Annotated in this window: 42 protein-coding genes; 27 read left to right on the top strand and 15 right to left on the bottom strand. The window is 64.5% G+C overall.

Annotated elements, in window-relative coordinates; genetic code table 11:
• The coding region (gene htpX, locus AU465_RS35880) for a zinc metalloprotease HtpX (RefSeq protein WP_192258225.1) at positions 1-900 on the bottom strand (900 nt) is incomplete at its 3' end.
• Positions 901-1,005: 105 nt separating this feature from the next.
• Here htpX and AU465_RS35875 point away from each other — a divergent pair.
• Positions 1,006-1,224: a DUF1674 domain-containing protein gene (locus AU465_RS35875; RefSeq protein ID WP_192258223.1), complete on the top strand. Its 219-nt coding sequence runs from the start codon at positions 1,006-1,008 to the stop codon at positions 1,222-1,224.
• Positions 1,225-1,230: 6 nt separating this feature from the next.
• On the opposite strand, the gene AU465_RS35870 is transcribed toward AU465_RS35875, so the two are convergent.
• Complete coding sequence (locus AU465_RS35870) at positions 1,231-1,896, bottom strand: HAD-IA family hydrolase (protein WP_192258221.1); 666 nt, start codon at positions 1,894-1,896, stop codon at positions 1,231-1,233.
• A gap of 170 nt (positions 1,897-2,066) precedes the next feature.
• Between AU465_RS35870 and AU465_RS35865 the strand changes: the two genes are divergently transcribed.
• The 4 genes from AU465_RS35865 (at position 2,067) to AU465_RS35855 (ending at position 6,375) form a co-directional block, all read left to right on the top strand.
• Positions 2,067-2,936 (top strand): transglutaminase-like domain-containing protein, encoded by an 870-nt coding sequence (locus AU465_RS35865; RefSeq protein WP_192258236.1) that lies wholly within the window; start codon positions 2,067-2,069, stop codon positions 2,934-2,936.
• A gap of 302 nt (positions 2,937-3,238) precedes the next feature.
• Positions 3,239-3,796 carry a TadE/TadG family type IV pilus assembly protein gene (locus AU465_RS37595; protein ID WP_312891364.1) on the top strand — a complete coding sequence of 186 codons (558 nt, stop codon included), beginning with the start codon at positions 3,239-3,241 and terminating at the stop codon, positions 3,794-3,796.
• A 148-nt stretch (positions 3,797-3,944) separates the two neighbouring features.
• Positions 3,945-4,649 (top strand): vWA domain-containing protein, encoded by a 705-nt coding sequence (locus tag AU465_RS37590; protein WP_312891363.1) that lies wholly within the window; start codon positions 3,945-3,947, stop codon positions 4,647-4,649.
• A 457-nt stretch (positions 4,650-5,106) separates the two neighbouring features.
• A complete protein-coding gene (locus AU465_RS35855) occupies positions 5,107-6,375 on the top strand; it encodes a class I SAM-dependent methyltransferase (protein WP_192258219.1) in 1,269 nt (422 codons plus the stop codon).
• Position 6,376: 1 nt separating this feature from the next.
• Here AU465_RS35855 and AU465_RS35850 read toward each other — a convergent pair whose 3' ends face one another.
• A complete protein-coding gene (locus tag AU465_RS35850; RefSeq protein WP_192258217.1) occupies positions 6,377-7,126 on the bottom strand; it encodes an MOSC domain-containing protein in 750 nt (249 codons plus the stop codon).
• Entirely contained in the window at positions 7,126-9,081 is a 1,956-nt protein-coding gene (acs, locus tag AU465_RS35845) for an acetate--CoA ligase (RefSeq protein WP_192258215.1), read from the bottom strand. Before acs ends, AU465_RS35850 begins: the two co-directional genes overlap by 1 nt.
• A 307-nt stretch (positions 9,082-9,388) precedes the next feature.
• Between acs and AU465_RS35840 the strand changes: the two genes are divergently transcribed.
• On the top strand, positions 9,389-9,661 hold the full coding sequence (locus AU465_RS35840; protein WP_192258213.1) for an usg protein: 273 nt from the start codon (positions 9,389-9,391) through the stop codon (positions 9,659-9,661).
• A 181-nt stretch (positions 9,662-9,842) separates the two neighbouring features.
• On the opposite strand, the gene AU465_RS35835 is transcribed toward AU465_RS35840, so the two are convergent.
• On the bottom strand, positions 9,843-10,877 hold the full coding sequence (locus tag AU465_RS35835) for an aldo/keto reductase (protein WP_192258211.1): 1,035 nt from the start codon (positions 10,875-10,877) through the stop codon (positions 9,843-9,845).
• Between the two features lie 40 nt (positions 10,878-10,917).
• Positions 10,918-12,105: an MFS transporter gene (locus tag AU465_RS35830; protein WP_192258234.1), complete on the bottom strand. Its 1,188-nt coding sequence runs from the start codon at positions 12,103-12,105 to the stop codon at positions 10,918-10,920.
• A gap of 121 nt (positions 12,106-12,226) precedes the next feature.
• Here AU465_RS35830 and AU465_RS35825 point away from each other — a divergent pair, with 121 nt between their 5' ends.
• Positions 12,227-13,132, top strand: coding sequence for a LysR family transcriptional regulator (locus AU465_RS35825; protein ID WP_192258209.1), 906 nt, complete (start codon positions 12,227-12,229; stop codon positions 13,130-13,132).
• Positions 13,133-13,182: 50 nt separating this feature from the next.
• Here AU465_RS35825 and AU465_RS35820 read toward each other — a convergent pair whose 3' ends face one another.
• The 3 genes from AU465_RS35820 to AU465_RS35810 all read right to left on the bottom strand — a co-directional run bounded on the left by AU465_RS35820 (position 13,183) and on the right by AU465_RS35810 (position 15,628).
• On the bottom strand, positions 13,183-14,244 hold the full coding sequence (locus AU465_RS35820) for an aldo/keto reductase (protein WP_192258207.1): 1,062 nt from the start codon (positions 14,242-14,244) through the stop codon (positions 13,183-13,185).
• Between the two features lie 156 nt (positions 14,245-14,400).
• Positions 14,401-14,802, bottom strand: coding sequence for a hypothetical protein (locus AU465_RS35815; protein ID WP_192258205.1), 402 nt, complete (start codon positions 14,800-14,802; stop codon positions 14,401-14,403).
• Positions 14,803-14,962: 160 nt separating this feature from the next.
• Positions 14,963-15,628 (bottom strand): YggS family pyridoxal phosphate-dependent enzyme, encoded by a 666-nt coding sequence (locus tag AU465_RS35810; protein ID WP_376774946.1) that lies wholly within the window; start codon positions 15,626-15,628, stop codon positions 14,963-14,965.
• Positions 15,629-15,773: 145 nt separating this feature from the next.
• Here AU465_RS35810 and leuS point away from each other — a divergent pair, with 145 nt between their 5' ends.
• Together leuS and lptE are read left to right on the top strand one after the other, a co-directional pair.
• Positions 15,774-18,401 (top strand): leucine--tRNA ligase, encoded by a 2,628-nt coding sequence (leuS, locus tag AU465_RS35805; protein ID WP_192258203.1) that lies wholly within the window; start codon positions 15,774-15,776, stop codon positions 18,399-18,401.
• Positions 18,388-18,969, top strand: coding sequence for an LPS assembly lipoprotein LptE (lptE, locus tag AU465_RS35800; protein ID WP_192258201.1), 582 nt, complete (start codon positions 18,388-18,390; stop codon positions 18,967-18,969). Before leuS ends, lptE begins: the two co-directional genes overlap by 14 nt.
• A gap of 292 nt (positions 18,970-19,261) precedes the next feature.
• On the opposite strand, the gene fsa is transcribed toward lptE, so the two are convergent.
• Entirely contained in the window at positions 19,262-19,918 is a 657-nt protein-coding gene (fsa, locus tag AU465_RS35795; RefSeq protein ID WP_059188895.1) for a fructose-6-phosphate aldolase, read from the bottom strand.
• 91 nt (positions 19,919-20,009) lie between these two features.
• On the opposite strand from fsa, the gene AU465_RS35790 reads away from it, so the two are divergent.
• The 8 genes from AU465_RS35790 to AU465_RS35755 all read left to right on the top strand — a co-directional run bounded on the left by AU465_RS35790 (position 20,010) and on the right by AU465_RS35755 (position 28,868).
• A complete protein-coding gene (locus AU465_RS35790; protein WP_192258199.1) occupies positions 20,010-22,193 on the top strand; it encodes a primosomal protein N' in 2,184 nt (727 codons plus the stop codon).
• Positions 22,194-22,225: 32 nt separating this feature from the next.
• Positions 22,226-22,921, top strand: coding sequence for an aspartate/glutamate racemase family protein (locus AU465_RS35785; RefSeq protein WP_192258196.1), 696 nt, complete (start codon positions 22,226-22,228; stop codon positions 22,919-22,921).
• Between the two features lie 128 nt (positions 22,922-23,049).
• The gene (locus AU465_RS35780; protein ID WP_067324963.1) at positions 23,050-23,445 is read left to right on the top strand and encodes an AGROH133_08824 family phage infection protein; all 396 of its coding nucleotides are present in this window, start codon (positions 23,050-23,052) and stop codon (positions 23,443-23,445) included.
• Between the two features lie 246 nt (positions 23,446-23,691).
• A complete protein-coding gene (locus tag AU465_RS35775; RefSeq protein WP_192258194.1) occupies positions 23,692-24,252 on the top strand; it encodes a F0F1 ATP synthase subunit delta in 561 nt (186 codons plus the stop codon).
• The gene (atpA, locus tag AU465_RS35770; protein WP_192258192.1) at positions 24,252-25,781 is read left to right on the top strand and encodes a F0F1 ATP synthase subunit alpha; all 1,530 of its coding nucleotides are present in this window, start codon (positions 24,252-24,254) and stop codon (positions 25,779-25,781) included. Before AU465_RS35775 ends, atpA begins: the two co-directional genes overlap by 1 nt.
• Before the next feature lie 29 nt (positions 25,782-25,810).
• Positions 25,811-26,695, top strand: a complete 885-nt coding sequence (locus AU465_RS35765; RefSeq protein ID WP_192258190.1) for a F0F1 ATP synthase subunit gamma — start codon at positions 25,811-25,813, stop codon at positions 26,693-26,695.
• Positions 26,696-26,770: 75 nt separating this feature from the next.
• Entirely contained in the window at positions 26,771-28,351 is a 1,581-nt protein-coding gene (atpD, locus tag AU465_RS35760) for a F0F1 ATP synthase subunit beta (protein WP_192258188.1), read from the top strand.
• A gap of 109 nt (positions 28,352-28,460) precedes the next feature.
• The gene (locus AU465_RS35755) at positions 28,461-28,868 is read left to right on the top strand and encodes a F0F1 ATP synthase subunit epsilon (RefSeq protein WP_192258186.1); all 408 of its coding nucleotides are present in this window, start codon (positions 28,461-28,463) and stop codon (positions 28,866-28,868) included.
• Between the two features lie 123 nt (positions 28,869-28,991).
• Here the strand turns inward: AU465_RS35755 and AU465_RS35750 are convergent, their stop codons facing one another.
• Positions 28,992-30,491 carry a mannitol dehydrogenase family protein gene (locus AU465_RS35750; protein ID WP_192258229.1) on the bottom strand — a complete coding sequence of 500 codons (1,500 nt, stop codon included), beginning with the start codon at positions 30,489-30,491 and terminating at the stop codon, positions 28,992-28,994.
• Positions 30,492-30,676: 185 nt separating this feature from the next.
• Here AU465_RS35750 and uxaC point away from each other — a divergent pair, with 185 nt between their 5' ends.
• The 8 genes from uxaC (at position 30,677) to AU465_RS35710 (ending at position 37,797) form a co-directional block, all read left to right on the top strand.
• Complete coding sequence (gene uxaC, locus AU465_RS35745; protein WP_192258184.1) at positions 30,677-32,080, top strand: glucuronate isomerase; 1,404 nt, start codon at positions 30,677-30,679, stop codon at positions 32,078-32,080.
• Positions 32,081-32,112: 32 nt separating this feature from the next.
• Positions 32,113-33,090 carry a TRAP transporter substrate-binding protein gene (locus tag AU465_RS35740; protein WP_192258182.1) on the top strand — a complete coding sequence of 326 codons (978 nt, stop codon included), beginning with the start codon at positions 32,113-32,115 and terminating at the stop codon, positions 33,088-33,090.
• Between the two features lie 69 nt (positions 33,091-33,159).
• Positions 33,160-33,723 (top strand): TRAP transporter small permease, encoded by a 564-nt coding sequence (locus AU465_RS35735; RefSeq protein WP_192258180.1) that lies wholly within the window; start codon positions 33,160-33,162, stop codon positions 33,721-33,723.
• Complete coding sequence (locus AU465_RS35730) at positions 33,724-35,004, top strand: TRAP transporter large permease (RefSeq protein ID WP_192258178.1); 1,281 nt, start codon at positions 33,724-33,726, stop codon at positions 35,002-35,004. It begins immediately after the preceding gene.
• A 26-nt stretch (positions 35,005-35,030) separates the two neighbouring features.
• Positions 35,031-35,804 carry a FadR/GntR family transcriptional regulator gene (locus AU465_RS35725; protein WP_192258176.1) on the top strand — a complete coding sequence of 258 codons (774 nt, stop codon included), beginning with the start codon at positions 35,031-35,033 and terminating at the stop codon, positions 35,802-35,804.
• A gap of 16 nt (positions 35,805-35,820) precedes the next feature.
• Positions 35,821-36,672, top strand: coding sequence for a 5-dehydro-4-deoxy-D-glucuronate isomerase (gene kduI, locus AU465_RS35720; RefSeq protein ID WP_192258227.1), 852 nt, complete (start codon positions 35,821-35,823; stop codon positions 36,670-36,672).
• On the top strand, positions 36,669-37,436 hold the full coding sequence (gene kduD, locus AU465_RS35715) for a 2-dehydro-3-deoxy-D-gluconate 5-dehydrogenase KduD (protein WP_192258174.1): 768 nt from the start codon (positions 36,669-36,671) through the stop codon (positions 37,434-37,436). The genes kduI and kduD overlap by 4 nt, the downstream gene beginning before the upstream one ends.
• 28 nt (positions 37,437-37,464) lie before the next feature.
• On the top strand, positions 37,465-37,797 hold the full coding sequence (locus AU465_RS35710) for a cupin domain-containing protein (protein ID WP_192258172.1): 333 nt from the start codon (positions 37,465-37,467) through the stop codon (positions 37,795-37,797).
• A 216-nt stretch (positions 37,798-38,013) separates the two neighbouring features.
• Here AU465_RS35710 and AU465_RS35705 read toward each other — a convergent pair whose 3' ends face one another.
• Entirely contained in the window at positions 38,014-38,637 is a 624-nt protein-coding gene (locus AU465_RS35705) for a LysE family translocator (RefSeq protein WP_192258170.1), read from the bottom strand.
• Between the two features lie 201 nt (positions 38,638-38,838).
• On the opposite strand from AU465_RS35705, the gene recQ reads away from it, so the two are divergent.
• Entirely contained in the window at positions 38,839-40,668 is a 1,830-nt protein-coding gene (recQ, locus tag AU465_RS35700) for a DNA helicase RecQ (RefSeq protein WP_192258168.1), read from the top strand.
• A 138-nt stretch (positions 40,669-40,806) separates the two neighbouring features.
• Here recQ and AU465_RS35695 read toward each other — a convergent pair whose 3' ends face one another.
• The 3 genes from AU465_RS35695 to AU465_RS35685 all read right to left on the bottom strand — a co-directional run bounded on the left by AU465_RS35695 (position 40,807) and on the right by AU465_RS35685 (position 43,750).
• Positions 40,807-41,259: a cupin domain-containing protein gene (locus AU465_RS35695; RefSeq protein ID WP_192258166.1), complete on the bottom strand. Its 453-nt coding sequence runs from the start codon at positions 41,257-41,259 to the stop codon at positions 40,807-40,809.
• Positions 41,256-41,885, bottom strand: coding sequence for a TetR/AcrR family transcriptional regulator (locus AU465_RS35690; protein ID WP_192258164.1), 630 nt, complete (start codon positions 41,883-41,885; stop codon positions 41,256-41,258). The genes AU465_RS35695 and AU465_RS35690 overlap by 4 nt, the downstream gene beginning before the upstream one ends.
• 263 nt (positions 41,886-42,148) lie before the next feature.
• On the bottom strand, positions 42,149-43,750 hold the full coding sequence (locus AU465_RS35685; RefSeq protein WP_192258162.1) for a caspase family protein: 1,602 nt from the start codon (positions 43,748-43,750) through the stop codon (positions 42,149-42,151).
• 347 nt (positions 43,751-44,097) lie between these two features.
• Here AU465_RS35685 and AU465_RS35680 point away from each other — a divergent pair, with 347 nt between their 5' ends.
• Complete coding sequence (locus tag AU465_RS35680) at positions 44,098-44,820, top strand: sulfotransferase family protein (RefSeq protein ID WP_192258160.1); 723 nt, start codon at positions 44,098-44,100, stop codon at positions 44,818-44,820.
• The last annotated feature ends 137 nt before the right edge of the window (positions 44,821-44,957 follow it).

Genomic DNA, 44,957 nt, shown 5'->3' with positions numbered 1-44,957 from the left:
CTTATCGGCGGCCGACGGCGCCGGTGCCCCGCGCCGTGTGGCCTGCGGGGCGCCGCCCATCTCGCGCGCCATCTGCCGCAGGGCGGCGATGCGGTTCTCGGTGTTCGGGTGGGTCGAGAACAGATTGTCCATGCGCTCGCCGTGAAGCGGGTTGATGATGAAAAGATGCGCCATGGCCGGATTGCGCTCGGCGTTCGGATTGGGAATGCGCTCGGCAGCGCGCGCGATCTTGTCGAGCGCGGAGGCCAGCCACAACGGGTGACCGCAGATCTCGGCGCCGCGCCGGTCGGCCTCGTATTCGCGGGTGCGGCTCACCGCCATTTGCACGATCATGGCGGCAAAGGGTGCCACGAGCATGGCGACAAGCACGCCGACGAAGCCGAACGGGTTGTTGTTGTCGCGGCTGCCACCGAAGAAGAAGGCGAAATTGCCGAGCATGGAGATGGCGCCGGCGAGCGTCGCGACAATCGTCATGGTGAGCGTGTCGCGATGCTGCACATGGGCAAGCTCGTGCGCCATCACCGCCGCGACTTCTTCATCCGAAAGCTGCTGCAGCAGGCCGGTCGAGGCAGCCACGGCGGCATTCTCAGGATTGCGGCCGGTGGCAAAGGCGTTGGGCTGCGGGGTGTCGATCTTGTACACTTTCGGCATGGGCAAGCCGGCACGCCGGGTGAAGCCCTGTACTATCCTGTAGTATCTGGGGTCACTTCTTTCGTCGACCTCGAAGGCGCCGTTCATCGACAGCACCATCTTGTCGGCATTCCAGTAGCTGAACAGGTTCATGCCCGCAGCGAACAGTAGGGCAATCATCATGCCGCCCGTGCCGCCGATCAGAAAGCCGACGCCCATGAACAGCGCCGTCATCGTGGCAAGAAGCATGGCGGTGCGAAGCGTGTTCATCGTCTCTTCCGTTCGGCGTGGTGGCGTATAGGGGTCGATCCTGTCATCGTCATGGCTATATGATGGGAAACGCCGGTCCCCGTTTCAATCGGCAGGAAATATCGCATGACCGAACAACCCAACAAAACCGAAACCGCCGAAGGCGACGAGCCGCAAAAGACGCTGACGCCGGAGGCGCAGCGCGCATTGGCGGAAGCCGAAGCCAGGCGAAACGCATACCGCGAGGCGGAAGCCCGCCTGCCGAAGGAGATCGGCGGCCGCGGCGGCAAGGAACCCGGACGCTACGGCGACTGGGAGGTGAAGGGTCTGACCAGCGATTTTTAACGAGAACTAGGCCGCGTCGCGTTGCGGCCCGATGACCATCCAGCCATTGTCGTCCATGGCGACGCCGAGCGCATCGTAGGTGGCGATGCTGGCGTGCTGCGTCACAACCGGATGGACGTGCGTGGCGCTGATCACCATCACCGAGGCGCCGGAAGCTTCGCCCGCCGCGATGCCTGCCGGAGCATCCTCGAAGACAAGGCAATCGCGCGCCTCGACCCCAAGACGCTTTGCCGCCAAGCGGAAGCAGTCGGGCGCCGGCTTGCCGCGGGTGACGTCCTCGGCCGAAACCATCATGGCGGGCACCGGAATGCCGGCCGCCGCAATGCGCAGCAGCGCCAGCTCCCGGGGCGCCGAGGTGACGATGGCCCAGCGTTCCGGCGGCAGCGACTTGAGAAACGCCACCGCGCCCGGGATCGGAACAATGCCGTCGAGGTCGGCGGCCTCGGCCTTGAGCAGCGCATCGGCTTCGGCCAGGGGATCGATACCTGGGAGTTTCAGCGCCGCGATCGTCTCTCTCGCGCGCCTGCCATGGATCGTCGGCAGGAAACTCGCCACGTCGAGGCCATGGCGGTGTGCCCATTCGGTCCAGACCCTTTCCGCCGCAGCGATCGAATTGAGGACCGTGCCGTCCATGTCGAAAAGGAAGGCGGCGAATTTTCTGCCTGGAAACATCGGATATCCTGGGAATCGTTTTCGGGGAGGGCGAAACGCTGTTGCCATGGTAACCGCCGCGGCGTTGCCTGGAAAGGCGCATGCCGGTCATTTCGACTCGCCACAGGAACAAGAGCCGCGTTGCCGCGTTCTCCATGCCGACTTCCGACATCACAAAAAGGGGGAACGCGATGCTGATCCGGCTCGGCTACGAAATCGCTATCGAATGCGTCGCGGCGACGCCGATCATCTCGCTCCTCGATATCCACCCCGACCGCCATGCCGATATCAAACGGCAGACGCGCGTGCTCACCTCGCCTTCCGTGCCGACCCGGACCTATCGCGACCGCCATGGTAATATCTGCCGCCGCTTCACTGCGCCGGCCGGCGGTTTCCGCATCCTTTACGATGCCGTGGTCGAAGACAGCGGCGAGACCGACGAGGTCAATACCCTGGCGCGCGAAACACCGGTCGCGGATCTGCCGGATGACGTGCTGGTCTACCTGCTCGGCAGCCGCTATTGCGAGACGGATCACCTCAGCGACCGCGCCTGGCAGTTGTTTGGCCATCTGCCGCCAGGCTGGGCGCGCGTGCGGGCGATCGTCGACTATGTCCACAGCCGGCTCTCTTTCGGCTACGGCTATGCCCGCGCCACACGCACCGCGGCACAGGCGCATGAGGAGCGCGTCGGCGTCTGCCGCGACTTCGCGCATCTCGCGATCGCGCTCTGCCGCGCCATGAACATTCCGGCGCGCTATGTGAACGGCTATCTCGGCGATATCGGCGTGCCGGCCGATCCCGCGCCGATGGACTTCTCGGCCTGGATGGAAGTGTTTCTCGACGGCAAATGGTACACGTTCGACCCGCGCCACAATTGCCCCAGGATAGGTCGCGTCGTGATCGCGCGCGGCCGTGACGCCACCGACGTGCCGCTGCTGCACAGCTTCGGCCCGCACAAGCTCGCCCTGTTCAAGGTGTGGACTTATGAGCAGGAAGGCAACCGTTTCAACCCACCGCATCATGGCCTCGACCGTACGATAAGCGCGCGGATGCTGGCGTAAGCCGGGCGGCTGTTTCACTACGGCTCCAGCGCCGCTGCTGACCCACTTCGGCACAGCCGACGCTGTGCCGAAGCTGGAAGGGCCGCAGTCGCTCCGCAGAACATGGTAAGCGCTTCCTGAACGCTGTTTCACCGCCGCCTTTTCGTTTACCCGCCGTTCACCTTCCTGTCCGCTGAAATCAAGCAAAACAACGCGTTAAGCTGCCGTTAAGCGTCTTTCGGCTGGCCGGCGGCCGCGCCTGGCCGAAATCCTGCAACGCCTCCGTCGAGCGGCATCGATCCGCAAACAATGGGGGCGGAAAGATGCGGCAGTTCAAAGGTCTCGTTCGTGGGGTGAACGGCTTTGCCCGGGATCGCGGAGGCAATTTCGCGGTTCTGTTCGGGGCTGCCGCATCGATCCTGGCGCTGGGGGCGGGATTCGCGGTCAATATCGCGCAGCTCTACAATGCGAGATCGAGTTTGCAGAGCGTCGTCGACGCCGCTGTGACCTCGACGGCACGCGATCTCACCCTCGGCGTCATCAAGGAAACCGATGCCAATGCGTCGGTGCAGGCATTCCTCGACGCCAACAGCACGGCCGGCATCCTGCAGGCCGACCAGATCGTGCTCGACAAGCTCATGATCGACAGGACAGCGAAGACGGTGCAGGTGGACGTGCATGCCGATATCGGCCTCTATTTTCCATTGTTCAGCGTCGGCGATATGCAGCGCGTGGCGGCGTCCACCACCGCGCTCTATTCCGACAAGAAGATCGAGGTGGCGATGATGCTCGACATAACGGGATCGATGGCCGCTGACTGGAGGGCGACAAGATCGGCGACCTCCAGGACGCGGCCTCGAATGCGGTCAAGGATCTTCTGAAACAGAACCGCGACCCCCGCGATCCGCGCGTGCGCGTGGCACTCATTCCGTATGCCGAAGCGGTGAATACCGCGGTCTCTCCGGCAGCGTCTTCGTCGAGGAGAAGGGTGGGCCAGACCTGCCGCCGCCATTGGACGCGCCGGTTTCGGTGTCGGCGACACCGCCGAAGGATAAATGCGCCACCGAACGCAAGGACAAGGACGGCTATGCCGACGCTTCGCCCGATGGGCCTTCCACGTCGCGGTGGGACAACAACGGCAGAGAGTACCTGGCCAAAGTCAATCGCGACGATCATATGAAAAACTGCCCGGCTCCAGCGCTCATTCCGCTGACGGCAGACGAGGATAAGCTGCTCGACACGATCGACGATTTCTCCGCGGCCGGTGTAACGGCCGGCGGCATCGCCGCGCAGTGGGGCTACTATATGCTCTCGCCCTCATGGCGCTCGACAATCAGCAACGCAGGGCTCGGTGCAGGTCCCGCCAATTTCGACAAGAGGAAAGTCGCCAAGGTCGCCATCCTGATGACGGACGGTCAATTCAACACGGCCTTCGCTGGCGCTCGCGGCGCGCCCAAATCAGAGAATGGGGGCCAGATGTCGCGTGGCAATGCCGAAAGCATTTGCGACAACATGAAGCGCGACGGCATCGAGATTTTCACGATCGGCTTCGATCTCAATGATCCGGACATGACATCGACCGAGCGGGATCAGGCCAAGAGCGTCCTTCGGGACTGCTCCAGCACGGACACATCTTCGCTGAAGCATTACTACGAGGCTGCGACCGGTACGGAACTGCAGCAGGCCTTTGATGATATCGTCGAAAATATCGAGCGCATCACCGTCGCCAAATGATCCTTTGAGCACCGGACGCTAGTTCCTAGGAAACGCCGCTTCACACACTTCCTGGATTGTTATCGGTCCAAACGGAAAAGGCCGCCGCTTCTTGACGAAGCAGGCGGCCTTCCGTGTTTCCGTCCATGACGCGGCTCCTGGCGGCGACCCCTTCGGGTCACCTGCCGCGCGTCTCGCGCCTTAACGGGAAGACTGCTTCCCGGAAGTGCAATCCGCTGAGCTCACGTTATGGAAAACGAAATCACTCGACATCGGATCACCTCCTTTCGGTTTGTTGAACACATCATCATGATGGGGTGCGCCGGAGCAAAAGACAAGGTGACGTCGCGGAACGGCCGTGCCCAGGCTAGGAAATCCTCCTCCCGCGGTGTTTTTGCGCAACAGTCGGGATTGCGGTCCACAGGCCGGTGGACGACAGTGGCGCTCAGGGGCGGAATCGACGCATCGGGAGGTGGGAGTGGACGCTGCCGATAGAGCTGCGCGGATCGTGCGAACGGTCGTCGAGACGCTGAAGCCCGGCTTTGCGGTCAGGCTGTGGACCGGCGAGCGGATCGGCCCCGCCGACGGTCCGGTGCTCGCCATCAACGACCAGGACATCGTCTGGCAACTGGTTCGGCGGCCGGCCTTCTCGACGCTGGTCGAGATGTGGATTTCCAAGACCGTCGACATCGAAGAAGGCACGCTGTTCGATTTCTACGCTCTGCCTTCGCAGGGCAAGCTCAAGACGAAGCTCAAATCGCTGCCCAAGCTGGCGATCCTGCGCGACCTGCCAATGGTGTTGTTTTCGCGAAAGCAGATGACGGCGCGCGGCGATCTCTCCGGACGTAACCCATATGTCAGCGGATCGAACAAGGAGGCGATCCAGCATCACTACGACATCTCGAATGCCTTCTACCGGCTCTTCCTCGACGAGCGCATGGTCTACAGCTGCGGCTACTTCCGGGATTTCGCTAACGGCATCGACCAGGCGCAAATCGACAAGCTCGATCATATCTGCCGCAAGCTCAGGCTGAAGCCGGGCGAAAGGCTGCTCGACATCGGCTGCGGCTGGGGCGCGATGCTCATCCATGCGGCGAAGAACTATGGTGTCGTCGGCCACGGCGTTTCGCTGTCGCAAGCGCAGACGGACCTTGCGCGCGAGCGCATTCGCGCCGAGGGGCTGGAGGACCGCATCACCATCGAGATAAAATCCTATGCCGAGCTCTCCGGCACTTTCGACAAGATCTCGTCGATCGGCATGTTCGAGCATCTGGGGCTTGCCAACCACGCTGCTTACTTCTCGGCCGTGCATCGCTTGCTGAAGCCCGGCGGCATCTATCTGCACCACGCCATCACCAGGCGCAGCAAAGGCGACATCAGGAAGACATTGCGCAAGGGGCCGGAATACAAGGCGCTGATCAAATACATCTTTCCCGGCGGCGAGCTCGACACGATCGGCATGACGCTCGGCAATCTCGAGGCGCATGGCTTCCTGGTCCATGACGTCGAGAATCTGCGCGAGCATTATCAGCGCACCTGCCGCCTGTGGGCGGAGCGCCTGTATGCCCGCTTCGACGAGGCGATCGCCGAGGTGGGCGAGGCGAAGGCGAGGCTCTGGCTGCTTTATCTCACCGGCTGCTCGATCGCCTTCGAGCGCGCCTCGGCGCAGATATTCCAGACCGTCGCCACAAAGCGCGCACGGGGGCCGAGCGGCCTGCCGCCGACGCGGGCCGATCTGTATCGATAGCCTACAGGAACCGCATCGGCGCGCCGATCTCCACCCGCGCCGGCCGGTCGACTGTGCAGTAGACGCCGATATTGTGGGCGTTGTGGCGGACGAGGTTGCGCAGGATGCCGGGATCGTTGTCGAAGCCGTCCTGGGCAATGATGGTGAAGCCGCAGCGGCGGCAGGGCTCGGAGACGGTGAGCAGGAGATCGCCGACCGCGAGCTTGCGTCCGATCCATTCCGTCTCCGGGAAAGAGCCTTCGACGGGGTCCATATCGACGACGATGTTGGGACGGAAACGGCGCGGATCGGGCACGCCTTCCGGATGCAGCGCCTTCAGCCTTGCCAGCGAGGCGGTGGTCAGCAGATGGATCGGCGCCTTGCGGTAGCGGGCGGCGGTCAGCGGGCCGGCATAGGTCGGCGACGCGTTCTCCTGGCCGAACGGCCGGATCGACGCCTTGAAGCCGAGATAGTTCGAAACGGCGCCATCGCTTTCGATCCCAGGGGCCGCCAGCCAGTCGCCGTCTGGCACGGCCACCTCGAGCTTCATGTCTGCGGCCAGCCTGGTGCGGATGCGTGGCACCTTGTGCCATTTGACGTCGCGGTCGGGCCGCGCGATCTCATTGTCCGTGGCGTCGACCAGGCCGAACATGCGATCGCCTTCGATGCTTTCGATGCCGACCGAGATAGCGTCGAGACGCTCGCCGGCGAGCGAGCTCGCCGGATAGCGCCAGAGCTGGCTGACGGTGCCGAGTGCCGCCCGGTCTGTCATCAGGCCCTTTTGTTCTGCCGGTTGGCGACGAGGTCGTCGACTACGGCCGGATCGGCCAGCGTCGAGGTATCGCCGAGCGCGCCGTAATCATCCTCGGCGATCTTGCGCAGGATGCGCCGCATGATCTTGCCCGAGCGGGTCTTGGGCAGGCCCGGCGCGAACTGGATCTTGTCGGGCGTGGCGATGGCGCCGATCTCCTTGCGGACGTGGGCGACAAGCTCCTTGCGCAGATCCTCGCTCGACGTGCTGCCGGCCATCAGCGTGACGTAGCAGTAGATGCCCTGCCCCTTGATGTCGTGCGGATAGCCGACGACGGCGGCTTCCGAGACCTTGTCGTGGCTGACCAGCGCCGACTCCACTTCCGCCGTGCCCATGCGATGGCCGGAGACGTTGATGACGTCGTCGACGCGGCCGGTGATCCAGTAGTAGCCGTCGGCGTCGCGGCGGCAGCCGTCGCCGGTGAAGTATTTGCCCTTGTAGGTCGAGAAATAGGTCTGCACAAAACGGTCGTGGTCGCCATAGACCGTGCGCATCATGCCGGGCCAGGAATCGGTGATGCAGAGATTGCCGTCGGCGGCCCCTTCGAGCACCTGGCCGTCGCCGTCGACCAGCTGCGGCTTGACGCCGAAGAAGGGCCGCGTCGCGGAGCCCGGCTTGAGGTCGGTGGCGCCCGGCAGCGGCGTGATCAGGATGCCGCCCGTCTCGGTCTGCCACCATGTGTCGACGATCGGCACCTTGGCGTTGCCGACGACGTTGTAGTACCACTCCCAGGCTTCCGGATTGATCGGCTCGCCGACGGTCCCAAGCACGCGCAGCGACTTGCGCGAGGTCTTCTTCACATGGCTGTCGCCGGCGCCCATCAGCGCGCGCAGCGCCGTCGGCGCTGTGTAGAAGATGTTGACCTTGTGCTTGTCGATGACTTCCCAGAAGCGCGACTGCGAGGGGTAGTTCGGCACGCCTTCGAACATCAGCGTGGTGGCGCCGTTGGCTAAAGGTCCATAGACGATGTAGCTGTGGCCCGTGACCCAGCCGACATCGGCGGTGCACCAGTAGATGTCGCCGTCGTGGTAATCGAAGACATACTGGTGCGTCATCGAGACATAGACGAGATAGCCGGCGGTGGTGTGCAGCACGCCCTTCGGCTTGCCGGTCGAGCCCGAGGTGTAGAGGATGAACAACGGGTCCTCCGCCTTCATCTTCTCCGGCTTGCAGTCGGCCTTAACGGTCGCCGCCTCGTCGTGGTACCAGACGTCGCGGTCTGGCACCCAGCCGGTCTTGCCGCCGGTGCGGCGAACCACCACCACCTTCTCGACCTTGGTACCGGCCTTGGCCGCGATATCGATCGCCTTGTCGGTATTGTCCTTCAGCGGGATCGGCTTGCCGCCGCGCAGGCCCTCGTCGGCGGTGACGACGATGGTCGACTTGCAGTCGTCGATGCGGCCGGCGAGAGCGTCGGGCGAGAAGCCGCCGAAGACGACCGAGTGGATGGCGCCGATGCGCGTGCAAGCAAGCATCGCATAGGCCGTTTCCGGGATCATCGGCATATAAATGGTGACGCGGTCGCCCTTCTTGACGCCGTGCTTCTTCAGCACATTGGCGAAGCGGCAGACATGCGCGTAAAGCTCGTTATAGGTGATCTTCCTGTCGTCATAAGGGTTGTCGCCCTCCCAGATGATGGCGGTCTGGTCGCCGCGCTTCTTCAGATGCCGGTCGATGCAGTTATAGGAAACATTGGTCTGGCCGTCCTCGAACCACTTGATCGAGACCTTGCCGTCGAAGGAGGTGTTCTTGACCTTGGTGAAGGGCTTGAACCAGTCGATGCGCTTGCCGTGCTTGCCCCAGAACTTGTCCGGGTTCTTCATGCTGTCGGCATACCATTTGAGATAGGTGTCGTTGTCGATCAGCGCATTCTTCTTCCACGCCGGCTGGACGCGGTGGACATGGACATCGGACATTTTTCAGCTTTCCTCCGGAACCGTTCCGCTGGCTTGACGTGCCGGCGGCATCGCGGCGAAGCGGCCGCGAATTCGCGGGCATTATTAACAGTTCCGCCGTGACGGCAATATTAGACGTTGGATTCGCGCGGCGGGATGACGCAGGGGCAACCGCGAAACGCTGTCAGCACTCGCCGCGTATCGCTGCTAAGCATATGTTTTTTCGTGACAAAACCGATGGCGATCACTAGAATATCAATAGACGGGTAAGCAATAGCGCGCACAATTTCGTGTTGGGAGGAAAGGAGAATCAAATCTGGGGGCTGCAATGCGCGATCATTCCGAAATGGACCTGATGCTGAGAGGCTATGGGCTGACCACGGCCAAAATCCTCTATCACTTTCCCGACCACCCGCATTTGCTGCAGAGCTTCATCTGGCAGGACTACGACATCGCGCCGAAGTTTCCGGTGCTGATCCGCTTCATCGAATTCTGGAAGACGAAGCTCGACGGCCCGCTGCATTCGGTCACCTACACGCACCAGAAGCTGATCGCGCCGAACGAGTGGCGGAAGGTGGACGGGGAGTTCGTGCTGCATTAGGTGCAGTAGCGCAGGAATCTTATCGACCGCGAGTGATTGGTGGAAACGCCTATCGCTTCGTCATCCTCGGGTCTTCGCGACGCCGCTTCGCGGCTGCTCCCGCCCCGTGGATGACGAAGTTGAGGGGCTTCGCTACTCCCAAATGTCCATGATGATCCCGAAACGAAGGACCGCGACTTAATCACACCGCCGGCGGATTGAGCCGGGCAAAGCCTTCCTGGCGGCGATAGGGGAAGTAAGGATAGGGCGCGGTCACCGCGCTTGCATCATCGAGCGCCTTCATCTGCTCCGGCGTCAATGTCCAGCCGACGGCGCCGAGGTTCTGGCGCAATTGCTCCTCATTGCGCGCGCCGATGATCACGGACGACACGGTCGGCCGCTGCAAGAGCCAGTTGATGGCGACCTGCGGCACGGTCTTGCCGGTTTCGGCGGCGATGGCCTCGAGCGCATCGACCACCCGATAGAGATGCTCGTCCTCGACCGGCGGGCCGAAGCTCGCGGTGTCGTGCAGGCGGCTCTTTTGCGGCAGCGGTTGGCCGCGGCGGATCTTGCCGGTCAGCCGGCCCCAGCCGAGCGGGCTCCACACCAGGGCGCCGACGCCCTGGTCGAGGCCGAGCGGCATCAGTTCCCATTCATAGTCACGCCCGACCAGCGAGTAGTAGACCTGATGCGCGACATAGCGCGGGTAGCCATGCTTGTCGGCAAGGCCGAGCGATTTCATGACCTGCCAGCCGGAGAAATTGGAGACGCCGACATAGCGCAGCTTGCCCGAGCGCACGAGGTCGGCCAGCGTCGACAGCACTTCCTCGATCGGCGTCGCGGCGTCAAAGGCATGGAGTTGCAAGAGGTCGATATAGTCGGTGCCGAGGCGCTTCAGCGCCGCGTCGACGGACCTGATCAATCGCGAACGGGAAGAACCGTAATCGGCCGGGCCGTCGCCCATCGGCAGCGCGGTCTTGGTCGAGATCAGCACCGCTTCGCGGCGGCCCTTGATCGCTTCGCCGAGCACCTCCTCCGACGCGCCGTTCGAATAGACGTCGGCCGTGTCGAAGAGATTGACGCCGGCCTCCAGGCAGATGTCGACGAGCCGGCGAGCTTCCTTGGCGTCGCTGTTGCCCCAATGGCTGAACAGCGGCCCGGAGCCGCCGAAGGTTCCGGCGCCGAAGGAAAGCGCCGGCACTTTCAGGCCGGATGCGCCGAGACGTCGATAGTCCATGATCTTGCTCCTTATGATCTTGAGGGCGGATTTGGGCTGGTCAGCACTGTGCCGTGACCGGCGCGCCGATGGCGCGGCTACGCTCCAGCCGCAGCGCCAGAAGCACCACGGCGAGTGCTGCGAGCGGCACCAGGCCGGCGACAAGCGTGACGGCGCCGAGGCCCGGTCCGTGGTCGATGACGAAGCCGCCGAGCCAGGCGCCGATCGCATTGCCGAGATTGAAGGCGGCGATGTTGAAGGACGAGGCGAGGCCCTGGCCGGCGCCCTTGGCCTTCTCCAGCACCCACATCTGCAGCGGCGCGACGGTGGCGAAGGCGGCCGCGCCCAAAAGGCCGACGGCAATGATTGCCGCAATCGGCTGATGGATGGCGGCGGTCATGAGAAACAGCACGGCCGAGAGCGCGATCAGCGTGCCGATGACGGTCGGCACCAGATGGCGGTCGGCAAGGCGTCCGCCGAGAAGATTGCCGGCGACCAGCCCGCCGCCGAGGACGAGCAGGATCGGCGACACGGCGGCTTCGGAAAAGCCGCTGATGCGGGTGAGGATCGGCGCCAGATAGGTGAAGGCGGCAAAGACGCCGACCCAGCTCAGCACCGTGGTCAGCAGGCCGAGCAGCACCGACCGGCGGCCAAGCACGGCCAGCGCACCTTCGGAGCCCTCATCCCCGTCATCGACGGATGGATCGTCGCGCGGCACCAGCAGCGTGATCACGGCAAAGGCGACGACGCCGACCAGGGTGACGGCCAGGAAGGTCGAGCGCCAGCCATAGGCCTGGCCGAGCCAGGTGCCGAAGGGCACGCCGAGGATGTTGGCGACGGTGAGGCCGGTGAACATCAGCGCGATCGCTGAAGCCTTCCTGTTGGGCGCGACGAGGCTGGTGGCGACGACCGAGCCGACGCCGAAGAAGGAGGCATGGGCGAAGGCGGTGAGCACACGCGCCGACATCAGCGTCCAGTAGTCCGGCGCCAGCGCACAGGCGAGGTTGCCGACGGTGAAGACCACCATCAGGGCAAGCAGCAATGTCTTCTTCGCCAGGCGGCCGGTGAGCGCGCCAAGCAGCGGCGCGCCGACGACGACGCCCAGCGCATAGCCGGAAATGAGCAGGCCGACGGCCGAGATCGAGACGCCGAGATCGGCGCTGACATCGAGCAGCAGGCCCATGATGACGAATTCGGTGACGCCGATGCCGAAGGCGCCGGCGGTGAGGGCATAAAGAGCAAGGGGCATGGCGGTGGTCCGATCGAACATGGAGAGGCGCCCAATCCCGCACCCGACCCCGAAGATCGTGATCCGCCTAGCTGTGAACCAGCCTTGCGTCAGGCATATTTTCTGTGAAATAGATTCACGAATGGCGAGATCCGAAATCAACCGCTCCGGCGAGATCGAAGTGTTCGTCCGCGTCGTCGAGGCGGGCAGTTTTTCGGCCGCGGCGCGGGTGTTGCGCATGACGCCGTCGGCGGTGAGCAAGCTGATCGCGCGGCTCGAAGCGCGGCTCGGCGCGCGTCTCATCAGCCGCTCGACACGCCGGCTGCAACTGACGCCGGAAGGTGCCGCTTTCCATGACAGCGGCACCCGTATTCTCGCCGACCTCGACGCCGCCGAGCGCGAAGCGGCGGCGGGTGCCACGCCGCGGGGGAGGCTGAGGGTCAACGCCTATGTGCCTTTCGGCCAGCACCGGCTGATGCCGCTTTTGCCGCGCTTCCTCGAACGCTATCCGGAGATTTCGGTGGAGGCGGTGCTGACCGACAGCGTCATCGATCTGATGGAGGAGCGCGCCGACGTTGCCATCCGCGCCGGGCCGCTGCGCGAGTCGCGGCTGATGGCGCGCAAGCTCGGCCAGAGTCGGATGGTGGTGATTGCCTCGCCCGCCTATCTCGAAGCGCACGGCACGCCGCGCGAACCCGCCGATCTCGGCAGGCACAATCTGCTCGCCTTCGGCTTTGCCCGGCATATCGATGGCCTACCTTTCATCGACGCGGATGGCGCGCCGATCGTCGTCGCGATCGCCGGCAACGCGATGGTCAGCGACGGCGAGGCGATGCGGCTGACGGCTTTGGCGGGAGCGGGTGTCGCGCGCTTGGCGCGCTGGCATGTCGCGCCCGACATTGCTGCCGGGCGGCTTGTGCCGCTGCTGGAAGAGTTCAACCCGGGCGACGAGGAACCGACGCACGCCGTCTATGTCGGCCAAGGCAAGCATCTGCCGGCCAGGGTGCGCGCCTTTCTTGATTTTCTTGCCGAGACAGTCCGGCTCTGAGCGAATGGAGTCGCGCGCCCCGAAGGACACGCGGCTTTCGAGATGCCAGATCAGGTGGAAAGATTATGCTTCGGCACGAAGGGCGCCGGACGCCGGCCGGCGCCTTGCCGTTCCAGCATCCAGCCGGGATATTCGGTGGGCAGCGCGCTCACCTCATCCAGTCTGGTGAGATCGTCGGTGTCGAGCTTCAGCCCGGTGGCGGCAAGGTTCTGTTCGAGCTGATCCATGCGGCTGGCGCCGATGATGACGCTCATCACGAAGGGCTTGGCCAGCACATAGCCCAGCGCCACCGTGGCGATGCCGACGCCGTGCTTTTTGGCTATCTCGCGCATGACGGCGACCGCCGCCCAGGCGCGGTCCTCGTTGACCGGCGGGAAGTTGAAGGAAGCGCGGCGGCCCTCCCCATTGCCCGGCGCACCCGGGCCGTATTTGCCCGAGAGCAGCCCGCCCGCCATCGGCGACCAGACCATGAGGCCGAGCTTTTCCTCGTTGAGCAGCGGCACGATCTCGCGTTCGAGATCGCGGCCGGCGATCGAGTAATAGGATTGCACCGTCTCGAAGCGGGCATAGTCCTTGCGTTCGGCGATGCCGAGGGCCTTGGCGATGCGCCAGGCCTGCCAGTTGGAGACGCCGACGTAACGCACCTTGCCGCTGGCGACGAGGTCGTCGAGCGCCCGCAGCGTCTCGTCGATCGGCGCCACCGGATCGGTGCCGTGCAGCTGGTAGAGATCGATATGGTCGGTCTGCAGCCGCTCGAGGCTGCCGTCGATCGAATCCATGATATGGCCGCGCGAGGAGCCGCGCTGGTTGGGGCCTTCGCCCATGACGCCGTGCACCTTGGTGGCGATGACGACGTCCGAACGCTTGACGCCCAGATCCTTCAACGACTGACCGAGCAGCCGCTCGGACTGGCCGAAGGAATAGACGTCCGCGGTGTCGAAGAAATTGACGCCGGCGGCGATCGAGCGGCCGACGATCTCGTTGACGCCTTTCTGGTCGAGGCTGGCGATGAGGCCCCATTGGGCATTCTCGCCGGCGGCGCCGAAGGTCATGGTGCCGAGGCAGAGCTCGGAGACGAACAGACCGGTATTGCCAAGCTGGTTGTAGCGCATGGTGAAATTTCCCGAGAGAAGGATTGAACGACACGTTTGTCTGAATGACATGGGGGAAATAGGAACGGGCCGTTTCGTTTCAAGCGACGGCGCAGCGAATTCGCCCGCTGGCAGGGTGGGTAACGAGATCGTGACCAAGCGTCTGCCTAGGATTGCTCAGCTTTCCACTAGGGCGAGGATCGCGAATGCCGTCATGCCGAATGCGACGGCGGCAAGCGGCAGGAGAATTTCGATCGTCGCGGTGCTGGATTTCACCGGATGCTCGCCGGTGTCGAACTCGCCTGCGATCCAGTCAGGAAAAGCTTTGGCCTTGCCGGGGCGGCCGATCCGGTGATGGCGCCAGACGTGACCGGCGATGGCCGGCAGCGCCACCGCCATCACGATGAAGCCTGTGACGACGGAAAGCAGATATTCGTCATAGCCGCCGGCGAAGCCGATCCAGGCCGACAGCGCGTAGCAGGCAGCAAGCCCCACCATGGCGAAGTAGACCCATCGATGCAGTCCGCGGGAGACTTGCCGGTCCTGTGTGATTTCCCGGTCGTCGCGTGTGACGGTCATCGGAGCCTCCTTTGACTTGAAAGGAGCCACGCGCTCGTTCCTTCACCCGCACCTAGTGAGGTGATCCAGCGCGACAATGCGGTGGTATGACGCGCCTGCTTTCATCATTGGTTTTCACGATAGCGGAAGGAAAACCGCTGCGCACTTTTCCCGGGGCTGCCTAGGCCCGGCTGCCGAAGATCGCCGAGCCGACCCTGACGCTGGTGGCGCCGAAGGCGATCGCGGTCTCGTAGTCGCCGGACATGCCCATCGAGAGCTTTGCGACGCCGGCCTCGCGGGCGATCTTTTCCAAAAGCGCGAAATGCGGGCCGGGATTCTCGTCCGCCGGCGGAATGCACATCAGGCCTTCGATGGCGAGGCCGTGCACCTCGCGGCAACGCTTGACGAAGGCGACGGCCTCGCGCGGCTCGATGCCTGCCTTTTGCGGCTCGGAGCCGGTGTTGACCTGGACATAGAGTTTTGGCGCTCGGCCTTGCCTGGCGGTCTCGTTGGCAAGCTCGGCGGCGATCTTCTCGCGGTCGACCGTCTCGATGACGTCGAAAAGCGCCACCGCTTCCTTCGCCTTGTTGGACTGCAGCGGACCGATCAGATGCAATTCGATGTCGGGAAATGCTTCTCTCAATGCCGGCCATTTCCCTTGGGCTTCCTGCACGCGGTTCTCGCCGAAAACGCGCTGGCCGGCCTCGATCACAGGGCGAATGTCTTCGGCCGCAAAGGTCTTCGACACCGCGACCAGCGTGACGGCACCGGGGTCGCGCTTGGCCTCGCCCTCGGCATTCGCGATCTTCGCCTTGACCGCGAGAAGCTGTTCGACGGCACTCGTCACGCCCATATCCTGCCTATAGTTTAGCGCCAACGCCGGATCGCCACAGTTGACGGGTCCGGCAATCCATGGTGAACACCGCGACGACATTTCTCGGCCGCCGGCCTTGTCCGGTGCCGTGCACCCGCTTTTAAGTGAAAAACATCCGATGGCAACCGAACGATACAATCCGCGCACGTCAGAGCCCAAATGGCAGAAGGCCTGGGCCGAAAAGAAGCTGTTCGAGGCCAGGAACGACGACCCGAAGCCGAAATACTACGTGCTTGAGATGTTCCCCTATCCGTCGGGGAAGATCCATATCGGCCACACCCGCAACTATACGATGGGTGACGTGGTGGCGCGCTACAAGCGGGCCAAGGGTTTTAACGTTCTGCATCCGATGGGCTGGGACGCCTTCGGCATGCCGGCCGAGAACGCGGCGATGCAGAACAAGGTCCATCCCAAGGACTGGACCTATGAGAACATCGCCGTCATGCGCGAGCAGCTCAAGATGATGGGCCTGTCGCTCGACTGGGCACGCGAGTTCGCGACCTGCGACGTCGACTACTACCACCGCCAGCAGATGCTGTTCCTCGACTTCGTCGAGAAGGGGCTGGTGACGCGCAAATCCTCCAAGGTCAACTGGGACCCGGAGGACATGACGGTGCTCGCCAACGAGCAGGTCATCGACGGCCGCGGCTGGCGCTCGGGCGCGCTGGTCGAGCAGCGCGAGCTGACGCAGTGGTTCTTCAAGATTACCGATTTCGCGCAGGACCTCTTGGAGTCGCTCAACCTGCTCGAGGAATGGCCGGAAAAGGTCAAGCTGATGCAGCACAACTGGATCGGCCGCTCGGATGGGCTGCTGATCCGCTGGCCGCTGGCCGCACCGGTCGGCGAGATGCACGAGCTGGAGGTCTACACGACCAGGCCGGACACCATCTTCGGCGCTTCCTTCATGGCGGTCGCCGCCGATCACCCGCTGGCCAGGAAGGCCGCCGAAAACAATCCGGCGCTGGCCAAGTTCATCGACGAGGTCCGCCATATGGGCACCTCGGTGGCCGCGCTCGAGACGGCCGAGAAAAAGGGCTTCGACACCGGCATCCGCGTCGTCCATCCGTTCGACGACAGCTGGACGCTGCCGGTCTATGTCGCCAATTTCGTGCTGATGGAATACGGCACCGGGGCCATCTTCGGCTGCCCGTCCGGCGACCAGCGCGACCTCGACTTCGCCAACAAATACGGCCTGCCGGTTATCCCGGTGGTGATGCCGGAGGGCGAAAATCAAGGAAGCTTCCAGATCATCGAGGAGGCTTATGACGGCGAGGGCGTGATGATCAATTCGCGCTTCCTCGACGGCATGAAGCCCGAGCAGGCCTTCGACGAAGTGGCAAAGCTGCTCGAACAGAAGACGATCGGCGGGCGGCCGATGGCGGAGCGCAAGGTGAATTTCCGCCTGCGCGACTGGGGCATTTCGCGCCAGCGCTATTGGGGCTGCCCGATCCCCATGATCCACTGCGAAGCTTGCGGCGTGGTGCCTGTGCCGAAGGCCGCCCTGCCGGTCAGGCTGCCCGACGACATCGAGTTCGACCGTCCCGGCAATCCGCTCGACCGCCACCCGACCTGGCGGCATGTGAAGTGCCCGCAATGCGGCCGCGACGCGCGGCGCGAGACCGACACGATGGACACCTTCGTCGATTCGTCTTGGTATTTCGCGCGCTTCACGGCGCCCTGGGCCAACGAGCCGACCGAGCCGAAGGCGGCCGACGAATGGCTGGCGGTCGACCAGTATATCGGCGGCATCGAGCACGCGATCCTGCATCTGCTCTATTCGCGCTTCTTTACCCGCGCCATGCGCGAGACCGGTCATCTCAATCTCGCCGAGCCGTTCAAGGGCCTGTTCACGCAAGGCATGGTCGTGCACGAGACCTACCGCGTCGGCGGCCCGTCGACCAACGGGCGCTGGCTGTCGCCGGGCGAGGTCAGGATCGAGGATGTGGGCGGCAAGCGCCGCGCCATCGAGATCGCGACCGGCGAGGAGGCGTCGATCGGCGCGCTCGAGAAGATGTCGAAGTCGAAGAAGAACACGGTGAGCCCGGAAGAGATCACCGACGGCTACGGCGCCGACACCGCGCGCTGGTTCATGCTGTCGGATTCGCCGCCCGAGCGCGACGTCGAATGGACCGACGAGGGCGCGGCCGGCGCGCACCGCTTCGTCCAGCGCGTCTGGCGCCTGGTGCAGATCGCGGCCGAATCGCTCATTGATGTGAAGCCAGCGGCGGCGAAGGATGGCGAGGCGGGCGCCGTTTCCAAGGCTGCGCACAAGATCCTGAAGGCGATCGGCGAGGACATCGAGAAGCTCGGCTTCAACCGGGCGATCGCGCGCATCTACGAGCTTGCCAACGCGCTGGCCACGCCGCTCAACGACGTCGCCGAAGGCAAGGCCGACGCGGCCCTGAAAAGCGCCTGCCGCGAGGCCGTGGAGATCCTGGTGCAGGTGATCGCGCCGGTGATGCCGCATCTGGCCGAGGAATGCTGGGAGGCGCTGGGCGGCACCGACATGGTCGCTGAACGACCGTGGCCGGTCTACGATCCGGGTCTCGTCGTCGACAACGAGATCGTGCTGCCTGTGCAGGTCAACGGCAAGAAGCGCGGGGATTTGACAATTGCCCGCGACGCGGATCAAGGTGCCGTCGAAAAAGCGGTGCTGGCTCTCGACTTCGTGCAAAAAGCGCTCGATGGTAAGGCCCCGCGCAAGGTGATCATCGTCCCGCAGAGGATCGTCAATGTCGTTGCCTGATCCGGAAAAGTCACAGGCGGCGCATTCGCTGCGCCGCGCGGCTCTCTGCGGCCTGGTCGCCTCGCTAGCCTTGGTCTCGGCCTGCACGGTGCGGCCGCTCTATTCCAGCGCGCCGCTCACCGTCGGCTCGCAGGTCGGCGCCGCCGCCGAGCTGGCATCGATCTCGATCAAGCCGGTCGGCACGCGCTACGGCCAGCAGGTGCGCAACAATCTGATCTTCGCTTTCGGCCAGGGCTCGGGCGAGCCGGCATCGCCTGCCTATACGCTCGACCTCGGCGTCACCGAGCTGATCGAGTCGGCGGCCATCGTTCAGGTGCAGACCGAAGAGGACGAGCCGACGGCGGGCACCGTGACGCTCACCGCCAATTATGTGCTCAGGGATACCGCAACCGGCACGGTGGTCGCGGTCGGCAAACGCTCGATCCCGTCGTCCTTCGACCGGCCGCGCCAGGAGTTCGCGGCCTACCGGGCGCAGATCGACGCCGAGAACCGCGCCGCCCGCGAGCTCGCCGATCTGCTCAGGCTGGCGATCGCCCAGGACTTGGCCAAGCACGGCAAGAAGGCCTGAGAGCCCGTTTGGAAACTCTACTCCTACGGCCATCTGAAGGTGTTTTCTGCGCTTCCGGCCTTCGCCGGCCGAAGCATTTGTGAATGGCGTGGTAGCTAAATTAAGGCTATGGCCGGCGTAGGCCGGTGCTCAGGTACTTTAAGTACGCTCCGCTCCGGTTCTCGAAAATCGCCATTTTCGGCTCGGCCTGACCTGAATCTCAAGCACACCTTCGCACACCGCTTGTATCTACAAAAAAGGCCGGTCGCCCGGCCTCTTTTATTCGCGATGCCCAGGCATCAATGCCCAGGCATCAGCCGATCTTCTGGCCGGTTTTGGCCCAGTCGGCGAGGAAGGCGGCGAGGCCCTTGTCGGTGAGCGGATGATTGACCAGCGCCTTCAGCGTCGCAGGCGGCGCCGTCACGATATCGGCGCCGATCAAGGCCGCCTGCTTGACGTGGTTCACCGTGCGCACCGAAGCCGTCAGGATCTCGGTCTTGAAATCGTAATTGTCGTAGATGGTGCGGATTTCCGAGATCAGCTCCATGCCGTCCGAGCCGGTGTCGTCGATGCGGCCGACAAAAGGCGAGATGAAGGAGGCGCCGGCCTTGGCGGCGAGCAGTGCCTGGTTGGCCGAGAAGCAGAGGGTGACGTTGACCATGCGGTTCATCTCGGTGCGGATCGTCTTGCAGGCCTTCAGCCCATCCAGAGTCAGCGGCACCTTGATGGCGACATTGGGCGCGATCTTGGCCAAAACTTCGGCCTCGGCCATCATGTCCTTGAACTCGGTGGCCACGACCTCGGCCGAGACCGGGCCTTCGACGATATCGCAGATCTGCTTGGTCACCTCGGAGATCTTGCCGCCCGATTTCAGGATCAACGACGGGTTGGTGGTGACGCCATCGAGCAGCCCCAGGTCGTTCAGTTCCTTGATCTCCTTGATGTCGGCGGTGTCGACAAAAAACTTCATGGCGGTCTCCTTGGGAATTTCCTGGTGCCGGTCCGGCACGTTCGAGGGTCACTCTTTGATCTAGAGCAAAGTCGGGGCAAGGTCACGCCTGATGATGGAAGATTCGCCCCTTGTCGCGGCCGCACCGGTGCTGGTGCCGATGCCGGCCGAACGGCCCTACACCTATGCCGTACCGCCGGGCATGCGCGTGGTGCCGGGCTCGATCGTGCGGGTGCCGCTCGGACCCAGGCAGGTCGCAGGGATCGTCTGGGACGGCGTCGTCGAAACTGTCGATCCGAAGAAGCTGCGGCCGATCGAGGAGGTCTTCGATTGCCCGCCGATCGATAAGGCGATGCGCCGCTTTGTCGACTGGATCGCGCAATACACGCTGTCGGCCCCTGGCATGGTGGCGCGCATGCTGCTGAGGGCGCCGGAAGCCTTCGACCCGGAGCCCTGGATCGAAGGGTTGCAGCGTACCCTCGCGGAGCCCGACCGACTGACCGACGCGCGGCGGCGCGTGCTGGAAACGGCCGAGGGCGGGTTGGCCTGGACGCGCTCCGGGCTGGCGCATGCGGCGGGCGTGTCCTCGACCGTCATCGACGGCTTGAGGGCGCAAGGCGTGTTCGAGACGGTGATGATTCCGCCACGGCCCGTGGTGGCGGCGCCCGATCCCGGTCATGCCGTGCCAGAACTGATGCCGGACCAGAAGGCGGCCGCCGAAAAACTGCGCGCCGCCATCGCAGCCGACGTGTTCAACGTCACCCTGCTCGACGGCGTCACCGGATCGGGCAAAACGGAAGTCTACTTCGAGGCGGTGGCAGCGGCGCTCGAGAACGGAAAGCAGGTGCTGATCCTGCTGCCGGAAATCGCGCTGACGCATGCCTTCCTCGAACGCTTCCAGGACCGCTTCGGCGCCAAGCCGGCGGAGTGGCATTCGGACCTGCCGCCCAGGATGCGCGAACGCGTCTGGCGGCAGGTGGCGGAGGGCGGCGTGCGCGTCGTCGCCGGCGCGCGCTCGGCGCTGTTCCTGCCGTTCAAGGAACTCGGCCTGATCGTCGTCGACGAGGAGCACGACCCGGCCTACAAGCAGGAGGACCGCGTCTTCTACAATGCGCGCGACATGGCGGTGGTGCGCGGCCATATCGGCGGCTTTCCGGTCGTGCTCGCCTCGGCGACGCCGTCGGTCGAGAGCCGGGTCAACGCCAGCCAGGGTCGCTACGACAGGGCCGTGCTCTCGTCGCGCTTCGCCGAGGCGGCACTTCCAGACTTGAAATCGATCGATATGCGGCGCGCGCCACCGGCGCGCGGCGGCTTCCTGTCGCCGATCCTGTTGGAGCAGATGCAGCGCACGCTGGAGAGACAAGAGCAGTCGCTGCTCTTCCTCAACCGGCGCGGCTATGCGCCGCTGACGCTCTGCCGCGTCTGCGGCCATCGCTTCGGCTGCCCGGTCTGCTCGGCCTGGCTGGTCGAGCACCGCTTTCGCGGCCAGCTTGTCTGCCATCACTGCGGCCACAATGAGCGGCGGCCGGAGGCCTGCCCGGAATGCGGCACGCTCGATCATCTGGTCGCGTGCGGGCCGGGTGTCGAGCGCATCGCCGAGGAGGTGGTGGCGCAGTTCCCTGAGGCGCGAACCATCGTGCTGTCGTCCGACCTTCTGGGCGGCGTGCGCCGGCTGAGGCTCGAACTGGAAGCCGTCGCCAATGGCGAGGCCGATATCGTCATCGGCACGCAGCTCGTCGCCAAGGGTCACAATTTTCCCGGCATGACGCTGGTCGGCGTGGTCGATGCCGATCTCGGTCTCGCCAACGGCGACCCGCGCGCCGCCGAGCGCACCTTCCAGCTGCTCAGCCAGGTGACGGGCCGCGCCGGCCGCACCGGCAAGAAAAGCCTCGGCCTGCTGCAGACCTACCAGCCGGACCATCCGGTGATGCGGGCGATCGTCTCCGGTGATTCGGAAGCCTTTTATGAGCGCGAGATCGCCGAGCGCGAGCGGGCGGCATTGCCACCTTTCGGCCGGCTCGCCGGCATCATCGTCAGTGCCGCGACTCGGGGCGAGGCTGAAGGCCATGCGCGGGGCCTGCGTCGTGCGGCTCCACAGGCTTCCGATCTCTTCGTGCTCGGACCGGCCGAAGCGCCGCTGTCGCTGATCGGCGGCCGCCACCGCTTTCGCTTGTTGGTGCAAGGCGAGAGGCGCGCCGACATGCAGGGTTTTATCCGGGCTGTGCTGGCCGATGGGCCAAAACTGCGCGGCTCGGTGCGCGTACAGGTCGACATCGACCCGCAGAGCTTTCTGTGAGACACCTCTTCGAGGCTGGAGCATTCGTATATATGAAAACCCTGGGCCTTATCGGCGGCATGAGTTGGGAATCGACGGTGATCTATTACCGCCTGCTCAACGAGATCGTGCGCGAGCGGCTGGGCGGCCTGCATTCGGCCAAGCTGCTCCTGTGGTCGTTCGATTTCGCGGAGATCGCAGAGCGACAGCATGCGGGCGACTGGGAAGGCGCCGGCGCTCTTCTTGTGGAAGCCGCACGCGGATTGGAGGCGGCCGGTGCGGAAGGCCTGGTGATCTGCACCAACACCATGCACAAGCTGGCTGACGAGGTGCAGGCGGCGGTGTCGATCCCGCTCATCCACATCGCCGACGCCACGGCGCGCGCCGTCGTGGAAGCGGGCGTGCGGCGTCCGGCGCTACTGGCGACGCGCTTCACTATGGAGCAGGATTTCTACAAGGGCAGGCTCGCCGACAAATACGAGCTGCAGCCGGTGGTGCCCGATCAGGCCGGCCGCGACATGGTGCATAGGGTGATCTACGACGAGCTCTGCCAAGGCGTCGTCAACGGCGATTCGAAAGCCGCCTATGTCGAGGAGGTCGGCCGCATGCGGCGCGACGAAAAGATCGACGGCCTCATCATGGGCTGTACCGAGATCACGATGCTCATCGGTCAGGACGATTTCGATATCCCGGTGTTCGATACCACGCGCATTCATGCCGAGGCCGCGATCGACTTCGCACTATCCTGATTGGGCGCTATCCCGATTGGGCGCTCATCCTGATGCGCGATTCCTAAAGTGCCGGCCGCCATCTGGCGCGCGGTTTTTCCTCAGCTAGAATGTCGGCAATTCCAAACAAGAATTTACGAGGGGGAAAGATGGAATTCGCGTTTCCTTGGCCGGCGAGCCAGGGTGAGTGGCTGGCATGGTCGAGCGCTGTCGTCACCTTGCTCATCGGCCTCGTGCTGTTCCTGGCGCCGAACCTCGCCTTCCGCATTCTGCGCCTGCAGGCGAAGCCGGAGAAGGCTGCAGCGATCGCCGAAGGGCGCGGCCGCATGTCGGGCTTCTATCTCGGCGTCAGCCTCTGCTGCATCCTGTTGGCGCAGCCGCTGCTTTACATGGCGCTCGGCTTCTCCTGGCTGTTCACCGCTTTCGGCCGGCTCTTGTCGATGATGTCGGACGGCGCCAACACCCCTTTCAACTGGGCCTCCATCGTGGTTGAACTGGCGCTGGCGGCGCTGCCGCTGGCCTTCGCCTTCGGCTTCGTGCCGTGAATTCGCGACTAATCCGGCGCTTGAGCTTGGCCTTCGCAGCCTGATGCGACAAAAGTGCCTGAAACCATGCCGGACGATGCATTGCGGTCTTAAAAGGCCTGTGCTAGACGGCAATCGACTTTCGGCCGGGGATAGCGGAAGCCGCGCCTCCGTGCTTGGAAAAATCGCAGTAAGGTCAAAGATTTAGCCAGAGTTTTTGCTCGCGCCAACAATCTGCGGCCTGTCATACAAGAGAAAAGACGGTCCGTGGCCCAATCGTCATCGCCAATCTCAGCTGTCGCAGAACGCTATGCAAGCTCGCTGTTCGAGCTCGCGCTGCAGGAAAATTCGGTCGCCAAGGTCGAGGCCGACCTCAACGATTTCGAGACGATGCTCAACGGCAGCGCCGACCTTGCCCGGCTGGTCAACAGCCCGGTGTTCTCCAGCGAGGATCAGGCGAAGGCAATCGCCGCGATCGCCGACAAGGCCAAGATTACCGGTCTCGTCGGCAACTTCCTGCGCGTCGTCGCCCGCAACCGCCGCCTGTTCGCCGTGCCCGGCATGATCAAGGCGTTCCGCCAGATCGCCGCCGACCATCGCGGCGAGGCGTCCGCCGAGGTCACCTCGGCGCATGCGCTGACGGTCGCGCAGCAGACCGAGCTCAAGGCGGCCCTGAAGAGCCTCGCCGGCAAGGACGTGGCCATCGCCGTGACGGTCGACCCGTCGCTGCTCGGCGGGCTGATCGTCAAGATGGGCTCGCGCCAGATCGATACGTCGCTTAAAACCAAACTCAATTCGCTCAAGCTTGCACTGAAAGAGGTCGGCTGATGGACATCCGCGCCGCGGAAATTTCCGCAATTCTGAAAGACCAGATCAAGAATTTCGGCAAGGAGGCCGAGGTCTCCGAAGTCGGTCAGGTTCTGTCCGTCGGTGACGGCATCGCCCGCGTCTACGGCCTCGACAATGTCCAGGCCGGCGAGATGGTCGAATTCCCGGGCGGCATCCGCGGCATGGCGCTGAACCTCGAAGCCGACAATGTCGGCGTCGTCATCTTCGGCAACGACCGCGACATCAAGGAAGGCGATACCGTCAAGCGCACCGGCGCCATCGTTGACGTTCCTGTCGGTCCCGGCCTGCTCGGCCGCGTGGTCGACGCGCTCGGCAATCCGATCGACGGCAAGGGCCCGATCAAGGCGACCGAACGCAAGCGCGTCGACGTCAAGGCGCCCGGCATCATTCCGCGCAAGTCGGTGCATGAGCCGATGTCGACCGGCCTCAAGGCCATCGACGCGCTGATCCCGGTCGGCCGCGGCCAGCGCGAGCTGGTCATCGGCGACCGCCAGACCGGCAAGACCGCCATCATCCTCGACACGATGCTGAACCAGAAATCGGTGCACGACAACGGCCCGGAGAAGGAGAAGCTCTACTGCGTCTATGTCGCCGTCGGCCAGAAGCGCTCGACCGTCGCGCAGTTCGTCAAGGTGCTGGAGGAGCGCGGCGCGCTCGACTACTCCATCATCATCGCCGCCACCGCGTCCGACCCGGCGCCGATGCAGTTCCTGGCGCCGTTCGCCGGCTGCACGATGGGCGAATATTTCCGCGACAACGGCATGCATGCGCTGATCAGCTATGACGATCTGTCGAAGCAGGCCGTCGCCTATCGCCAGATGTCGCTGCTGCTGCGCCGCCCGCCGGGCCGCGAGGCCTATCCGGGCGACGTCTTCTACCTGCACTCGCGCCTGCTCGAGCGCGCCGCCAAGCTCAACGACGACAACGGCAACGGCTCGCTGACCGCGCTGCCGATCATCGAGACGCAGGCCAACGACGTGTCGGCCTACATTCCTACCAACGTGATCTCGATCACCGACGGCCAGATATTCCTCGAAACCAACCTCTTCTTCCAGGGCATCCGCCCGGCGGTGAACGTCGGCCTTTCGGTGTCGCGCGTCGGCTCCTCGGCGCAGATCAAGGCGATGAAGCAGGTCGCCGGCTCGATCAAGGGCGAGCTCGCGCAATACCGCGAAATGGCGGCCTTCGCGCAGTTCGGCTCCGACCTCGATGCGGCCACGCAGCGCCTGCTCAATCGCGGCTCGCGCCTGACCGAGCTGTTGAAGCAGCCGCAGTTCTCGCCCCTCAAGGTCGAGGAGCAAGTCGCGGTGATCTTCGCCGGCGTCAACGGCTATCTCGACAAGCTGGCGCTCAACCAGGTCGGCAAGTTCGAGCATGGCCTGCTCAGCCACATGCGCTCGGCCGGCAAGGACGTGCTCGACGGCATCCGCAAGGAGAAGGCGCTGTCGGACGACCTGCGCGCCAATCTCAAGGCCGAGATCGACGCCTTCGCCAAGACCTTCGCTTGAACGAAGCCGGACGGGATCGGGTTTGAAGCATGGCTTCGTTAAAAGACCTTCGTAACCGCATCGCCTCGGTCAAGGCGACGCAGAAGATCACCAAGGCGATGCAGATGGTCGCCGCGGCGAAGCTGCGTCGTGCGCAGGAAGCGGCGGAAGCCGCCAGGCCCTATTCCGAGCGGATGGGCGTGGTGCTGGCCAATATCACCCAGGCAGTCGGCGGCGGCGGCGATGCCCCGGCGCTGATGACCGGCACCGGCAGGGACGACGTGCAGCTGCTCATCATCTGCACTGCCGAGCGCGGCCTGTGCGGCGGCTTCAACTCGCAGATCGCGCGCCTTGCCCGCGACCACATCCGCAGGCTTCTCGCCGACGGCAAGCAGGTCAAGATCATCTGCGTCGGCAAGAAGGGTTTTGACATCCTGCGCCGCGACTATGCCTCGCTGATCCTCGAACGTGTCGACCTGCGCGAGGTCAAGACGCTGGGCTTCGTCAACGCCGACGCGATCGCGCGCAAGGTCATCAACCTGTTCAACCAGGGCGGCTTCGACGTCTGCACGCTGTTCTATTCGCAGTTCAAGTCGGTGATCAGCCAGATCCCGACGGCGCAGCAGATCATCCCGGCGGCCCAGGCTTCGACTGCTGCCGAAACCAGCAACGGCGCCACCGCCGTCTACGAATACGAGCCGGAGCCGGGCGAAATCCTCTCCGACCTCATCCCGCGCAACATCGCGGTGCAGGTCTTCCGGGCGCTGCTGGAGAACGCGGCCGGCGAGATGGGCGCCAAGATGAGCGCCATGGACAACGCGACGCGCAACGCCGGCGACATGATCAACAAGCTGTCGATCACCTACAACCGCCAGCGGCAGGCGCAGATCACCAAGGAACTGATCGAAATCATTTCGGGCGCCGAGGCGCTCTAGGCGCGCCCCGCCGCCGAGGCCATCGACCTCGCGGCGGACGGCGTGAGCAACAGATAGACGAAAAGGGCAAAGACGATGGCGAAAGCAGCTACCCCGAAGACCGCCGCCAAGGCGGCACCGGCCCCCAAGGCGGCAAAGGCTCCGGCAGCCGCCGCGAAGGCCGCTCCGGCCAAGAAGGCGGCCGCTCCGGCCAAGGCAGCGGCTCCGGCCAAGGCGGCCAGCGTTGCGGCGAAGCGGGTCGGCGCCGCCGGCAAGGTCCGCCAGGTCATCGGCGCCGTCGTCGACGTGCAGTTCGAAGACCACCTGCCGGCCATTCTCAATGCGCTGGAAACTCAGAACGTCGGCAACCGCCTTGTGCTCGAGGTCGCCCAGCATCTCGGCGAGAACACCGTGCGCTGCATCGCCATGGACTCGACCGAGGGTCTCGTCCGCGGCCAGGACGTCTTCGACACCGGCGCGCCGATCTCGGTGCCGGTCGGTCCGGGTCTGCTCGGCCGCATCATCAACGTCATCGGCGAGCCGGTCGACGAGGAAGGCCCGGTCGACGGCATCGAGCAGCGCGCCATCCACCAACCGGCTCCGGCCTATGTCGACCAGTCGACCGAAGCGCAGATCCTGGTCACCGGCATCAAGGTTCTCGACCTGCTGGCGCCTTACGCCCGCGGCGGCAAGATCGGCCTGTTCGGCGGCGCCGGCGTCGGCAAGACCGTGCTGATCCAGGAACTGATCAACAACGTCGCCAAGGCCCACGGCGGCTTCTCGGTGTTCGCCGGCGTCGGCGAGCGTACCCGCGAAGGCAACGATCTCTATCACGAGTTCATCGAGTCGGGCGTCAACAAGAAGGGCGGCGGCGCCGGCTCCAAGGCCGCGCTCGTCTACGGTCAGATGAACGAGCCGCCGGGCGCGCGCGCCCGCGTCGGCCTGACCGGCCTCACGGTCGCCGAGTATTTCCGCGACCAGGGCCAGGACGTGCTGTTCTTCGTCGACAACATCTTCCGCTTCACGCAGGCGGGCTCGGAAGTGTCGGCGCTGCTCGGCCGCATCCCCTCCGCCGTGGGCTACCAGCCGACGCTGGCCACCGACATGGGCGCGCTGCAGGAGCGCATCACGACGACGACCAAGGGCTCGATCACCTCGGTGCAGGCCATCTACGTTCCGGCCGACGACCTGACCGACCCGGCGCCGGCGACCTCCTTCGCCCACCTCGACGCCACGACCGTGCTCAACCGCGCGATCTCGGAAAAGGGCATCTACCCGGCCGTCGATCCGCTGGACTCGACCTCGCGCATGCTCGACCCGATGGTCGTCGGCGAGGAGCACTACCAGGTCGCCCGCCAGGTGCAGTCGATCCTGCAGCGCTACAAGTCGCTGCAGGACATCATCGCCATCCTTGGCATGGACGAGCTGTCGGAAGAGGACAAGCAGACGGTCGCCCGCGCCCGCAAGATCGAGCGCTTCCTGTCGCAGCCGTTCTTCGTCGCCGAAGTGTTCACCGGCTCGCCGGGCAAACTGGTCGATCTCGCCGACACCATCAAGGGCTTCAAGGGCCTCTGCGCCGGCGACTACGACCACCTGCCGGAAGCCGCCTTCTATATGGTCGGCGGCATCGAGGAGGCGGTCGAGAAGGCGCAGCGCCTGGCGGCTGAAGCGGCTTAATCACGGGAATAGGGAGTAGGGAGTAGTGAGTAGAGAATAGCAAGTGTGGCTTGGGCTTTAATAACTCGTCACTACTGACTACTCACTATTCCCTACTCACTAAATTCGCATGGCTGAAGCTTTCAAGTTCGAACTGGTCTCGCCGGAACGGCTGCTCGTCTCCGAGCAGGTCGAGTCGGTCGTCATCCCGGGCGCCGAGGGCGAGATGACCGTGCTGGCGCAGCACGCTCCGGTCATGACCATGATCAAGCCCGGCGTCGTCACGGTGAAGACCGCGGCCGGTGCGGAAGCGCGCTACGTCGTGTTCGGCGGCTTCGCCGACATCCTGCCTTCGGGCTGCACGCTGCTGGCCGAATCGGCGGTGGCCGTCGGCGATATCGACCGCGCCGATCTCGCCCGCCGCATCCAGGAGGCCAGGGAAGACGCGGCCGACGCCAAGGACGACGAGAGCCGCGCCAAGGCTGAGCAGTTCCTCAGCCAGCTCACCACGCTGGAAGGCGCGCTGCTGCCGGCCTGACGACGGCTTCTAACAATGGATTGAAAAGGCGGGGCTTGCCCCGCTTTTTTGTTTGCCCGGTTTGATGGACAGTCCGCGCCGCGCCAGGTCGTGAACGGGTCCGCAGGCAAATAGGCGCGAGCGTTATCGGCTGTCTATGCCGAGCGCGGCGAATGCCAGCACCGGACCCTCCCGCCGCAAGTGGACGAGATGCACGGCCACGAGTTCGATCAACGTCTGGCGTTCGGCGTGGTCCTTGGCGAAGCCGGCTAGCTCAAACACCTCCACAACCGTTTCGTTCGCCGGCAGTTGCTGGCCCAAAAGCGTGGTCAACGCGGCATCGAGCGGATCGGTGAAATGGCCCTCCGGCAAGGCCTTTCCCCGTGCCGCGCAGGCAGCGATCCAGGCGGCCACCACCAGTGTCAGATGGACCAGCTCCGTGCCGGCCTCCAGGCACTCCAGGGCCGACGCGATGATGCGCTGCGGCAGCTTCTGGCTGCCGTCATTGGCGATCTGCGCGGTGCGGTGGGCAAGCGCCGTGTTCGAAAAGCGCTCGGCGAGCTCGCCCGTGTAGGCGGTCGTGTCGAGTCCGGCGTTCTCCGGCAGCGTCGGGATGGCTTCGGCCCACAACGCGTCGACGAATTGCCGGATCGCCGGATCGGCAAACGCGCGATCGACGGTCGCATGGCCGCTGAGCAGGCCGAGATAGGCTATGCCCGAATGGGCGCCGTTGAGCAGCCTCAGCTTCATATCTTCGAAGGGACCGACATCCTCGACCATGGTGACGCCGAATTTCTCCCAGGCCGGCCGTCCGGCCGGGAAGCGATCCTCGATCACCCATTGGCGGAACGGCTCGGTCATGACCGGCCAGGCATCCTCGAGGCCGAGTTCGCCCGCGACGCGCGCGCGGTCGGCATCGGTGGTCGCCGGCACGATGCGGTCGACCATGCTCGACGGGAAGGCTACTTCCTCGGCTATGTGATGCCCAAGATCGGCATCGCCCTCTCGGGCGAGCCGTGAGTCGCGCAGCTTCGCGAATTCGACCAGCAGCCGGTGCAGCGTCGCGCCGTTGGCCGGGAGATTGTCGCAGCAAAGCACGGTGAAGGGCGGCGTGTCGGCTGCGCGGCGGCGCGCAAGCGCCTCGGCGAGAAAACCATGCGCCGTCCTCGGCGATCCCGGGTTCGCCAGATCGTGCACGATGTCGGGATGGGCCTCGTCCAGCGCGCCATCGGCGGCTCGAAGATATGCCTTTTCGGTGATGGTCAGCGTGACGATGCGGATGCGCGGATCGGTCAGTGCGGCGAGCACCGCGTCGGGGTCTTCCGGCGCCACCAGCAGCGACAGGATCGAGCCGACGACCTCAAGCTGCTCGCCGGCGCTGTCTCTTACCGCCAGCGTGTAGAGCCCGTCCTGCGGCGCCAGCGCATCGCGCGTGTCGGGGCTGCGCAGCGAGACGCCGACGATGCCCCAATCCCTCCCGCCATCCGCCAGGCAGGCGTCGACATAGGCCGCCTGGTGAGCGCGGTGAAAGGCGCCGACGCCGAGATGGACGATGCCGGGCGTCACGGCGTTGCGATCGTAGCGCGGTATGACAATGGCGCCCGGCAGTTTCGCGATCGTGGCGTTCGAAAGACGGCTGTTCATTGGCATTTGAAGTCTCCGATCGGGGCATCCAACCCGGGCAGGAACGGACGGCTGCGGCGTAGCACCCGTCGCTGCCCCGTACAATGGCCGGAATCTATGCAAAGTCATCATACAACCAGATGATTTTTGTATGTTGACATTATCTCCGGCCGATCTACCAATAAGCCAACCTGGGAGGAAGCCAAGTGGCAACACTGACCGATCCGGACCTGCTGTTCGCGCCGGAAACGCGAACGCTGGCTCGCTCGCTCCATGCGGGGGTGAAAGACCTGCCGATCGTCAGTCCGCACGGTCACACGGATCCGCGCTGGTATGCGCTCAACGAGCCGTTTCCCGATCCGGCGCAATTGCTGATCGTGCCGGACCATTACATTTTCCGCATGCTGTTCAGCCAGGGCGTGCGGCTGGAGGAACTCGGCGTGCCGACGCTCGATCGCGCCCCGGTCGAGACCGACGGCAGGACGATCTGGCGCCGCTTCGCCGAGCATTATCATCTCTTCCGCGGCACGCCGACCCGGCTCTGGCTCGACCATGTGTTCGAGCATCTGTTCGGCATCGACGAGCCGCTCGATGCAAGCTCCGCCGACCGCCATTACGACACGATCGCGGCGCTGCTCAGCCAAGACGACTATCGGCCGCGGGCATTGTTCGAGCGGTTCAACATCGAGGTGATCGCGACGACCGAAGGCGCGCTCGACGACCTCAAATGGCACCGGATGATCCGCGACAGCGGCTGGAAGGGTCGCGTCGTCACCGCCTACCGGCCGGACGCGGTGGTCGATCCCGACTTCGAAGGATTCCTGGCCAATCTCGACCGGTTGGGCGAAATCACTGGATGCGACACCGGAAGCTGGGCCGGCTATCTCGAGGCGCACCGCCAGCGCCGCGCCTATTTCAAGGAATTCGGCGCAACCTCGTCGGACCACGGCCATCCGACCGCCGAGACCGCCAACCTCTCCGACGCGGCGGCCGAGGAGTTGTTCAACCGCATCCGCCGCGGCTCGGAAGACGAGCGCGAGCGAAAACTGTTCCGCGCACAGATGCTGACCGAAATGGCAAAGATGAGCCGTGACGATCGCCTGGTGCTGCAGATCCATCCGGGATCATGGCGCAATCATTCGCCGGCTATCTTCCAGAAATTCGGCCGCGACAAGGGCTTCGATATCCCGACCAGGACCGACTATGTGGCGGCGCTGAAGCCGCTGCTCGACTGCGTCGGACTGGAGCGCGACCTCACAGTCATCCTGTTCACGCTGGACGAAACGAGCTACGCACGCGAGCTGGCGCCGCTCGCCGGCGTCTATCCGGCGCTCAGGCTCGGGCCGGCCTGGTGGTTCCACGACAGCCCGGAAGGCATGTGCCGCTTCCGCGAGATGACCACCGAGACGGCCGGCTTCTACAACACCGTCGGCTTCAACGACGATACGCGCGCCTTTCCCTCGATTCCGGCGCGCCACGATGTCGCCCGCCGCGTCGACTGTGCCTTCCTGGCACGGCTCGTCGCCGAACATCGGTTGCGCGAGGAGGAAGCGCACGAGCTGGCGCGGGAGCTTGCCCACACGCTTGCCAAGAAGGCGTACCGGCTCTGAGCCGGTCGCGAGGGTTTCAAAGGGAGGAAGTCATGTTGCATTTTTCGAAATTGACGGCAGCCACATTGGCCTTCGGCTCGCTGCTCATCGGTATTGCCAACGCCGAGACCGTGCTGCGCTCGGCCGACACCCATCCGGACGGCTACCCGACCGTCGAGGCGGTCAAATATATGGGCGAGCTGATCAAGCAGCGGACCGACGGCCGCTATTCGATCGAGGTCTATCATTCGGCACAGCTCGGCGAGGAGAAGGACACGATCGAGCAGACGCAGACCGGCGTCATAGACCTGAACCGCGTCTCGATGGGGCCGTTCAACGGCATCGTGCCGGAGACGCAGGTGCCGTCGCTGCCCTATATGTTCCGCTCCGTCGAGCAGATGCGGCACGTCATGGACGGCCCGATCGGCGACGAGATCCTCAAGGCCTTCGAGGCGCATGACCTCGTCGGCCTCGCCTTCTACGATTCCGGCGCGCGCTCCTTCTACAACACCAGGAAGGACATCACCTCGATCGCCGATCTCAAGGGCATGAAGTTCCGCGTCATCCAGTCGGGCGTGTTCGTCGACATGGTCAACGCGCTCGGCGCGAACGCCACGCCGATGGCCTATGGCGAAGTCTATTCGGCGCTGGAGACCGGCGTCATCGACGGCGCCGAGAACAACTGGCCGAGCTTCGAATCCGCCAAGCACTATGAGGTCGCCAAGCACTACACGATCGACCAGCACCAGATCGTGCCGGAGGTGCTGGTGATGGCGAAGGCGAGCTGGGACAAGCTCTCGCCGGAGGATCAGGCGATCGTCCGCCAGGCCGCCGAGGACAGCGTCGTCAAGATGCGAGAGCTCTGGGACGCGCAGGAGAAGAAGTCGCGCGACATCGTCGAGAAGGCCGGCGTCAAGGTCAGCGAGATCGACAAGCAGCCGCTGATCGACGCCATGAAGCCGGTCTACGACAAATACCTGTCGACGCCCGAGCTCAAAGACCTCGCGGCGCGCATCCAGGCAACCAAGTAAGGCGATTTGCGGGGCGGGCCGTGCGTCCGTCCCGCATTTCTTGGCCGGCTGAAGATCGGGAGGGATCGGATGGCGACAACAACAAAGGCAGGCGAAGCGACCCCACGCTTCAGCATCGTGCTGTCGCGGATCTGCGACGGAGCGCTTTATCTCGCGGGCTTCGGGCTGGTCGCCATGACCGCTTTGGTCGCCTACCAGGTGTTCTTCCGCTTCGTGCTCAACAGCTCGCCGAGCTGGACCGAGACCAGCGCCATCATGCTGATGAACTGGTTCATCTTCCTCGGCGCCGCGGTCGGCGTGCGCGAGAACTACCATATGGGCTTCGACGTGCTGGTCTATATCCTGCCGAAAGGCAGCAAAGGGGTGTTGCGCACGCTCTCCGACCTGATCGCTTTAGCCTTCGGCATCGGCATGGTCTGGTACGGCTGCAAGCTGGTCGGGCTCACCTGGCACACCATCATCCCCGCGCTCGAATTGCCGGGCGGCTTCGACTATCTGCCGCTGGTCACCGGCGGTGTGCTGATCTGCTTGTTTTCAGTTGAACGGATTGCGCTGCGCTGGTCGGGCGTCGATGTCGACAAGGACCTCAATCTCGAGGATGTCCCCGAGATGCCGGCGGTGCAGGAGGCCTAGATGGAGCTCTGGATACTGTTCGGCGTCTTCACGCTTTTGATGCTCGCCGGCACGCCGATCGCCTTCTGCCTGGGTGCCGCGTCCTTCGCCGCGGTGCTCTATCTCGGCCTGCCGCCGCTGGTCGTGTTTCAGCAATTGAAGTCCGGCATGAGCGTGTTCTCGCTGATGGCGATCCCGTTCTTCATCTATGCCGGCGACCTGATGGTGCGCGGCGGCATCGCGCAGCGCATCGTTTCCTTTGCCGGCTCGCTGGTCGGCCATGTGCGCGGCGGGCTGGGCCAGGTCAACATCATCGCCGGCACGCTGTTCGGCGGCATCTCCGGCTCGGCCGTGGCGGAAGCGGCCGCCGTCGGCGGACTGATGATCCCGCAGATGAAGGCGCGCGGCTACGGCGCCGACTACGCCGTCAACGTCACCTCGATGGCGGCGCTGATCGCGCTGCTCCTGCCGCCGTCGCAGAACATGATCATCTATTCCATCGCCGGCGGCGGCAAGATCTCGATCGCCGACCTGTTCACCGCCGGCATCCTGCCGGGGCTTTTGTTCGCCGCCTCTCTGATGGTCACCGCCTATCTCGTCGCCCGCAAGCGCGGCTATCCGGTCGAGACCTTCCCGGGTTTTGCCCGCGTCGGGCAGCTGGCGCTGATCGCCATCCCCGGCCTGCTCCTGGTCGGCATCATCTTCGGCGGCGTTCGCTCCGGCATCTTCACGGCGACCGAAAGCTCGTGCATCGCCATCCTCTACGCCCTGGCTGTGACGGTCTTCGTCTACCGCTCGATGCGCTGGAACGACTTCGTCCACGCCACGCTGGGCGCGGTGCGCACGACCTCGATGGTGCTGCTGATCATCGGCATGGCGGCGTCGTTCAGCTGGCTGATGGCCTATCTCAAGGTGCCGGTGCTCCTGATCGCCGGCATGAACGCCATCTCCACCGATCCGCTGGTGGTGCTGCTTCTGCTCAACGTGCTCATGCTGCTTCTCGGCACCTTCATGGACATGGGTCCGATGATCATCATCTGCACGCCGATCTTCCTGCCGCTGGTCCAGCACTACGGCGTCGATCCGGTGCATTTCGGCGTCATCACCATCCTCAATCTCGGCATCGGGCTCAACACGCCGCCGGTCGGCACGGTGCAGTTCGTCGCCTGCGCCGTCGGCAAGATCACGGTCTGGGAAGCCATGCGCTCGATCTGGCCGTTCTACGGCGCGGGTATCGTGGTTCTGGGACTGGTTACGTATATTCCCGCGATCTCGCTGTGGCTGCCAAGTGTATTCAAATAGGGGCGTGTTCAAATAGGGAGTGCGGCGTGGCCGATACCACAACGGATCTCAGGGTCGAACGGAAGCCGAAGCTGTCGGAAACGGTGGTCGCGGCGATCCGCAAGCAGCTTCTGGCGGGCGAGATCCCGCCCGGGCACAAGCTGCCGACCGAGGGCCAGCTGACGGAAACTTTCGGCGTCAGCCGCACAGTCATCCGCGAGGCGCTGGCCAAGCTCGCCGCAGACGGCCTTGTCGAGGCGCGCCAGGGCGCCGGCGTCTTCGTGACCGAGCACATCTCCACCACGCTCGGCGTTTTAGCCGCGGACATGGGAGCCAAGGATTCCATCGCGCTCAACGTGCTCGAAGTGCGGCTGGCGATAGAGATCGAATCGGCAGGCCTTGCCGCCATCCGCCGCAACGCGGCGCAGGAGGCGGCGATCCAGGAGGCCTTCTTCGAGTTTGAGCGGCTTTTGCTCGACAGCCAGCCGACCGGTCCGGCCGACCTCGCCTTCCACCGGGCGATCGCCAGCGCCACCAACAATCCGTTCTATGTCGAGATGCTCGACGTGCTCGGCCGCCGCGCCATTCCCTGCGATGTGACCTCGCCCTGGTCGACGGAACTGGTCCAGTCGGACGAGTACCAGCGCGGCCTGCAGCGCGAGCATCTGGTGATCCTCAACGCGATCTCGGCCGGCGATGCCAATGCCGCGCGCGAGGCGATGCGGGCGCATCTCACCGCCAGCCAGCAGCGCTACCGCGAGCGCCTGCAGGCACGGCAGGCCTATTACGCGAAGTCGGTGGCGGCGGCATCGACCGGATGATCATTCGAGCAAGATGATGGATCAAAAGCACACCGAATTCTCCTCGCGCTTCGCCATCGACCCGACAGCGGCCGCGGCGATGGGAACCGACGAGCTGCGCCACAATTTCCACGTCGCGGGGCTGTTCCAGCCCGGTCTCGTCAGCCTCACCTACACGCATTACGACCGCATGATCGTCGGCGGCGCCATGCCGGCCGATAAGGTCCTGCCGCTGGAAGCGATCAAGCCGACGGGCACCCAGGCATTCCTCGACCGCCGCGAGCTGATCGCCGTCAACATCGGCGGCGCCGGCACCGTGACGGCCGACGGGCTGCCCCATGAGATGGCGGCGCGCGACATGGTCTATCTCGGCATGGGCACGCAGCAAGTCTCGTTCGCTTCAGCTGATCCGGATGAACCGGCCAAGTTCTATCTGCTCAGCGCGCCGGCGCATCAGGCCTATCCCAGCCAATTGATCCGCATCGGCGACGCCAGGAGGCTCGACCTCGGCAGCCAGGCGACCAGCAACGAGCGCTCGATCTTCCGGTTCATCCATGCCGACGGCGTGAAAACCTGTCAGCTCGTCGTCGGCATGACCCAGCTCGCTCCGGGTTCGGTCTGGAACACCATGCCCTGCCATGTGCACGACCGGCGCATGGAGGCCTATCTCTATTTCGACCTGGCCGACGACGCGCGTGTCTTCCACCTCATGGGCGAGCCGGACGAGACGCGCCATATCGTCATGCGCAACGAAGAGGCGGTGCTGTCGCCGGGCTGGTCGATCCATTCGGGCGCCGGCACCTCGAACTATGCCTTCATCTGGGCCATGGCCGGCGACAATGTCGACTATACCGACGTCGACCAGGTGGCGATGGATCAGCTCAGGTGAGCGATCTCTCCGCCTTCAGTCTTGCGGGCAAGCGCATCCTCGTCACCGGCGCCAACACCGGCATCGGCCAGGGCATCGCAGTGTCGGTGGCACGCGCCGGCGGCGCCGTCATCGGCGTCGGGCGCTCGGCAATGGATGACACGGCGGAGAAAGTCGCGGCAGAAGGGGAAGGTTTCGAGGCGGTGGCCGCCGATCTCGGCGATCCCGCCAAGGCCGCCGCCATGCTCGACCGGGTCTGGGACGAGAGCGGGCCGCTCGACGGCCTGGTCAACAATGCCGGCATCATCCGTCGTGCCAATGCCGTCGACCTGACCGAGGCCGATTGGGACGAGGTGATGGACATCAATTTGAAGACGGTCTTTCGGCTCTGCCAGAGCTTTGCCAGGCGCGTGCTGGCGGAGCCCGGGCGGCGCGGCAAGATCGTCAACATCGCCTCGGTTCTGAGCTTCCAGGGCGGCATCCGCGTCGCCTCTTACACCGCCTCGAAACATGGCGTGCTCGGCCTCACTCGGCTGCTCGCCTGCGAATGGGCGCCGAAAGGCATCAACGTCAACGGCATCGCGCCGGGCTATATCGAGACCAACAACACCGAGGCCTTGCGCGCCGACCCCGACCGCAGCGCCGCCATCCTCGGGCGCATTCCCGCGGCGCGCTGGGGCCAGCCCGGCGACATCGGCGATGCGGCCGTCTTCCTGCTCGCGCCTGCATCGGACTATATGCATGGCGCGGTGATGCCGGTGGACGGCGGCTGGCTGGCGCGGTGACATTTCAATTTCGAAACGGAAGCTCGCGATGACCGATTTCTTTTCCCACGCAGGCGAAAAGGCCTGGGAGCCGACGCCGGACGGCAACAGGCGGCGCGTGCTGGTGCACACGGCCGAGCTGATGATGGTCGAGTTCGCCTTCAACAAGGGCGGCGTCGGCGCGCTGCATTCGCATCCGCATGTCCAGGCAAGCTATGTCGCCGAGGGCCGCTTCGAAGTCACCATCGACGGCCGGTCGGAGATCCTGGCAGGGGGGAGCAGCTTCATCGTGCCGTCCAACCTGGTGCACGGCGTCAAGGCGCTGGAAGCGGGTCGGCTGGTCGACAGCTTTGCGCCTCATCGAGCCGACTTCCTCGCCTGAAGAGACAGCTTTTGACATATCGGAAAGGAAAACCCGCGCCGGGCGGCGCGGGTTTGTTGCCTGGGCGCCCGTGGCGCCGCCGCGGTACTCTGAACATCGCCGCAGGACGACAAAGGTGCCGCAACATAGTGAAGATAGGTTTAACGCGACAGGATGTGAGGTCGATGATCGGTCTCGCCGCCGGACTGTCGCCCTCGGATAGCGCGAAGCGCCGGCTCAGCGCTGTTCAAGTGTCAGCCGCGCGCCGAGCGCGCAATAGATGCCGCCGACCACCTTGCCCTGCCATTTCAGCACGGCCGGGTTGCGGCGCAGGAAGGAGCCGAGACCTCCGGCCGAGACGGCGAAGACCACCGTGCTGAAGAGACCGAGAAGGACAAAGACGGCGCCGAGGATCGTCAGCTGAAGCACGACCGATCCGTTTTCCGGGCGCACGAACTGGGGCAGGAAAGCGAGGAAGAACAGCGCCGTCTTCGGGTTCAGCACCTCGGTCAATATGGCCTGCCGGAACGCCTTGCCCGCCGGCACGGCCAAGGCGCGGGCCCCGAGATCGACCGGCGCCTTCTCGAGGATGGCGCGGATGCCGAGGTAAACAAGATAGGCCGCGCCGATATATTTGATGATGGAAAACAGCATCGCCGAGGTGGCGATGATGGCCGTGCCGAAGATCGCCATGGCGGTGTGGACGACGTCGCCCGCCGCGACGCCGGCGCCGGTGGCGATGCCGACTTTGGTTCCCGAGTTGGTCGCCCGCGCTACGGTAAGCAGCGTGGCAGGCCCCGGAATAAAGACGAAGCCAAGCACGATCGCGACATAGGTCGTCAATGTGGCCAGGTCGATCATTGCCGGGTTCCTCCGCTGCAGGCGGGGACAAGAAGCCATCCTTTGCGCGGAGAGGCAATGCGCTGGCGATGCCGGGCAGGCAAAACGGCGGACAAGCGAGGGGTTGCGATGGCGTTGGAGCGATCTCCGCCTTAAGAACGTGACCTCAGCCGAATCCGGGAATCATTCTCTATGCATATTTCGATGGCGGGGCGGACATCGATGGCGGGCATTCCGGCGGAGGGACGCGATCCGAAGCGGCGCGTGCTGAAGGATGTGTTCGGCTTCGACGATTTTCGTCCCGGCCAGGCCGACGTGATGGAGGCGCTGCTCTCCGGACGCCACGTCCTGGCGGTCATGCCGACCGGCGCCGGCAAGTCGCTCTGCTATCAGGTTCCGGCGCTGGTCCTGGGCGGGCTCACCATCGTCGTCTCGCCGCTGGTGGCGCTGATGCAGGATCAGGTCGCGGCGCTGCGGCTCGCCGGCGTCGCCGCCGACACGATCAATTCCTCGCTCGACCGCGATGCCAACGTCGCGGCGTGGCGCCGGGTCGCGTCGGGCCAGACGCGTCTGCTCTATCTGGCGCCGGAGCGGCTGATGACCGAACGCATGCTCGACGCGCTCGCCAGGCTCGACATCAGTCTGATCGCCGTCGACGAGGCGCATTGCATCTCGCAATGGGGGCCGGCCTTCCGGCGCGAATATGAAGACCTTGCGCGACTGCGCGACATCTTTCCGAAAGTGCCGATCATCGCGCTGACGGCGACGGCGGACGAGACAACGCGCACTGACATTTCGGCACGGCTGTTTGCCGACCTTGTCGACACGCTGGTGCTGGGCTTCGACCGGCCGGATATCAAGCTCGCCATCGAGCCGAAACAGGACAGCAAGCGCCAGCTGCTGCGCTTCGTCGAGCGTCATCCGGGGCGCAGCGGCATCGTCTACTGCCTGTCGCGCCGGAAGACGGAGGAGATGGCGGCCTTCCTCGAGCAAAACGGCGTCACCGCGCTCGCCTATCATGCCGGCATGAGCAAGGACGCGCGTGAAGCGAATCAGAACGCCTTCATGACGCTCTCCGGCGTCGTCATGGTGGCGACCAACGCCTTCGGCATGGGCATCGACAAGCCCGACGTCGCCTATGTCTTCCACACCGACCTGCCGGCGAGCCTCGAGGCCTACTACCAGGAAATCGGCCGCGCCGGCCGCGACGGGCGGCCGGCGGAGGCACATATGCTCTACGGCCTCGGCGACATCCGCACGCGCCGCCTGTTCATCGACGACGAAGATGCCTCGCCCGAGCACAAGCGGCGCTCGCACGGCCGGCTGGACACCCTGATCGGCTATTGCGAGACGGCGCAGTGCCGGCGCCAGGTCCTGCTCGGCTATTTCGGCGAGGAGGCGCAGCCGTGCGGCAATTGCGACAACTGCCTCAACCAAGCGCCGCGCGCGGACGGCAGCGCCGAGGCGCGCATCATCCTTTCGGCCGTCGCGCAGACCGGCGAGCGCTTCGGCGCCTCCCATATCGTCGACGTCCTCCTCGGCCACGAGACCGAGAAAGTGATTGCCAGGGGTCATCAAAGGCTTGCCAGCTTCGGCACCGGCCCGGCGCACAACAGACCCGCCTGGCTGTCGCTGATCCGCCAGCTCGTGGCGGGTGGGTTCCTGATGCCGGACCCGGACGGCTATGGCGGCCTTGCCATCTCCGAAAGCGGCCGAGCGCTCGGCCGCGGCGAGATCGCGTTCGAGTATCGCGTCGAGACATGGCACCGTTCCCTGCGCAACAAGGCGCGTTCGGCCCAGGCCGCGGCGGGCACCGAAGATCTGGACGCCGCGCTGCTCGCCGCGCTCAAGGCGCTAAGGCTGCGCCTGGCGAAGGAACGCCAGGTGCCGGCCTATGTCGTCTTCTCCGACCGCACGCTGATCGACATGGCCGAACGCCGCCCGCGCGACCTCGATGCTTTCGCCGAAGTGAACGGCGTCGGTGAAGCCAAGCTCAGGGAGTTCGGCGCGATTTTTCTCGAAGCGATTGCCGCGCACGAATCCAGGACTTAGTCCCTCATCGATCCGCCACCGAGGATGTTCAGCTTCCGGGTGCTTGAGGTGCATCTTCGTTGCCGGTGGCGCGTCGTCTGCGCCACCGTCCATCAGGCGACCCACACAAGCTCGAAAGCCGTGACACCGGAAGGCGGTTCAGGCTGCCACGGGCAGCGCCTCGATACCATGACGCTGCATCGCCGCGCCGATCCGGGCAAAGTCGGGCTGCGCCTGCGGCTCAACCGTGCCGATGTCGCGGAAGAAGGCGATCATGGAAGGCTCGACGAGCACCAGCATTCGTACCGGGCGGCCGCTGTCGTTGGAGTAATTGTGCGGCGCCCTCGGGCCAATGCGCACTGAGGTGCCGGGCGCTGCGACTGTCACTTCGGGCGGGCCGCCCGCGACAAAGTGACGGACGGTCAGCGCGCCTTCCAGCACATAAAAAAGCTCGGGTGAGGCGTGGGTGTGCGGCGGAGTTCCGGAACCCGGCGGCACCTCGACCTCAATGAGTTCAAGGCTGGAATCCGCGATGCCGCCAAGTAGGCGGATGCGGTCGGCTACGACCCAGAGCGTCTGGGCGGCTTCGGGAGTGGTGACGTTGAAATTCATGGCTTGTCTCTTTGGTTTGTGACTTCCGCTGGTGAATGACCCGGGGTGACCGCGGACAGGATCACCTCGAGCGCCCAGGATGCTGTCTCGCCGGCCTGGGCGCCGGTGAGACCGCCATAGTCCTTCAAGATCTCCCATGCGGAGGCCGAGAAGAGCAGATGAGCCAGCGCCTCGACCTTTTCGGCTTCGGCGGGCTGAAGAGACGAAATGGCGGGACCCAGCGCGCGCCTGAAATTGACGCGGCGGCTTGCCACCGTGCCCATGCGCATCTCGCGGCCAGTCCGCGAATGGAGCGATGAACGGATCGCCGCGTCGTGCAGGTCGAACCGCGGAAAGGCCTGACGGGGCCCGTCGACGATGTCCTTGGGGGTCCTCGGGGTAGTTGAAGCTCCTATCCGGGCATTCAGCCAGGGCCAGAAAACAGCCAGGAGGTCGTCCTTCGTGGCGAAGTGACGGAACACGGTCCGCCGTTGCACTCCGGCCTTCTGGGCGATCGACTCCATGCTGATCTCGTCTGCAGCGGTGGCCGAATCCATCAGCTCAAACAGGGCGCAGAGAATCGCCTCATGCGTTTCACGCGCTTTCTCTTCGCGCATGGGGCTGTTGTAGGTGCGGACGTACGACACGCGGGTTGCTCCTAATTGGTGACACCATATGTGTCATTAAATCCAGCGACTGTCAATTGGTGTCACCATTGATGACATCGATCAAATTTGAGGGGCGCCGCTGATCCTCGAATCGAGCTTGATTGCCGACGTCCCTTCGTGACTGGATGAGCCCTATCACCCAAGAAACGGCCGGCTGGCGCGGTCGGCGGGATGTCTTGAGTCTGATGCCGCCGATAGCGATGGGACGCAGAGATCGATATCGCGCCTTGTCGGCGAGCACTTCAATAGTGCGCGTAGCCGCTCAACGGACATCGCTGGGACGCGGGAACCTCGAAAGTGCCGTCAATGCCGCTGCAAGTGCGGAATCCGGACTTTCGCCGCGCCTGTTTAGCCGCCTTTGGCACCGGTCTTGGATTGGCTGCCTCACGTTGCTGTTCGCGTCTCGGCTTCGCACGGACGACCGGTTGCGGCTTCTGCGACTTTTGCGACGTGGCGCTTTCCTGTTTCTTGGCTTCCGCTTCTGACGCTCGCTGGGCGCGGTAGCTCTTCAGGGCGTCGCCCGTGTCGAGTTTCAGGCGAGCATATTGCGTTGGGGTAAGAAAGGTGGTCGGGGGCAGCCGGTTTTCCTCCTGCCACCGGCCGATGGCTTGGCGCGTCTTGATGCCGAAGTCGCCGTCGGCTTCGTCCAGGTCGTAACCGATCGCCAGCAGCCTTTCCTGCAGATCGATCTTTTCCTGACGACCGAGCCCGATCGCGCTTTCCGTCAGTTCGGTCCCAGTGTCGGTTTCCGGATTGCCGGCCGCGGCCGGAGATTGCGCCCCTGTGGCCGATCGCGACGCGTCGCTCTCGGTATTGGCGACAACGGTCGGCGACCTTTTGAGTTGATCGATGTTGAGGCGGGCGAGATCGGCGAACGCTCCCTTCGGAAATTGCTGCAGATAGGCTTGGTAATGTGCAAGCGTGTTGCGCTTCGAGGCCTCGTCCCAGACGCGCTGCTCGATTTCCCATCCGCGCCCGTCCGAGGTTGGGGGCTCAACCGGAGTCTCCGTGGCGGACGGTTGCGGAGCCGGGGCGGCCGGTGGCGGCGTCTGCGGGCCGATAAAGACCTCGCGGCCGAGCGAGGCGTTGTGCCAGGGGCGTTGGCGCCCATTCGTCTCCGCCGTCACCTCGCCGCGAACGCGAGTCAGCGCGCTCTGGATCTCCACGCCGGGTTCGGCGAGATGCCTGGCCAGCGAGGTCGTGTAAGGACTGTTGGCGCCGTTGCCGTCGTAGGACACGGCTCCGGGATCGGTCGCAAAGGCGATCAGCACGCCGCCGGTGCCGACGTCCGACCCGCTGACATCGATGGGTGCCAAGCCGGGCGCGGTGGTCGAGCGGCTCTTCGGCAAGGAAGCCGCCAAGGTCCTAGCCAAAGGATTGTCGCGGCAGGCGTCCAGGATGACGATGCCGATAGCCGGGTCGGGCGGAAGGGCTGCAAGCAGCTCGTCGATCTGGATGGTGCGGGTCTTGAGATGCGCCGGGGCTGTAAGCTCGGCATCGACAGGGATCAGGTAATTCTTGCCGTTCACCTGCATGCCGTGGCCGGCGTAGTAGATCAGCGCCGTATCCGCTTCGTACGAGGCCTCGGTGAACTTGTTCAGCCGATCCCGCATTCCGGCATAGTCGAGATCGACGCCTTCGATGACGTTGAACCCCGCTTTGCGCAACACATCGGCCATCAGGCGCGCATCGCCGGCGGGATTGGGAAGGGCCGGCGCGTAGACATACTTGCTGTTGCCGATGACTAAGGCGACCCGGTTGTTGCCGGCGGCAAGGGCGCTTGCCTGCAGCAGACCGGCTGCAGCCAGCAAGAACAAACCAACAATGGCGATCCAGAACCTCATCGCGCGCACTCTCAATCAAGTTGCGGCTTTGCCTGCTCGTTCCAGTCGCATTTCATGCGGGGGATGCCCCTTCCATGAAATATATAACACATTAGCGCCATCGAATGCCTGTCCCGTCGCGCGCTTTGACCCCCGTTGCGGACCGGCGATCCCGACAAATTGCCTGTCGAACCGGCCCAGTGGGAAGCTCGCGGAAGGCAGTGAACTCGGCAGACGGGCCAGCGCCGCAGGCGTAGCTGCTGTCTCGGATGCCACATCGGGATCATCGCTGTCCCTGTGGAAACATTCCCTATTGCAATCCTCGAAAGAAGAGGGTTCGATTAAGTGTCCGGGGGAGGACAGAATAAGTGAACAGGGGTGTGGTCTGGCTTATCCCGAAGCCGAAAGTTTCTATATTTATCTGTGGTTGTGGCCATACCGGCTCGACCTTGCTTGCCCGGATATTGGCCGCCCATCCCGATGTCTTCAGCGTTCCGCGCGAGACAAGCGCTTTTGTCTCGGACAAAGGCGCCAGATGGACCAAGTTAAGCTTGCTTTTGCTGGAGGCGGCCATTTCGCGCCGGAGCGTCTGGGTCGAAAAAACCCCCGGCCATATCCATCATACCGGCCAGATACTCGAGACGATTCCGGGTGCCCGTTTCATCGTCGTCACGCGCGATGGCCGCGATGTCGTGACATCGCTCGGTCAGCGTTACGAGGGCGATTTCGACAGAGCTTTCCAAAGATGGGTTGCCGACAGCAAGGCCTCGATGCTCCGTGTCGAGAAAGGCGGGAGCATGCTGTGGCGCTACGAGGACTTTATCGAGTCGCCTGCGCTTTCCATCGAACGGCTATGCCGCTTCATGGGTGTGGCTTTCGATCCGGCTATCCTGGACTATCACCGGCATCCGGTCGTCTGGGGAAGGGAGAGAAGAGTTCGGACGGCCCATTCGGCCCGCCGAATGACGCAGGTCAACCAACCGATCACCGACTACCGGGGCGGCTGGAGATCGACGCTGCCCGCAGAAGTCGCCTCGCGTTTCGAGACGGGTGAGGCCCAGGAGCTCATGGCCTATTTCGGATATCGCTGAGAGCGACTGCCGCTCTCCTTCGCCGAGGCTTCGGAGGGCATTCCTGCTTCGCAAAGTGGACCTGTCCTGCGCAGCGCGCAGCGCCAATGAGCGACCCGAGACATAGGTGACGAAACGTACCGGACACATGGGTAACA

The organism is Mesorhizobium silamurunense (genome assembly GCF_014843905.1).
Lineage (GTDB): Bacteria > Pseudomonadota > Alphaproteobacteria > Rhizobiales > Rhizobiaceae > Mesorhizobium > Mesorhizobium silamurunense.
The sequence above is the reverse complement of the archived record's forward strand: the minus strand, read 5'-3'. Positions and strand labels throughout refer to the sequence as shown.

What these genes read in the sequence shown, in the direction of transcription:
- AU465_RS35875 (WP_192258223.1), top strand. Translation starts at nt 1,006, where the DNA reads ATGACCGAACAACCCAACAAAACCGAAACCGCCGAAGGCGACGAGCCG.
- AU465_RS35870 (WP_192258221.1), bottom strand. Translation starts at nt 1,896, where the DNA reads ATGTTTCCAGGCAGAAAATTCGCCGCCTTCCTTTTCGACATGGACGGC.
- AU465_RS35865 (WP_192258236.1), top strand. Translation starts at nt 2,067, where the DNA reads ATGCTGATCCGGCTCGGCTACGAAATCGCTATCGAATGCGTCGCGGCG.
- AU465_RS37595 (WP_312891364.1), top strand. Translation starts at nt 3,239, where the DNA reads ATGCGGCAGTTCAAAGGTCTCGTTCGTGGGGTGAACGGCTTTGCCCGG.
- AU465_RS35850 (WP_192258217.1), bottom strand. Translation starts at nt 7,126, where the DNA reads ATGACAGACCGGGCGGCACTCGGCACCGTCAGCCAGCTCTGGCGCTAT.
- acs (WP_192258215.1), bottom strand. Translation starts at nt 9,081, where the DNA reads ATGTCCGATGTCCATGTCCACCGCGTCCAGCCGGCGTGGAAGAAGAAT.
- AU465_RS35840 (WP_192258213.1), top strand. Translation starts at nt 9,389, where the DNA reads ATGCGCGATCATTCCGAAATGGACCTGATGCTGAGAGGCTATGGGCTG.
- AU465_RS35835 (WP_192258211.1), bottom strand. Translation starts at nt 10,877, where the DNA reads ATGGACTATCGACGTCTCGGCGCATCCGGCCTGAAAGTGCCGGCGCTT.
- AU465_RS35830 (WP_192258234.1), bottom strand. Translation starts at nt 12,105, where the DNA reads ATGCCCCTTGCTCTTTATGCCCTCACCGCCGGCGCCTTCGGCATCGGC.
- AU465_RS35825 (WP_192258209.1), top strand. Translation starts at nt 12,227, where the DNA reads ATGGCGAGATCCGAAATCAACCGCTCCGGCGAGATCGAAGTGTTCGTC.
- AU465_RS35820 (WP_192258207.1), bottom strand. Translation starts at nt 14,244, where the DNA reads ATGCGCTACAACCAGCTTGGCAATACCGGTCTGTTCGTCTCCGAGCTC.
- AU465_RS35815 (WP_192258205.1), bottom strand. Translation starts at nt 14,802, where the DNA reads ATGACCGTCACACGCGACGACCGGGAAATCACACAGGACCGGCAAGTC.
- leuS (WP_192258203.1), top strand. Translation starts at nt 15,774, where the DNA reads ATGGCAACCGAACGATACAATCCGCGCACGTCAGAGCCCAAATGGCAG.
- lptE (WP_192258201.1), top strand. Translation starts at nt 18,388, where the DNA reads ATGTCGTTGCCTGATCCGGAAAAGTCACAGGCGGCGCATTCGCTGCGC.
- fsa (WP_059188895.1), bottom strand. Translation starts at nt 19,918, where the DNA reads ATGAAGTTTTTTGTCGACACCGCCGACATCAAGGAGATCAAGGAACTG.
- AU465_RS35790 (WP_192258199.1), top strand. Translation starts at nt 20,010, where the DNA reads ATGATGGAAGATTCGCCCCTTGTCGCGGCCGCACCGGTGCTGGTGCCG.
- AU465_RS35785 (WP_192258196.1), top strand. Translation starts at nt 22,226, where the DNA reads ATGAAAACCCTGGGCCTTATCGGCGGCATGAGTTGGGAATCGACGGTG.
- AU465_RS35780 (WP_067324963.1), top strand. Translation starts at nt 23,050, where the DNA reads ATGGAATTCGCGTTTCCTTGGCCGGCGAGCCAGGGTGAGTGGCTGGCA.
- atpA (WP_192258192.1), top strand. Translation starts at nt 24,252, where the DNA reads ATGGACATCCGCGCCGCGGAAATTTCCGCAATTCTGAAAGACCAGATC.
- AU465_RS35765 (WP_192258190.1), top strand. Translation starts at nt 25,811, where the DNA reads ATGGCTTCGTTAAAAGACCTTCGTAACCGCATCGCCTCGGTCAAGGCG.
- atpD (WP_192258188.1), top strand. Translation starts at nt 26,771, where the DNA reads ATGGCGAAAGCAGCTACCCCGAAGACCGCCGCCAAGGCGGCACCGGCC.
- AU465_RS35755 (WP_192258186.1), top strand. Translation starts at nt 28,461, where the DNA reads ATGGCTGAAGCTTTCAAGTTCGAACTGGTCTCGCCGGAACGGCTGCTC.
- AU465_RS35750 (WP_192258229.1), bottom strand. Translation starts at nt 30,491, where the DNA reads ATGAACAGCCGTCTTTCGAACGCCACGATCGCGAAACTGCCGGGCGCC.
- AU465_RS35740 (WP_192258182.1), top strand. Translation starts at nt 32,113, where the DNA reads ATGTTGCATTTTTCGAAATTGACGGCAGCCACATTGGCCTTCGGCTCG.
- AU465_RS35735 (WP_192258180.1), top strand. Translation starts at nt 33,160, where the DNA reads ATGGCGACAACAACAAAGGCAGGCGAAGCGACCCCACGCTTCAGCATC.
- AU465_RS35730 (WP_192258178.1), top strand. Translation starts at nt 33,724, where the DNA reads ATGGAGCTCTGGATACTGTTCGGCGTCTTCACGCTTTTGATGCTCGCC.
- kduI (WP_192258227.1), top strand. Translation starts at nt 35,821, where the DNA reads ATGGATCAAAAGCACACCGAATTCTCCTCGCGCTTCGCCATCGACCCG.
- AU465_RS35710 (WP_192258172.1), top strand. Translation starts at nt 37,465, where the DNA reads ATGACCGATTTCTTTTCCCACGCAGGCGAAAAGGCCTGGGAGCCGACG.
- AU465_RS35705 (WP_192258170.1), bottom strand. Translation starts at nt 38,637, where the DNA reads ATGATCGACCTGGCCACATTGACGACCTATGTCGCGATCGTGCTTGGC.
- recQ (WP_192258168.1), top strand. Translation starts at nt 38,839, where the DNA reads ATGGCGGGCATTCCGGCGGAGGGACGCGATCCGAAGCGGCGCGTGCTG.
- AU465_RS35695 (WP_192258166.1), bottom strand. Translation starts at nt 41,259, where the DNA reads ATGAATTTCAACGTCACCACTCCCGAAGCCGCCCAGACGCTCTGGGTC.
- AU465_RS35685 (WP_192258162.1), bottom strand. Translation starts at nt 43,750, where the DNA reads ATGAGGTTCTGGATCGCCATTGTTGGTTTGTTCTTGCTGGCTGCAGCC.